The 52,284-nt window shown below is 39.6% G+C and carries 53 protein-coding genes and 1 pseudogene; 48 read left to right on the plus strand and 6 right to left on the minus strand.

From position 1 onward, the window contains the following. A partial coding sequence (locus R8925_RS10360) for a hypothetical protein (protein WP_430535794.1) occupies nucleotides 1–315 on the plus strand: 315 nt, incomplete at its 5' end. 565 nt (nucleotides 316–880) lie between these two features. Here R8925_RS10360 and R8925_RS10365 read toward each other — a convergent pair. Further along, nucleotides 881–1,756 carry a helix-turn-helix domain-containing protein gene (locus R8925_RS10365; protein ID WP_430535795.1) on the minus strand — a complete coding sequence of 292 codons (876 nt, stop codon included), beginning with the start codon at nucleotides 1,754–1,756 and terminating at the stop codon, nucleotides 881–883. A gap of 95 nt (nucleotides 1,757–1,851) precedes the next feature. On the opposite strand from R8925_RS10365, the gene R8925_RS10370 reads away from it, so the two are divergent. Both R8925_RS10370 and R8925_RS10375 read left to right on the plus strand, forming a co-directional pair. Further along, a complete protein-coding gene (locus tag R8925_RS10370) occupies nucleotides 1,852–2,145 on the plus strand; it encodes a hypothetical protein (RefSeq protein ID WP_430535796.1) in 294 nt (97 codons plus the stop codon). Nucleotides 2,146–2,167: 22 nt separating this feature from the next. Further along, nucleotides 2,168–2,359 carry a hypothetical protein gene (locus tag R8925_RS10375; RefSeq protein WP_430535797.1) on the plus strand — a complete coding sequence of 64 codons (192 nt, stop codon included), beginning with the start codon at nucleotides 2,168–2,170 and terminating at the stop codon, nucleotides 2,357–2,359. A 203-nt stretch (nucleotides 2,360–2,562) separates the two neighbouring features. On the opposite strand, the gene R8925_RS10380 is transcribed toward R8925_RS10375, so the two are convergent. After that, on the minus strand, nucleotides 2,563–3,435 hold the full coding sequence (locus tag R8925_RS10380) for a helix-turn-helix domain-containing protein (RefSeq protein ID WP_430535798.1): 873 nt from the start codon (nucleotides 3,433–3,435) through the stop codon (nucleotides 2,563–2,565). Nucleotides 3,436–3,804: 369 nt separating this feature from the next. Between R8925_RS10380 and R8925_RS10385 the strand changes: the two genes are divergently transcribed. Both R8925_RS10385 and R8925_RS10390 read left to right on the plus strand, forming a co-directional pair. Then, nucleotides 3,805–4,431: a hypothetical protein gene (locus R8925_RS10385; RefSeq protein ID WP_430535799.1), complete on the plus strand. Its 627-nt coding sequence runs from the start codon at nucleotides 3,805–3,807 to the stop codon at nucleotides 4,429–4,431. A 3-nt stretch (nucleotides 4,432–4,434) separates the two neighbouring features. Then, nucleotides 4,435–4,989 (plus strand): hypothetical protein, encoded by a 555-nt coding sequence (locus R8925_RS10390; RefSeq protein WP_430535800.1) that lies wholly within the window; start codon nucleotides 4,435–4,437, stop codon nucleotides 4,987–4,989. A gap of 167 nt (nucleotides 4,990–5,156) precedes the next feature. On the opposite strand, the gene R8925_RS10395 is transcribed toward R8925_RS10390, so the two are convergent. Continuing rightward, nucleotides 5,157–6,029, minus strand: coding sequence for a helix-turn-helix domain-containing protein (locus R8925_RS10395; RefSeq protein WP_430535801.1), 873 nt, complete (start codon nucleotides 6,027–6,029; stop codon nucleotides 5,157–5,159). Nucleotides 6,030–6,631: 602 nt separating this feature from the next. Between R8925_RS10395 and R8925_RS10400 the strand changes: the two genes are divergently transcribed. From R8925_RS10400 to R8925_RS10535, 28 genes and pseudogenes are all read left to right on the plus strand, one after another. Beyond that, nucleotides 6,632–7,066, plus strand: coding sequence for a hypothetical protein (locus tag R8925_RS10400; protein ID WP_430535802.1), 435 nt, complete (start codon nucleotides 6,632–6,634; stop codon nucleotides 7,064–7,066). A gap of 183 nt (nucleotides 7,067–7,249) precedes the next feature. Further along, complete coding sequence (locus tag R8925_RS10405) at nucleotides 7,250–8,362, plus strand: MDR/zinc-dependent alcohol dehydrogenase-like family protein (RefSeq protein WP_430535803.1); 1,113 nt, start codon at nucleotides 7,250–7,252, stop codon at nucleotides 8,360–8,362. Nucleotides 8,363–8,380: 18 nt separating this feature from the next. Continuing rightward, nucleotides 8,381–9,628: an MFS transporter gene (locus R8925_RS10410; protein WP_430535804.1), complete on the plus strand. Its 1,248-nt coding sequence runs from the start codon at nucleotides 8,381–8,383 to the stop codon at nucleotides 9,626–9,628. A 20-nt stretch (nucleotides 9,629–9,648) separates the two neighbouring features. Beyond that, on the plus strand, nucleotides 9,649–10,110 hold the full coding sequence (gene rpiB, locus R8925_RS10415) for a ribose 5-phosphate isomerase B (RefSeq protein ID WP_430535805.1): 462 nt from the start codon (nucleotides 9,649–9,651) through the stop codon (nucleotides 10,108–10,110). Then, nucleotides 10,107–11,105 carry a dihydroxyacetone kinase subunit DhaK gene (locus R8925_RS10420; RefSeq protein ID WP_430535806.1) on the plus strand — a complete coding sequence of 333 codons (999 nt, stop codon included), beginning with the start codon at nucleotides 10,107–10,109 and terminating at the stop codon, nucleotides 11,103–11,105. The genes rpiB (R8925_RS10415) and R8925_RS10420 overlap by 4 nt, the downstream gene beginning before the upstream one ends. Nucleotides 11,106–11,114: 9 nt before the next feature. Then, nucleotides 11,115–11,765 (plus strand): dihydroxyacetone kinase subunit DhaL, encoded by a 651-nt coding sequence (gene dhaL, locus R8925_RS10425; protein WP_430535807.1) that lies wholly within the window; start codon nucleotides 11,115–11,117, stop codon nucleotides 11,763–11,765. 24 nt (nucleotides 11,766–11,789) lie between these two features. Then, nucleotides 11,790–12,545 carry an SDR family oxidoreductase gene (locus tag R8925_RS10430; RefSeq protein WP_430535808.1) on the plus strand — a complete coding sequence of 252 codons (756 nt, stop codon included), beginning with the start codon at nucleotides 11,790–11,792 and terminating at the stop codon, nucleotides 12,543–12,545. 16 nt (nucleotides 12,546–12,561) lie between these two features. Then, nucleotides 12,562–14,565, plus strand: coding sequence for a transketolase (tkt, locus tag R8925_RS10435; RefSeq protein ID WP_430535809.1), 2,004 nt, complete (start codon nucleotides 12,562–12,564; stop codon nucleotides 14,563–14,565). Nucleotides 14,566–14,724: 159 nt separating this feature from the next. Next, a complete protein-coding gene (locus tag R8925_RS10440) occupies nucleotides 14,725–15,489 on the plus strand; it encodes a DeoR/GlpR family DNA-binding transcription regulator (protein WP_430535810.1) in 765 nt (254 codons plus the stop codon). Nucleotides 15,490–15,658: 169 nt separating this feature from the next. Next, a pseudogene (locus tag R8925_RS10445) lies at nucleotides 15,659–15,877 on the plus strand (bacteriocin immunity family protein); the annotation flags it as partial. 33 nt (nucleotides 15,878–15,910) lie between these two features. After that, nucleotides 15,911–16,465 (plus strand): peptide-methionine (S)-S-oxide reductase MsrA, encoded by a 555-nt coding sequence (msrA, locus tag R8925_RS10450; protein ID WP_430535843.1) that lies wholly within the window; start codon nucleotides 15,911–15,913, stop codon nucleotides 16,463–16,465. A gap of 272 nt (nucleotides 16,466–16,737) precedes the next feature. After that, entirely contained in the window at nucleotides 16,738–18,810 is a 2,073-nt protein-coding gene (locus R8925_RS10455) for a BglG family transcription antiterminator (RefSeq protein ID WP_430535811.1), read from the plus strand. Between the two features lie 15 nt (nucleotides 18,811–18,825). Then, nucleotides 18,826–19,314 (plus strand): PTS sugar transporter subunit IIA, encoded by a 489-nt coding sequence (locus tag R8925_RS10460; protein WP_430535812.1) that lies wholly within the window; start codon nucleotides 18,826–18,828, stop codon nucleotides 19,312–19,314. Further along, nucleotides 19,311–19,589, plus strand: coding sequence for a PTS sugar transporter subunit IIB (locus R8925_RS10465; protein ID WP_430535813.1), 279 nt, complete (start codon nucleotides 19,311–19,313; stop codon nucleotides 19,587–19,589). Before R8925_RS10460 ends, R8925_RS10465 begins: the two co-directional genes overlap by 4 nt. A gap of 79 nt (nucleotides 19,590–19,668) precedes the next feature. After that, nucleotides 19,669–20,949 (plus strand): PTS galactitol transporter subunit IIC, encoded by a 1,281-nt coding sequence (locus R8925_RS10470; protein ID WP_430535814.1) that lies wholly within the window; start codon nucleotides 19,669–19,671, stop codon nucleotides 20,947–20,949. Nucleotides 20,950–20,978: 29 nt separating this feature from the next. Continuing rightward, nucleotides 20,979–22,025, plus strand: coding sequence for a galactitol-1-phosphate 5-dehydrogenase (locus tag R8925_RS10475; protein WP_430535815.1), 1,047 nt, complete (start codon nucleotides 20,979–20,981; stop codon nucleotides 22,023–22,025). 8 nt (nucleotides 22,026–22,033) lie between these two features. Further along, entirely contained in the window at nucleotides 22,034–23,065 is a 1,032-nt protein-coding gene (locus R8925_RS10480; RefSeq protein ID WP_430535816.1) for a zinc-binding dehydrogenase, read from the plus strand. Nucleotides 23,066–23,083: 18 nt separating this feature from the next. Next, nucleotides 23,084–23,230: a hypothetical protein gene (locus tag R8925_RS10485; protein ID WP_430535817.1), complete on the plus strand. Its 147-nt coding sequence runs from the start codon at nucleotides 23,084–23,086 to the stop codon at nucleotides 23,228–23,230. Nucleotides 23,231–23,265: 35 nt separating this feature from the next. Next, the gene (rpiB, locus tag R8925_RS10490; RefSeq protein WP_430535818.1) at nucleotides 23,266–23,715 is read left to right on the plus strand and encodes a ribose 5-phosphate isomerase B; all 450 of its coding nucleotides are present in this window, start codon (nucleotides 23,266–23,268) and stop codon (nucleotides 23,713–23,715) included. A gap of 10 nt (nucleotides 23,716–23,725) precedes the next feature. Next, nucleotides 23,726–24,379 carry a transaldolase family protein gene (locus tag R8925_RS10495; RefSeq protein WP_430535819.1) on the plus strand — a complete coding sequence of 218 codons (654 nt, stop codon included), beginning with the start codon at nucleotides 23,726–23,728 and terminating at the stop codon, nucleotides 24,377–24,379. After that, nucleotides 24,379–25,050 carry a ribulose-phosphate 3-epimerase gene (locus tag R8925_RS10500; protein ID WP_430535820.1) on the plus strand — a complete coding sequence of 224 codons (672 nt, stop codon included), beginning with the start codon at nucleotides 24,379–24,381 and terminating at the stop codon, nucleotides 25,048–25,050. The genes R8925_RS10495 and R8925_RS10500 overlap by 1 nt, the downstream gene beginning before the upstream one ends. 222 nt (nucleotides 25,051–25,272) lie before the next feature. Continuing rightward, nucleotides 25,273–26,286, plus strand: a complete 1,014-nt coding sequence (locus R8925_RS10505) for a zinc-binding alcohol dehydrogenase family protein (protein WP_430535821.1) — start codon at nucleotides 25,273–25,275, stop codon at nucleotides 26,284–26,286. Nucleotide 26,287: 1 nt separating this feature from the next. After that, nucleotides 26,288–26,806 carry a dihydrofolate reductase family protein gene (locus R8925_RS10510; RefSeq protein ID WP_430535822.1) on the plus strand — a complete coding sequence of 173 codons (519 nt, stop codon included), beginning with the start codon at nucleotides 26,288–26,290 and terminating at the stop codon, nucleotides 26,804–26,806. Nucleotides 26,807–26,812: 6 nt separating this feature from the next. Further along, entirely contained in the window at nucleotides 26,813–27,448 is a 636-nt protein-coding gene (locus R8925_RS10515) for an isochorismatase family protein (protein WP_430535823.1), read from the plus strand. 22 nt (nucleotides 27,449–27,470) lie between these two features. Further along, a complete protein-coding gene (locus R8925_RS10520; RefSeq protein WP_430535824.1) occupies nucleotides 27,471–28,085 on the plus strand; it encodes a DUF1648 domain-containing protein in 615 nt (204 codons plus the stop codon). A gap of 129 nt (nucleotides 28,086–28,214) precedes the next feature. Further along, nucleotides 28,215–29,846 carry a peptide ABC transporter substrate-binding protein gene (locus tag R8925_RS10525; RefSeq protein WP_430539437.1) on the plus strand — a complete coding sequence of 544 codons (1,632 nt, stop codon included), beginning with the start codon at nucleotides 28,215–28,217 and terminating at the stop codon, nucleotides 29,844–29,846. Nucleotides 29,847–29,955: 109 nt separating this feature from the next. After that, nucleotides 29,956–31,722 (plus strand): right-handed parallel beta-helix repeat-containing protein, encoded by a 1,767-nt coding sequence (locus R8925_RS10530; protein WP_430535826.1) that lies wholly within the window; start codon nucleotides 29,956–29,958, stop codon nucleotides 31,720–31,722. A 214-nt stretch (nucleotides 31,723–31,936) separates the two neighbouring features. Further along, nucleotides 31,937–33,844 carry a beta-glucoside-specific PTS transporter subunit IIABC gene (locus tag R8925_RS10535; protein ID WP_430535827.1) on the plus strand — a complete coding sequence of 636 codons (1,908 nt, stop codon included), beginning with the start codon at nucleotides 31,937–31,939 and terminating at the stop codon, nucleotides 33,842–33,844. 48 nt (nucleotides 33,845–33,892) lie between these two features. Here the strand turns inward: R8925_RS10535 and R8925_RS10540 are convergent, their stop codons facing one another. After that, the gene (locus R8925_RS10540) at nucleotides 33,893–34,552 is read right to left on the minus strand and encodes a CPBP family intramembrane glutamic endopeptidase (protein ID WP_430535828.1); all 660 of its coding nucleotides are present in this window, start codon (nucleotides 34,550–34,552) and stop codon (nucleotides 33,893–33,895) included. Nucleotides 34,553–34,969: 417 nt separating this feature from the next. Here R8925_RS10540 and R8925_RS10545 point away from each other — a divergent pair, with 417 nt between their 5' ends. The 4 genes from R8925_RS10545 to R8925_RS10560 all read left to right on the plus strand — a co-directional run bounded on the left by R8925_RS10545 (nucleotide 34,970) and on the right by R8925_RS10560 (nucleotide 37,959). Further along, nucleotides 34,970–35,104, plus strand: a complete 135-nt coding sequence (locus R8925_RS10545) for a hypothetical protein (RefSeq protein ID WP_430535829.1) — start codon at nucleotides 34,970–34,972, stop codon at nucleotides 35,102–35,104. 82 nt (nucleotides 35,105–35,186) lie between these two features. Beyond that, nucleotides 35,187–35,393: a hypothetical protein gene (locus R8925_RS10550; protein ID WP_036072089.1), complete on the plus strand. Its 207-nt coding sequence runs from the start codon at nucleotides 35,187–35,189 to the stop codon at nucleotides 35,391–35,393. A gap of 365 nt (nucleotides 35,394–35,758) precedes the next feature. Further along, on the plus strand, nucleotides 35,759–36,601 hold the full coding sequence (gene lipL, locus R8925_RS10555; protein WP_430535830.1) for a lipoyl-[GcvH]:protein N-lipoyltransferase: 843 nt from the start codon (nucleotides 35,759–35,761) through the stop codon (nucleotides 36,599–36,601). A gap of 26 nt (nucleotides 36,602–36,627) precedes the next feature. Then, nucleotides 36,628–37,959, plus strand: a complete 1,332-nt coding sequence (locus tag R8925_RS10560) for an HD domain-containing protein (protein ID WP_430535831.1) — start codon at nucleotides 36,628–36,630, stop codon at nucleotides 37,957–37,959. 85 nt (nucleotides 37,960–38,044) lie between these two features. On the opposite strand, the gene thmT is transcribed toward R8925_RS10560, so the two are convergent. Beyond that, entirely contained in the window at nucleotides 38,045–38,230 is a 186-nt protein-coding gene (gene thmT, locus R8925_RS10565) for a 2-hydroxymuconate tautomerase (RefSeq protein WP_430535832.1), read from the minus strand. A 78-nt stretch (nucleotides 38,231–38,308) separates the two neighbouring features. Between thmT and R8925_RS10570 the strand changes: the two genes are divergently transcribed. The 9 genes from R8925_RS10570 (at nucleotide 38,309) to R8925_RS10610 (ending at nucleotide 47,276) form a co-directional block, all read left to right on the plus strand. Continuing rightward, nucleotides 38,309–38,962, plus strand: coding sequence for a site-2 protease family protein (locus R8925_RS10570; protein ID WP_430535833.1), 654 nt, complete (start codon nucleotides 38,309–38,311; stop codon nucleotides 38,960–38,962). A 68-nt stretch (nucleotides 38,963–39,030) separates the two neighbouring features. Further along, nucleotides 39,031–39,480 carry a YwiB family protein gene (locus tag R8925_RS10575; RefSeq protein WP_430539435.1) on the plus strand — a complete coding sequence of 150 codons (450 nt, stop codon included), beginning with the start codon at nucleotides 39,031–39,033 and terminating at the stop codon, nucleotides 39,478–39,480. Then, a complete protein-coding gene (argS, locus tag R8925_RS10580) occupies nucleotides 39,477–41,147 on the plus strand; it encodes an arginine--tRNA ligase (RefSeq protein ID WP_430535834.1) in 1,671 nt (556 codons plus the stop codon). The genes R8925_RS10575 and argS overlap by 4 nt, the downstream gene beginning before the upstream one ends. Before the next feature lie 347 nt (nucleotides 41,148–41,494). Next, nucleotides 41,495–42,031, plus strand: coding sequence for a DNA-directed RNA polymerase subunit delta (gene rpoE, locus R8925_RS10585; protein WP_430535835.1), 537 nt, complete (start codon nucleotides 41,495–41,497; stop codon nucleotides 42,029–42,031). 350 nt (nucleotides 42,032–42,381) lie between these two features. After that, nucleotides 42,382–43,977 carry a CTP synthase gene (pyrG, locus tag R8925_RS10590; protein ID WP_430535836.1) on the plus strand — a complete coding sequence of 532 codons (1,596 nt, stop codon included), beginning with the start codon at nucleotides 42,382–42,384 and terminating at the stop codon, nucleotides 43,975–43,977. A gap of 102 nt (nucleotides 43,978–44,079) precedes the next feature. Continuing rightward, a complete protein-coding gene (locus R8925_RS10595) occupies nucleotides 44,080–44,280 on the plus strand; it encodes a PLD nuclease N-terminal domain-containing protein (RefSeq protein WP_430539436.1) in 201 nt (66 codons plus the stop codon). Then, nucleotides 44,280–45,191: an ABC transporter ATP-binding protein gene (locus R8925_RS10600; RefSeq protein ID WP_430535838.1), complete on the plus strand. Its 912-nt coding sequence runs from the start codon at nucleotides 44,280–44,282 to the stop codon at nucleotides 45,189–45,191. The genes R8925_RS10595 and R8925_RS10600 overlap by 1 nt, the downstream gene beginning before the upstream one ends. Further along, nucleotides 45,188–45,997: an ABC transporter permease gene (locus tag R8925_RS10605; RefSeq protein WP_430535839.1), complete on the plus strand. Its 810-nt coding sequence runs from the start codon at nucleotides 45,188–45,190 to the stop codon at nucleotides 45,995–45,997. Before R8925_RS10600 ends, R8925_RS10605 begins: the two co-directional genes overlap by 4 nt. A 454-nt stretch (nucleotides 45,998–46,451) precedes the next feature. Further along, the gene (locus R8925_RS10610) at nucleotides 46,452–47,276 is read left to right on the plus strand and encodes an aldo/keto reductase (protein WP_430535840.1); all 825 of its coding nucleotides are present in this window, start codon (nucleotides 46,452–46,454) and stop codon (nucleotides 47,274–47,276) included. Nucleotides 47,277–47,326: 50 nt separating this feature from the next. Here the strand turns inward: R8925_RS10610 and R8925_RS10615 are convergent, their stop codons facing one another. Beyond that, on the minus strand, nucleotides 47,327–49,624 hold the full coding sequence (locus R8925_RS10615; protein WP_430535841.1) for a GW domain-containing glycosaminoglycan-binding protein: 2,298 nt from the start codon (nucleotides 49,622–49,624) through the stop codon (nucleotides 47,327–47,329). A gap of 448 nt (nucleotides 49,625–50,072) precedes the next feature. Here R8925_RS10615 and R8925_RS10620 point away from each other — a divergent pair, with 448 nt between their 5' ends. Both R8925_RS10620 and fba read left to right on the plus strand, forming a co-directional pair. Further along, complete coding sequence (locus R8925_RS10620; protein ID WP_430535842.1) at nucleotides 50,073–50,990, plus strand: diacylglycerol kinase; 918 nt, start codon at nucleotides 50,073–50,075, stop codon at nucleotides 50,988–50,990. Between the two features lie 284 nt (nucleotides 50,991–51,274). Beyond that, nucleotides 51,275–52,129, plus strand: a complete 855-nt coding sequence (fba, locus tag R8925_RS10625; protein WP_036072113.1) for a class II fructose-1,6-bisphosphate aldolase — start codon at nucleotides 51,275–51,277, stop codon at nucleotides 52,127–52,129. The last annotated feature ends 155 nt before the right edge of the window (nucleotides 52,130–52,284 follow it).

Here is a 52,284-nt window from a genome sequence, read left to right on the forward strand (position 1 = left end):
GCTATTTTGGGTTTCACTCGTTTCCGTTTACGAGGGCTTCCAAAAGTAGCGACCGAAGCCAACCTCTATTTCATGGCCAATAATATGCGAAAACTGGCACGCCTCGCGTGCCTAAATGGAAAAAATACGTATCCAAAATCTGCATTTAGATTTTGGATACGTATTTTTCTAGGTCAGAGAACCTTTTGTCTCAGACTCGTATTTTTCCATTTAGGTACGCTAGGCGTGCCAGTCTTCACATCCATAAACTTTAAAATCACGCACACCGGTATGCTCACTGCTGAAACTGGGCCTTTCGCTGATTTGGACAAATAAAAAAATCATCTCTAATTCATAGTACAGTATCGATCATTAAAACATACGGTTCAAAATTGGTTAGTTTGCTTTTCTTTCTTTCTTTCTTTTGTTGCTATAATGGAGTAGAAAATAGCATGTCCATCTGGGCACCCAAACACTCTAGCTGCGGTAACAGCTAGGGTGTTTGTTTGAGGTTAGGATTAGGTGCCAAAAAAGGTAGAAGAGAGAGGACATGTATTTAGAAAGATATAAGCGGTATCAAGAAGTGATAGCCGAATTAAAGAATCTAGAAATGTCTTATGGACTTTTTTATGACAAAGGAATTGGGTAAAAATCGATAAACTGATAAAACTAATTAGGGCACAAGGGTACTACCTTTGCCAAAATAAAACTGAAGAAGGAAAATGTGGGCACTGGATAGGCATATGGTTCAATAATATAATCGAGAAAAGGCAACGTATCTTGCAAGTATACGCCACTTTCGCTGTTATTATTGAAATTGCACCTGTTACAAGGTAAAAGGTTACGCGCGGGCAAAGGGGCTCATTGAAATCGCCACACTGTTCTTTTTTACGGATATCTTTTATGTTGCATCAAGAGTAATCTCCAATTTTTTCAAAAAAATCGAAAAATGTTTATATAAGTTATCGAGCTCTAAATATTCAAGAATGGACATATTTTTCTCAATAACTTCACATGCATTTCCTTTTTCTCCAAGCTTAATGCACGCAATAGCATAGTTTAATTTTGAACAAACCATCTCATAGATTAGGGAAAATTTCTTTGCTTCTTTGATAGCTCTCTTAGAAAAATTTTTAGCGGCTTGAAAATTACCATGCTCTAAACAAAGCGTAGATAAGTTTGTATAAATGCACTGTTTGATATGTTGAAATTCTAAAAAAGGTTTGTTAGTTTCTAATCTTTTCAGTGATGTACGTGAAAACAATAAGGCTTCCTCTAATGTCAATGAGTAAATAATGTTATTAAATAATTTAAGCTCATAGAGATACCAGTTCTCCATTTTGAATAAATAATCCTTAATGGGTGACATAAACTCAATTATATCCTGATTAATAGTAAGATCAGTATTATACGCAATTAATGCTCTACAAATTAGCATATAGTGATAATAGGAGATGTTACCCGTTTGTTCATATAAATTATTTGCTTCATCTGCTAAGGAATATAATTGCTCATTATTTTTTAGACTTGCTGCTTGGCTAATCTGAGAGTGAATTTTCCCAGTGAATAGGATTTTTTGATGGTTTTGGATATAGAGAAATTCTTCAAAATTAACATTCAATCTATCAATAAGCAAGAAAAATTTATCATAAGATGGGAAATAGTTATTATTTTCAACTTGCGATAAATGATTCCTAGCCATAATACCTTCTGATAACTGAGCTTGTGTTAGGTTTTTATCTCTACGAATTTTTTTAATTGTTTCGCCAAATTTCATAGTTGTCCCTCCAGTAAATGTATTTGTATAGAAATAGGTAACACAATAACAATTTGTAGCTGTAAACGGTTACTATAAATGTATAGATAGTTTTTATGTATTATTTAAATATTATACTAATTATTAAGAATAATATCAAATGTATATTAAGTTATTGTATTTATGTACATGTGGATGAAGGCAGTAAAAATAATGTTGAGGATAATATTATTGTTGTTAATGTATCAAATCGTGCAGGACTTGTAATGGGCTCAACTTATGTACCAGCAAGGCTTATCATAGCAGCATGTGGGCTAGCTGGTTTGGCAATGAGTAATATGAAACATAGTATTTGGTTTGATTATAATTACTCTATAAGTGTATTATGTGGTAAGGCAGGAAAACAATAGTTGTGATTAGGAGTCTGTAGTTATGAAAAAGATTATAGATGATGTATTTGTAGCCTTTGGGATGGTATTTTTAGTTTTAATAGTGGCATCTTATTTTATCGATATTAGCGATTTTGTGTATAATGGCAGAACGTATATGCTAGTTCTTTTTATAGTTGCTGTCATTGGAAGATACATCAGGTTTAGGCTAAGTGTCAAGGGTGAGAATACATGAATATTTGTAGTTTTAAAGGTACAGAAAGCAAAGCAGAAGATCTTAAATTGACAAGGAACGCCTCTCTTTCAAAATGTTAAGGCTTAATTATTATGTCATTAATAAAAAACGGTGATTACAAGCTTAAAAACTTGCGAATCACCGTTTTTATATAGGTATGGATGAATACTCCTGATGCTAGGTAGCGTTTACCAAAGAATTAATTAAGCATCCATTACAATATCAAATTTCCTTAAAAAATTGGAAAAATGCTCATGTAAGCTATCAAACTCTAAATATTCTAGAATAAGCATATTCTTCTTAATGATTTCATATGAGTTTTTATCTTCGTCAAGTTTAATACAGGCAATGGCATGATTTAACTCCGAACAAATTTTTTCATAGATAAGTCTATAATTTTTCGCAGTATCTACAGCAGTCTTAGCAAAAGATTTTGCAGTTGTGAAATCTTCGTGCTCTAAGCAAAGTGTAGATAAATTTAAGTAAAGATGCTGTTCTGTATGTTGATATTCCATGAAACAACGGAAACTGTGCAATCGCTTAAATGCTTTTCGAGAGAAGAAAACAGCCTCTTCGACATTTAACGAAAAAATAATGTTAGAGAATAATTTTAATTCGTAGATGTACCAAGTGTCCATATCCATCAAATATTTTTTGATAGGTTCGACATAATGAATCATCTCTTTAGTAATTGAGCTACCCTTGTTATATTCAACTACTGCTTTACATACTAAACTATAGTGATAGTAGCATATGTTAGCTGTATCTTTATAAAGTCTATCTGCATCTAAAGAGAGTAGTTTTAGCTGTTCGGAATCATTGAGGCTGGCTGATTCGTATACATTGACTCTAAATTGCTGTTTATCGTGAGGTTGCAAGTTATTTTGAACGAATAAAAATTCCTCAAAAGTAATATTTAATCTGTCTAAAAGCATGAAAACACGATCATAGGATGGAAAATAATTGCTGTTTTCAACTTGAGATAAATGATTTCTGGCTAGTATACCTTCTGATAATTGTGTTTGAGTTAGGTTCTTATCTGTGCGTATTTGTTTGATAGTTTCCCCAAAGTTCATAGTTTTGACCTCCATAAAAAAATTTGATAGATATAAATAACATAAGAACTATTTGACATGCAAAGCTATTAATATAAAAGTATAGATTAGGTATCATCTTAATATTTAACAATTTATAATCATCTATTATACTAAATATTAAGAATAATATCAATTTTATATAATGATTATATAAAATGAAAATCTAAATTTATTACAATGAGAGGTGAATGCAGTGAGATGGGAGCATATTTCCTTGGCCTGTTTCGACTTATTAAATGATTTTTATACTCAGGTATTGCGGACAAGAACTATGTAAAGATGAATTATTGTAAGGCATAAAATCTGGGAGAAAAGAAAGCTAATAAAACACTAAAGGGAGAGTTGTTTATGTCAACGAAAAAGAAGTTAGCTACTGTGGCAATTGCTTCAACTATGTTTTTGGGAACATTAGCACCAATAAGTGCCCAAAATGTTTTTGCAAGTGATCTGGAAGAAAATTTTGTTACTGAAAAGGGGCAAGTTGGGACAGAAATACATTATGAGAACGCTATAGATGGAGAGGAAGTTTTTGAAGAGAGTGGGCCATCAATTACTCCATTTTATGTGCCATACGATGAAACTGTGTATATGCCATCAACTAAAGCTACAGGTACCAAAATTAGTTATACTGCAGAAGTCACTAATAACAGTGCGTCTGCAGATACAGTATCACGCTCAGTATCACGTGAAAAATTTGTTAAAGCCGGAGTTTCGACATCAGCAGAATTTGGTATTTTGACAGCAAAAGTAGGAGTAAAAGCTGAAGGTAGTTTTGGTAAAACATCTAAGGTGACCGTTACTTATGCGTGGTCAATTCCAGCTAGGACCAAAACAACGATTAAATATGGATCAAAAACCTACGCGACAACAGGTTACATGGCTAGATATAGCAGAGGTAATCTTACAAGTAAGACATATGTGAGCTCTAGCTATTCTACAGCCGAGTATTCAAATAAGACTTCAAAAGGATTGTAAGCTTTGAGATATTTAATGATTGGGTTACTTTCAATCTTCTTGGTGTTCACTATTTCGGGATGCAAGTCATCTGATGAAATGAAACCAGATGGGAAAGCACAGCCAAACGATGTAGTGGATATAGAGGATAAGCAATATACTTCTATCGAGGACTATCAAAAAGAAATACCGACAAACATGAAAATGAATAAACCTGTATTTAAGCTAGTGAGTGATAACCTTGAAGTCAGTTTTGAAGTAAAGTATACAGAGGAATTAGACACGAAGCTTCGTAATACAAAGCAACCGTCATACTATAGTGTTATTGAAGCGGAGGGTAATGATAAATTTGATAATCTACTAGATAAGGATAACCCACCAATCTATTCTAATCGCTTAGTTTCTCTGGAAATGGGTAACTTTGGATATAAGTATAAAATAGTGCTTCCACTAAAAGGAAAACCCACAGATACAGAGAAAAAAGAATTATTGAACGGTTCTAATTTCGCCTTAATCTTCATGAATCAGGACAAAGAGACGACAAATGTTTTTCATGTGTTAGATGTTGGAATGGTGTAATAGCTAGTTAAATACAAAGAATTATAACAAGTATATGAAACAATAGATATAAACAAGTATTTATGATTTTAAGTTGTAAAAATATATAGTATTTGAAGTAGAGCCCGTGAGATACTTGAGCACATCACGGGCTCTGCTTCATTTTTCTGGAAGGAAACTGTATAAATTCAATTTGTTATATCGATATTAAACTTCTTCAAAAAGCTCGAAAAATGAGCATGCAAGCTATCAAACTCTAAGTATTCGATAATAAGCATATTTTTCTTTATAACTTCGTATGCGTCTACACTTTCGCCAAGGTTAATACTAGCAATTGCGTGGTTTAACTCAGAGCATATCTTTTCATAAACTAATGTGTAGTTTTTTGCTTTCTCAATCGCTGTCTCAGCAAAATTTTTAGCAACTTGAAAATCGCCATGTTCTAAGCAGAGTGTAGATAAATTCGTATAAATATTTTGCTCAATATGTTGAAATTCTAAAAAATATTGGAAGTTGCCCAGTCGTCTCAAAGATGTACGTGAGAATAATAAGGCCTCTTCTACTGTCAGGGAATAGATAATGTTATTAAATAATTTTAGTTCATATAGATACCAGTTGTCCATTCCAAATAAGTATTCTTTGATTGGTGTAACAAATTCAATCATTTCATCATTAACACTATGGCTGATGCTATAGGATATTAATGCTTTGCAGATTAACATGTAGTGATAGTATGTGATGTTTTCTGTTTTGTCATACAAGTCCTTTGCTGTAATCGCTAAATTTTTAAGTTTTTCGGTATCATTCATGTTGGCAGCTTCACTAATTTCCATTCGTATCTGTTGATTGAAAAGCATCTTTTGATCATTTTGGACGAATAAAAACTCCTCAAAGACAATGTTTAATTTATTAAGGAGTAAGAAAAATTTGTCGTATGAAGGATAGTAGTTATTTGTTTCAATTTGAGAAAGATGTGAACGGGTGAGAATACCGTCAGATAGTTCTTTTTGGGTAAAATTCTTATCTTTTCTAATTTTCTTAATGGTTGCTCCAAAATTCAAGATAGCGCCTCCAAACGTATAGTTTATTTGATGGAAATAAGGAACAGAAACAACAAAATTACATGTCTTAGCTATATTATGATAGTATCACAGATAGATGACAGAGGAGTGAGAGACACTTATATGGAAACTTTGATATGGATAATAGTGGGGTAACAGAAAAATGTGACTTATACAGAATTGAAATGTTTAATTAAAATTCGAGTGATAAATAAGACTTAAACCCATTATATAACATCAACACTTACTTCGGCTAGCACTTAAGTAAAATAAAAATGATATGTTTGGGTCTTATTTGTAAATAAAGAGAAATTCACTAATTTATTGAGATGAATAGGATAGGGTTTCGCGAAGAGGATTCAGGTAAGTTCCTATGTTACATGGTGAACTTACTATGGGTTCTTTTTGATACATATGATACTAAAGGGGAAAGGTGCATATGTGGGGGAGTTTGTTAGGGGCATTGTTGGACTTAGTTGCTACGGCTATTGTTTTAGCTGGACAATTTGTTTGTTGGTTGGTATTATTTATTAAATATCAGATTCGGAGACCACATCAATGTAGGAAATAAGAAGGGATAAAATATTGAAGGGGTGGAGTGCATGTCTAATTTGATGAATTTGTTTACGGGGTCTGTGGTTGCTCACGAAATAAAGATAGAGAATAAGACGAGGCATACGATTTTTGATACTTATTTAGTTAGCGGGAACCAAAGTAAAAAGGGGCACGATTTCAAAATTGGCGAGAAGCGGAGTTTGTATCTTCCGGCATCGAATTCGAATGTGTGTGAATTAAACTTTACGATTAGTGGCGAGGTTTACAGTTTTCCATTGCGTGAAAAAATAGATACGTGGAATCAGGCGCCGATTGTTGTGAATATTGTGACGGATGGGACTGCGAGCTTGGATGTGGAGACTTATCGGGAGCAGTTACAAGGGCCAAATGGCAAGCTGACTTGGAAGGATTCGAAAATTATTTGGGGAACATCGACGTTTTTCTTGATTTTCTTTATTATTTGGATTATGAATGTACTTTAGGAAGCTGAAACAGGATATCGACTGAGAATCGATTACTGCTTCGGCTTTTTTTGTGCGTTTTTTACGACTAAACAATAACAAACGAAAGTAAACGAAAATAAATGATTGACAAAGTTAGTAAATAAAAATATAATGGGGAGGTAATCAAGAAAGCGCTTTATAAAATGAGAAGGAGATGTTCTTATGTGTCAAGAAAGTACAGGTAATGTTGTGTTAGGCAAAGATATCCCTCAGAAAATGAAAGCTATTGTTGCGTATGCGCCAGGGGATTATCGCTTGGAAGAGGTTGCTGTTCCTGAGATTGGGCCTCATGAGATTTTGGTGAAGGTAGAGTCATGTGGGATTTGTGCAGGTGATTTGAAGGCATTTGATGGAGCTCCTAGTTTTTGGGGAGATGAGAAGCAGCCTGCATACATAAAAGCACCGATGATTCCGGGTCATGAATTTATTGGGCACGTCGTTGGTTATGGGGACCAAGTGACGGCATTTGAACTTGGCAATCGCGTTATCTCAGAGCAAATTGTACCGTGTTGGGATTGTCGTTTTTGTAAGCGCGGTCAATATTGGATGTGTGAAAAACACGATTTATACGGTTTCCAGAAGAATGTAAACGGTGGCATGGCGGAATATATGAAATTTACGAAAGAAGCGATTAATTATTTGGTTCCGGAAGATTTGCCGATTGAAAAAGCGATTTTGATAGAGCCTTATGCGTGTTCGTTCCATGCGGTGCAGCGTGCGAATATAAAATTGGGTGATGTGGTCGTGCTTGCTGGAGCGGGAACGCTTGGATTGGGCATGATTGGTGCGATTAAGAAATCTGGTCCACAGAAGTTGATTGTACTTGATTTATTTGAGGATCGTTTGGAGTTGGCGAAGAAATTTGGCGCAGATATGGTGCTTAACCCAGCGAAGGATGATGTTGTAAAGATTATTAAAGATTTGACGGATGGTTACGGTTGCGATATTTATATTGAAGCTACTGGCGCTCAGAAATCAGTGGAGCAAGGTTTGACATTGATTCGTAAATTAGGAACTTTTGTTGAATTTTCGGTGTTTAAGGAGCCAGTAACAGTAGATTGGAGCATAATTAGTGATCGCAAGGAATTGGACGTGTTGGGTTCACATTTGGGACCGTATTGCTATCCGCTTGTGATTGAAGGCATTCAAAATGGCGATTTACCAACAGAAGGCGTCGTAACGCATACATTGCCACTGGAGGATTTTAAGGCTGGTTTTGATTTGGTGAGAAGTGGGGCAGAGTCGCTGAAGGTTGTATTGAATCCGAACTTGTAATCGAAAGGGGAATGTGACATGAAAAGTTTAACAAACAGAATCGGTTTGCCGCCAAAATTAATGATGGGGTACGCGGGACTTGTTGTCTTCATGATGGGTGAGGGCTTAGAGCAGGGCTGGTTATCGCCGTATTTGATCAGCGGCGGGCTTTCGATTCAGCAGTCGGCTTTACTTTTTAGTATCTACGGTATTGCGGCGGCGCTTGCGGCTTGGTTTTCTGGGGTTTTATCGGAAATTTTTGGAGCGCAACGGGTGATGACGGTTGGTGTGATTCTCTTTATTATTGGTTCGGTTTTCTTCATTTCGGTGGGGCTTCCGAGTCATAATTTATACGTCATGTTGCCAACGTATGCGCTTCGTGGCTTCGGTTATCCGCTTTTTGCTTATTCGTTCCTCGTTTGGGTGGCGTATGAGGCGCCTACGGAGAAACTAGGTTCAGCGGTCGGGATTTTCTGGTTTTGCTATAGTGGTGGGCTTAATGTGCTGGGTGCATTGTATTCAAGCATTGCGCTACCTTACTTAGGAGAAATTACAACGTTGTGGAGTGCCCTTGTTTTCGTTGTTATTGGTGCCATAATCGCAATTGTCTTGAATCGTGAAAAAGTGGCGAAAAAGGCATCAGGAGAACGACCATCGCTCGGCTACTTGTTAAAGGGAATTACAATTGCTTTTGAAAAACCGAAAATTGGCATGGGTGGTATTGTTCGGACGATTAATACATCGGCGGCATATGGTTTCACGGTGTTTATGCCTCTATTCTTTATGGAAATTGGTTTTACACGCGGGGAATGGCTGCAAATTTATGCATGTCTTTGGTCGGTGAATATTATTTTTAACTTGCTGTTTGGTGTGATTAGTGACCGATTGGGATGGCGAAATACGGTTATGTGGTTCGGCGGAATGGGTTGCGCGACGTTTACGGTACTGTTTTATTACGTGCCACTTTGGTCTGGTGCGAACTTCTTGTTAACCATGGCTATTGCGGGTTGCTTCGGCGCTTGTTTGGCGGCGTATGTGCCACTTTCAGCGATTATGCCGACGCTTGCTCCTGAAAATAAGGGAGCGGCGATGTCGATTTTGAATTTGGGCGCAGGATTGAGCACGTTTTTAGGACCTGCTGTTGTGGGAATTTTTATTGGAAGTCTTGGTACGGTTGGAGTTATTTGGGTATTCGCGGGACTTTACGTTTTTAGTGCCTTTTTGATGAAATTCGTTACCTTACCGAAAAATCAGGATTTGGTGGTGCCGGCTGGCTCGCTGGATTAAATATATTGGAGTGTTGGAAAATGAAAATTGGAATTGGTGCGGATCATAATGCGTTTGAGATGAAGGAGGCGTTGCGTCATCATATAGAAGCTTCGGGAAATGAAGTCGTTGATTTCGGTTGCTTCTCGGAGGATGAGGTGGATTATCCAGATATCGCGTTTCAAGTCGCGACCGCGATTCAGGCCGGTAATGTGGAACGTGGCATCTTGGTTTGCGGCACAGGGATTGGTATGTCGATTGCGGCAAATAAAGTGCCTGGTATTCGTTCGGCACAGTGCCATGATGTGTATTCTGCAGAGCGCGCTCAATTGAGTAATGATGCGCAAATTATAACGCTTGGCGCAAAGGTAATCGGCGTGGAGTTGGCGAAGAAAATCGTGGATGCCTATCTTGATGTGGCATTTGCGGGCGGGCAGTCAAAACGAAAAATTGATCAAATTTCGAATCAGGAGAGAGCATATTTAGGGAGTGTGGAAGGATGAAGAAGTTAATCAATGACGCGGATTACGTAGTAGAGGAAATGATTGAAGGTTATGTAAAGGCGTTTCCGCAATATGTGAAGCGTTTGGAAAATCCTCGTGCGCTAGTGCGCCAGACGCTGGACGCTGATAAAGTTGGTATTTTAATTGGCGGTGGTTCAGGGCACGAGCCGGCTTTTATGGGTTACGTTGGTGCAGGGATGGCCGATGGTGTAGCAGTGGGCAATATTTTTGCATCGCCGCCGCCGGGTCCGATTGTAGCGGTGACAGAAGCGATAGACCAAGGTAAGGGCGTGGTATACGTTTATGGGAATTACGCTGGGGATATTATGAACTTCGGGATGGCCGCAGAGATGGCCGATTTGGAGCATGATATTGAGGTAGCATCGGTGGTCGTGACTGATGATGTTGCTTCTGCGCCTAAAAATGAAATAGGAAAACGGCGCGGTATCGCTGGGGAATTTTTCGTGACAAAAGTGGCGAGTGTGGCGGCGGCGCTAGGCCATGATTTGGCTGGTGTAACGCGGCTTGCGAACCGTGCGAATGACGTGACGCGGACGATGGGCGTTGGCCTATCACCGTGTTCATTACCGCAAACTGGTAAGCCTAGCTTTACATTGGCAGAAGATGAAATGGAAATCGGATTAGGCCATCACGGTGAGCCTGGGATTGAAAAAGGTAAGCTCGAGACAGCGGACAAAGTGGTGGATCGCCTCGTTTCGGCAATTTTGGAAGATATGCCGATTGAGTCAGGAGAAGAGGTTGCTGTGCTGATTAATGGGTTGGGTTCGACGACGCGGATGGAACTTTTGATTATGTTCCGGCGTGTGGAGCAAATTTTGAGTGAGCAGGGTATTCAGATTTATCGTTCGTTTGTCGGTGATTATAGTACGTCACTTGAGATGGGCGGCAGTTCAGTGACGCTTATAAAACTGGATGCGGAATTAAAGGAATGTATCGATTACCCAGCTGATTGCCCGATGTATGTTCAGAAATAAGGAGGCGTGATGAGTATGTATTATGCGGCGAATTTTCGCGATTTTTTAAATACGGTGACAGAAACAATGGAGCAAGAAAAAGATTATTTATGCGAATTAGATCGAAAACTGGGTGACGGCGATCATGGCGTTACGATGTCCATTGGGTGGCAGGCGATTAAGAAGGAGCTAGCCCAACAACAAGATGAGCTAGATTGTTCAAAATTAGCGATTTTAGCAGGAAAAACTTTTTTGGAAGCGGTTGGATCTTCGGTTGGGCCACTTTACGCGACTGGATTTTTACGTGGGGCAAAGGCGATTAAAGGTAAAGAAGCGCTCAATGACGCCGATTTAACAGCTTTTTGGCTAGCGTTTATGAGTGGTGTAAAAGAACGCGGGCAAGCTGAGGTTGGAGAGAAAACGATGATTGATACGCTAGAACCAGCGCGAATTGCTTTAGAAAACGCATTTGCAGAGTCTGGGAATTTTGAAGAAGCGTTTCGCGTAGCAGTCACAGCGGCAGAAGTTGGTATGATTTCAACGATTGATTTACTGTCCAAACGTGGCCGCTCTAGCAGACTAGGCGATCGCTCACTAGGCAATCAAGATCCAGGCGCGACATCCGCCCACCTCATTTTGACTAATTTTCTCGTGAGCTTACCAGAAAGTGTATTAGACTAATAATTGAAACGAGGAGTGACGAACATGTTCGATAAAAATTTTGCGTTAACAGATAAGGTTGCAGTTGTGACTGGCGGTGCCAGCGGGATTGGGCGGGCAATTGTGGAACTGTTCGCTGAAAAAGGTGCGAAGATTGTACTTGTTGATATTAAAGAAGACGTAGCCGAAATCGCGCAAAAAATCGGCGGTACACGAGCGTTAGGCATCCGAGCTGATATTACAAAAAAAGAAACCGTAGAAAGTGCGATGGCAAGCGTCTTAGAGCATTTTGGAAGCATCGATATCGTGGTGAATTCAGCGGGAGTTGCTCTGCTCGAAAAAGCCGCGGATTTGCCTGAATCTTATTGGGACAAAACGATGGAGCTGAATCTGAAAGCTTCCTTTCTAGTAGCCCAAGCAGCAGGAATTGTGATGATAAAACAGGGCAATGGCGGAAAAATCGTCAATATCGCTTCACAAGCCTCGGTCGTCGCGCTAGATAAACATGTTGCCTACTGCGCGAGTAAAGCGGCAATCGTTTCGATGACGCAAGTTTTGGCAATGGAATGGGCACCTTACAAAATAAATGTGAACGCGATTTCACCAACCGTTATCCTAACCGAACTTGGCAAAAAAGCATGGGCTGGTGAAGTTGGTGAAGCGATGAAAAAACAAATTCCCATCGGCCGTTTTGGCTATCCAGAAGAAGTTGCAGCATCAGCACTTTTCCTAGCCAGCGATGCCGCCAATTTAATCACTGGTGAAAATCTTGTAATGGATGGCGGCTACACGATTCAATAAATAAAGGAGGACGCATATGTCACTCATGGATCAACAAATGATAAAAACGTTACGCGTATTATCGATGGACATGGTAGAAGAAGCCAATTCAGGCCATCCAGGTTTACCGATGGGCGCGGCACCAATGGCTTTTACATTATGGAAGAATCATCTAAAATTCAATCCTGCGCACCCAAGCTGGTTTAATCGCGACCGCTTCATATTATCCGCAGGTCATGGTTCAGCGCTACTATACAGCCTGCTTCACGTTTTTGGCTTCGATGTGAGCAAAGAAGATCTTCGCAATTTCCGTCAAAAAGACAGTGCCACGCCAGGGCATCCAGAATTTGGCCACACACCCGGGGTCGATGCAACAACTGGCCCACTTGGTCAAGGAATTGCGATGGGTGTCGGCATGGCGATGTCAGAGGCGCATTTAGCTGCGATGTTTAACAAGGAATCCCATGAAGTCATTGATCATCACACTTACGTCTTGTGCGGTGACGGCTGTTTAATGGAGGGGATTTCCTATGAAGCCAGCTCACTTGCGGGGCATTTACAACTAGGAAAACTCATCGTACTTTACGATTCTAACGATATTTCTTTAGACGGTGAACTCAAGAAAAGCTTTTCCGAAGACATTGATTTACGTTTTCGCTCGGCAGGCTGGCAAACATTGCGAGTATCTGATGGAAATGATGTTGAAGCTATCAATAGCGCCATTTTACTTGCAAAAGCAGAAACGAAAAAGCCAACGTTAATCGAAATTAAAACGATTATTGGCGATGGTAGTCCGAGCAAAGCGGGAACAGCCACAGCACATGGGGCGCCACTCGGTAAAGCCGAAGTTACCCAAATCAATAAAAACTATGGCTGGGAGTTGGAACCATTCGAATTACCGAAAACAGTTGCCTACCAAAAAGATTATTATTTATCAAAAGGGAACCATCGCGAATCGAAGTGGCTCCAAGCTTTCAACAAATACAGAAACGACTATTCAAATGAAGCCGAGCAACTGCAACGCCTCATCGATAATCAAGAAACAGCGAACCAAACACTAGTCTTGCCAACCTATACAACAAGTGATGCACCGGTAGCAACACGAGATGTTTCTGGAACTATCCTAAATGAGCTCGCATCACAATTACCAAGCTTGTTTGGCGGTTCAGCAGATCTGTCTTCTTCCAATAAAACAATGATTAAAAACAGCGATGATTTCCTCGTGAATCATTACGAAGGTAAAAATATCTGGTTTGGTGTCCGCGAATTTGCAATGGGCGGAATTTTGAATGGAATGGCCTTACACGGAGGAATCAAACCTTATGGAGCAACATTTTTCGTCTTTTCAGATTACTTAAGGAGCGCGATTCGTTCGGCAGCTCTTATGAAACTGCCAGTAACATATGTCATGACACACGATTCAATTATGGTTGGGGAAGATGGTCCGACACACGAGCCAATTGAGCAACTCGCCTCATTTCGTGCGATGCCAAACTTGGTTGTTTTAAGGCCAGCTGATGCGAATGAGACGGTTGCCAGTTATAAATATGCGCTAACGCAGCAAGATAACCCAGTGATGCTGGTACTTAGCCGCCAAGCATTGCCAATTTTGCCGACCACTGACATAAAAGCAAGCACAGACGTCGAAAAAGGTGCTTACATCTTGGCTGAATCACCGACTAGTGCTACCGATATGCTTTTAATTGCGACAGGATCAGAAGTTTCATTAGCGATGGAAGTGCGCGAGCTACTGGCTTCAGAACAAATTGGCGTCCGCGTCATCAGCATGCCGAGCTGGGAGTTATTTGAACGGCAATCAGTAGAATACAAAGAGGCTATCCTTCCAAGTGAGGTCACACACCGAATCGCAATCGAGATGGCATCATCCCAAGGCTGGCACAAGTACGTTGGTGAGAAAGGTCAAATCATTGCGATCGACACATTCGGAAAATCTGGTTCAGGCGAAGAACTTGCCGAAGACTTCGGTTTTTCCCCAGTCAAAATCACGAATCAAATTTTAGCAACACTACAAAAAAATTGAAAGAGAGAGTCTAAGTCTTGCACCTGCTTGGACTCTTTTCATTTGCCAGATACTACAATTATCGGAAGCCATGTGGTAAAATGAAAAGTGTGATTTATTGAAAGCAAAAAGAAGCAAACGATGAATTACACTATTATATGAAAAAGTAGGTGAGACTCCATGTTCGCAAATCAACGTCGAAGTGAGATTCTACATATGATTCAAGAACAAAAAACAGTGTCCGTCAACGAACTGAGTGAGAAACTAAACGTCTCAGCAGCAACTGTTCGGGCTGATTTGAACGCCATGGAAAAGCAAGAATTACTCACACGAACACACGGTGGCGCGATGAGAAGAGAAAAGGACGACATTGATAAAAAATACGCCGTTCGCGAAAAGAAGCACCGATCTGAGAAACAACGTATTGCAGCAGCGGCTTTTGAATATATCGAGGACGACCAATGTATCATACTCGATGCCAGCACTACCTGTTTTGAACTCGCAAAATTCATTAAAGAATCAACAAAACGCTTAACAATTGTGACTAGTGGTTTAACGACAGCCACGATGTTAAAAGAAAATCCGAATTTGACGGTTATCATCATTGGAGGCATTGTCCGTAGTGGTTCCAACTCGATTGAAGGCTTAATTGGACACGAGTTATTGCAAAAAGTAAACGTAGATATCTTATTTACATCCGCTTATGCACTAAATACCTCAGATGGTTTAACCGATTTTAGCCTATACGAGGTTGAACTTAAGCGCGAAATGGTTGCTGCTGCGCGAAAAACAATTGCACTTGTTGATAACAGTAAGCTCGGTAAAAGCTCCATTGCAACGTTTGCGAAAATAGAAGACATTGATGTGCTGGTTACAGATCAAGCACTAACAGCTGAGTTGTCCAATTATTTTAGCGCAAAGATTGCTGTCGATATTGCCAATTAACGATGATTTATCTTATGTGATTCGATGCACGATTATATATAAAAGAAGAGCTGGTTTACTATTAAAAAGCTATAGATTATGAGATTGGCGATTTTTCATACCTATATTTTGACTATTTTTAGAAAGTGGCATAACATAGAAATACAATATGTACAAGGTGGTCCTAAAAATGAAATTAGACCAGACAGAAATTACCGCTGATCTCTATAATTTACTCCTCAATCCAGCGACTCGCGATTGGGAACGTTCTTTATTACGTAGAGCAAAGGATGGAATTGATACCGGTGCGAATTTTGACAATCAAATTACTAAGCTCGAAGCTGATTTGCGTCCACTTGCCTTGCGAAACAACCTAACACCAGATGTCACCGATTTCTATTTAAAAATTACCGCTGATTCCGCTGCTGGAAACGTATTCGACTTGTCCAAGCATTACGAGGAAGATGGAGCTAATCAAGAGCGTGCAATTTTTGCAGGTGGCTGTTTTTGGTGTATGGTAGAACCGTTTGAGAACAAGCCAGGTATCATTTTGGTGGTATCAGGTTATATTGGCGGGCATGTAGATAATCCAACATATGAGCAAGTCGTTGGTGGCTACACAGGGCACGTTGAGGCAGTTGAAATTATTTTTGATACGGCTATTTGGAGCTATAAAGAGCTAGTGGAATTATACTGGCAACTGACTGATTCGACTGATGCATTTGGTCAGATGGCGGATAGAGGCGATAGCTACAGACCTATTATTTTCGTAGCAAATGAGGAGCAGAAGCGCATTGCCGAGCAGTCAAAACAAGACTTAGCAAGGTCCAGCAAATACAAAAATCCAATTGTGACAGCTGTTGAACCTGCGACAACTTTTTGGCCAGCGGAGAATTTTCATCAGCAGTTTTATAAGAAAAATCCGAGGAGGTATAAGAAACTAAAACGCTCACGCAAGCAGTTTTTAGCGTTTCAGCGGATGAAGCGATTTTTTTGAAACAGTGTGAAGTTGTTTCATACTGCCAATCATGAACAAACTTTTTATTGAAATTGCCATGTCCGCACCGTATAGTTAAGGTAGACATGGTTTTTGTTTGCTCACAGGGCGTGTCTTAGTGGGCTTTTTTTGCGTGTGTTGGAGTATTTGTATGTTAATAGAATCACAAGTAAAGCCCCATGCTGTACAATTTGTAGACGATATGTTGGGATGAAAGCGTGTACAAATTTAACGAAAAGCATTCTATAATAAAAGAGAACAGGAGGGATATCATGTATTTGGATGAACGGAGCAACGTGTTATTGAAAGAAATTTTGCGGCATCCTAATATATCGAATGCCAAGCTGCAAGAGAAGTTCGGTTTGACGCGTAGGCAGGTGGATTACAGTTTTCAGAAGGTGAACCAATGGCTGGAAGAGCAGGCTTACCCAAAAATTCATCGCTCGGCAAATGGACGTTTTGTTGTGGAGCCTGACCTGTTTCAATTGGTGGAAAAAAAGGCGAATAGAAAGGAGGGAGACTGGTATATTCTATCCGAAAAGGAGCGGACGAGTTTAATTATCTTGATGCTTGCGACAAATCAGGAGGAGCTGTCACTGAATCATTTCATGGGTGAACTGGATGTGAGTAAAAATACGGTTTTGCGCGACTTGAAAGGTGTGCAATTGATTTTTGATACGTTTGGGCTTGAGGTGTATTATTCTCGGATGAAGGGCTATCAAATTCGCGGGGATGAGTGGAATCAGAGGACGGCGTTGATTTATGCAGTGGAGCACATTATTTCAAGCTACCAGGGCGAGTCGTTTTTGCAACATTTTATGCAAATCGATGCAGCGCGGGTAGATACGATTCGGAAGCACTTGGCGGAGGTGGAACGGCAGTTAGATTTGACGTTTATCGATAATAAGATGCAGATTTTACCGTATATTCTGGAAAGTATTTTTAGGCGAATCCGGAAAGGACAGCGGATTACGACGGAATTTTTAATTGATTTTAACGAACTGTCGGATACGCAGGAATATGGCGCGGTGCAGCTTTTAATTGAGGATGAACCTTACATTTCAGAGACAGAGCGATTGTACATTTCTTTGCAATTGCTAACATCCAATGTGCTACCGAAAAATGATTTAACGAATGAAACATCACCATGTCTGAAAAGAGCTGTGGCAGAGGTTTTGAATGAATTTGAGAAGAGAGCTTGCATTCAATTTGTGGATAGAGAATCGCTACTAGAGAAGTTATTTGCTCACATAAAGCCAGCGTATTATCGGATAAAATACCATTTAACGACGGATTATAGTCTTTTGGATAGAATCAATCAAGAATTTCAGGCGGTGCATTATATTGTGAAGCAGTCACTCAAACCGCTCGAAAAATTTATTGGAACGAGAATTCCCGAAAATGAGAGTATTTTTATCGCGTTATTTATCGGCGGGCATTTGATTGATACAACGGAACGATTACAGACACGATTGAAAGGTGTCGTTGTTTGTCCGAACGGATTATCGATTTCGCGTTTGATGGAAAAGACATTGCGCAGTTTGTTTCCAGAAATCTTTTTTTACCAAGCAATGTCAATCAGAGAGTTTGAACAAACCAACGTGCATTATGATTTGATTTTTTCAGCAGCACCACTTCAGACAGAAAAGAAAATCTTTCTAATCAATCAATTAATGGATGAGCAGGAGCGATTGGAGCTCAGGAGACGTGTGATGCGTTCGGTATACATGATGGGTGAGAGTAGCGTGAGTGTGGAGCAGTTGATGCGAGCGATTGAGAAGCATGCAACGGTGCAAGATAAGGAACGGTTGGCTAAGGCACTTGCGGATTGTTTAACACAGCCATTAAAAGTAGCAGAAAATGCGACCGGTGAGAAAAAACAATTGTCAGATTTGTTAAAACCGGGAATGATTCAGCGAGTTCAGAGTGTTCCAGATTGGCAAACAGCAATTCAATTAGCGTCAGTGCCATTGCTCCAAAAAGGCGCTATTACAGAAATGTATGTCCAAGAAATGATGCAGCAACATGTCATACCCGCCGCACATATTGTATTGCGGCAAACCATTGCTATTCCTCATGCAGAGACTGAAAAAGGCGTGAAAGAACTCGGAATGAGCATGTTATATATCGAAAATGGGCTGTCCCTTGAAGGTGGCGGAACACTGCATTTTGTCGTTGTTATCGCGGCTATTGATAAAACTGCTCATTTCCAAGCTTTACTGCAATTGATGGAACTTGCTGGGAGCAAAAAAACATTAATACAAATTAGGCAACAAGAAAAACCGGAGAACATCCATCAAACGATAAAAAAGTTCATCGTAGCACTTGCAGAAAAAGTGATATAACAAGGAGGAATAGGAATGGATTTAGTAGCGTTTATAAAGAAAGAAATGGTCTGGGTGCAGACGCCTTGCCAAGATCAGGAAGAACTTTTTACAGAAGTATCTACATGTGCAGCATCACAAGGTTTGATTACCGACCAATTTTTGAAGAAGTTGACGGAACGGGAAGCGGTTTTTCCGACAGGTTTACAGTTAGAGCATTTCGGTGTGGCTTTACCGCACACGGATCCAGAATGTGTTACAGAGCAGTTTATCGCCGTTTTAACAAGTGAGGTAGGTATTCCGTTCAAGCAGATGGCGGATGCGAATCAAGAAACAGCAGCGAATTTGATCTTTGTGTTAGGTCTAAATGAGCCACACAGCCAACTTGCCGTTTTACAACAATTAATGGGCATAATCCAAAAGGAGAAACACGTAAAAGCACTACTTGCGGCAAGAACGCCAGATGAAATCATCGAAACGTTGTCACAAGTCGTAATATATTTGAAAGGTGAGGAAAAAAGATGAGTAAGAAAGTATTGGTAGCATGTGGAGCAGGAATCGCAACATCAACAGTAGTTATGAATCGGGTGGAAAATTTATTGAAGGATAATGGCATCGATGCGAACGTAGAACAGATTAAGATTGCTGAAGCCGCGTCAAAGCAAGAAGGGGCAGATTTGATTGTATCAACAACTATTTTACCAACAACGTATAGCGTACCAGCAATTATCGCGACAGCTTACATTTCTGGGATCGGAATGGAAGAGCTGGATGAAGAGATTTTGGCTAATTTGAAATAAAAAGAGAAGTATGGATGCGAACGCTTGCTTACAAATTTGCTTGAAGTAGGTGTGTCTATCTAAAAAGGAGGAACTAGGTATGGATAAGCTTTTAGATGGTGTACAGTACGTCTTGAATCTTGGCCCAACGGTTATTTTACCGATTGCTATTTTGATTATTGGAATGATTTTTGGTACAGGTTTTAAAAAGGCGTTTCGTTCAGGGATTACGATTGGAATTGGTTTTGTCGGTATTAATCTGGTCATTAATTTACTTGTGACTAATCTTGGGCCGGCCGCACAACATATGGTAGAGCGCTTTGGGCTAAATTTGACAATCATTGATGCAGGTTGGCCGTCAGCCGCGGCAGCTTCTTGGGCTTCACCGGTTGCAGCGATTCTCATTCCGATATGCCTTGTTGTCAATCTATTACTTATTTTCTTTAAAGTCACAAAAACGCTAGATATCGATATTTGGAACTATTGGCATTTTATAGCGGCTGGTGCAACAGGTTACATTGTGACTGGTGGTAACTGGTGGTTCGCGATTCTATGTGCCATTCTGTATGAGATGGCTGTACTGATTATTGCGGATAAAACAGCGCCAATGGTTGAACGTTTCTATGGTCTAAAAGGAATTTCGATGCCAACCGGTTCCACAGCAGCATTTGGCGTTATTGGTATTCCAATTGGTTGGGCAGTTGGGAAAATTCCGGGAATACGTAAACTGCACGCTGACCCAGAATCGATTCAAAAGCGATTTGGAATTTTCGGGGAACCGATGATGATGGGCTTAATTTTAGGGATTGGGATTGGTCTATTGGCGGGTTACGAGCTTGGAGAGGTATTGAAAGTTGGTATTTCTATGGCTGCGGTTATGCTTTTAATGCCGCGCATGGTGAAAATATTAATGGAAGGTCTGATTCCGATTTCAGAAGCTGCACGCGAATTTATGAAGTCAAAATTCAAAGGACGTGAGCTTTATATCGGTCTCGATGCCGCGCTCTCAGTCGGGCATCCAGCAGTTATGTCCACAGCTTTGATGCTAGTTCCGATTACGCTGTTGTTAGCAGTTATTTTGCCAGGAAATCGGGTTTTACCTTTCGGAGATTTAGCAACAATTCCATTTTACATCGCATTTATCGTAGCTTCCAGAAAGGGGAATATTATTCAATCACTTATTACAGGGACGATTGTTATAGCATTCTCTCTACTCATGGCAACGAATTTCGCGGACACGCATACGGCAATGATGAACGGTGCCGATTTTAAAATACCTGGCGGAGCAACAAAAGTATCGAGCTTGGATTTAGGTGGAAATTTCTTGAACTGGTTAATTTTGAAATTCTCTGAAGGCTACCAAGCTATTTTTGGAAAATAAAGCTTTGTTTTTGAAAGGAAGTTAGAGAAATGCGAGCAGCGGTTTTATATGAAAATAATGAAATTAGGGCTGAGGATGTGGAGGAAGTGCTTTGTGGCAAGGATGAAGTTCGTGTAAAGGTGATGGCAGCCGGGATTTGCGGATCAGATATCCATAAAATGCAGACGCGCTGGAAATACCCAATTCCGGCGGTTATGGGGCACGAATTTTCTGGTATTGTAGTGGAAAAAGGTGCGGACGTGACGCAAGTTTCTATCGGAGAGCGCGTCGCTGGGATTCCGCTCGTTCCTTGTGGGACATGCGCGTATTGTCGACAAGGCGAATTTTCCTTATGCGATAATTATCAGATGGTGGGCTCTCATTTTTACGGAGCATTTGCGGAAAATGTTGTTTTGAAGGCAACAAACGTTATTGGAATTGGAGATATGGCATTCGAAGACGGTGCAATGTTGGAACCGCTTGCCGTAGCGATGCATGGCGTACTAGGAATTAAACCAGAACTTGGCGATACGGTTGTGGTTTTCGGGATTGGGACGATTGGAATTCTAGTAGTACAGTGTTTGCGGTTAGCAGGTGTGAAGGACATTATTGCCGTGGACATTAGTGATGGGAAATTGGCGGAAGTGCACAAGTTTGGTTGCCGTTACACGATTAATCCAATGAAAGAAGATTTGGCTGCAAAAGTATACGAATATACCGATGGAAGTGGCGCGGATATTGCTTTGGAATGTGCTGGCTCTAAAGTGACACAGGAACAATGTTTACGAGTCACGAAGAAAAAAGGTAAAGTCGGCTATCTCGGCATAGCGTATGCAGATGTCTTGCTACCCGAAGAAGCTTTTGAAAAAATCTTTAGGCACGAATTGACATTGAAAGGCTTTTGGAATTCTTATTCTGCACCATTTCCAGGAGAAGAATGGACAAAATCGATTGCTTTTGTTAATCAAGGGCGAATCCAGCTAAAACCACTGATCTCCCATCGCTATAAAGTAAGCGAGACGACAAATGCATTTGAGATGATACTTAGTCGAAAAGAAGATTATAACAAAGTCATGATTTTACCACAGGAGGAGTGAGAAATAACGTGAAAGCAGTAGTAAAAACAGAAGCAGGATTCGATAAAATGGCGTTGCAAGAAGTTGCTGAACCTGATGTGTATGGCGATCGCGTGAAAATAAAAGTTGCCTATACGGGGATTTGTGGTTCCGATATCCATACTTTTAAAGGCGAATATGGAAACCCGACAACACCAGTGACGCTAGGACATGAGTTCTCTGGTGAGGTAGTTGCGATTGGTCCAGACGTGACAAAGCTTACAATTGGTGACCGAGTAACAAGTGAAACAACATTTGAAACGTGCGGAACGTGTAAATTTTGTTTAGAAAAAGAGTACAATCTTTGTTCGCAAAGGCGCGGAATTGGAACGCAAGCAAATGGAAGTTTTGCGGAATATGTCTTATCACGCGAGGAAAGCTGCCATAAATTAGCGAATTCAATTTCGTATCAAGCGGCAGCGCTTACAGAACCTCTTGCATGTTGCGTCCATGCCGCCCTTGAAAAAACAACGATTGAACAAACTGATATCGTGTTGATTTTTGGACCAGGACCAATTGGATTGCTTCTAGCACAAGTCGTGAAAGCACAAGGCGCAAAGGTTATTATGGCTGGCATTACAAAAGATAGTGACCGTTTGGAGTTGGCATCAGAACTTGGAATCGATTGCACGGTGGATACGATGAAAGAAAATTTAGCAGAGATTGTATTTGCAATGACAGATGGCTATGGCGCGGATAAAGTTTTCGACTGCTCGGGCGCCGTTCCAGCGGTGAATCAAGGCTTGCCACTAACGGCAAAAAAAGGAACATTTGGTCAAGTCGGACTTTTTGCAGAGAAATGTAATCCTATTGATGAAGAATCTATCATTCAACGGGAAATTACGTATATTGGCAGTCGGTCGCAGAAACCAAGCTCTTGGCAGATTGCTCTAAACCTGCTAGCAAATGAAAAAATAGACACTGAACGAATGATTACAAAAGTTTATGATCTAGATGATTGGCGCGATGGTTTTGAAGCAGTCATGGCTGGAAATGAAATCAAAGTATTAGTGAAATCTTAAAAAAGGAGGATAACCATTATGCAAAAACAATTAAAAAAGGACAACAAATACACAAAACAAAGCTGGCAAGCCCGTTCAAGCGTACAGTTATCCTCTAGAAAGGCGGAAAAAAGATGTTCTATTGGCGGTATCACATCCATCTTCGCCTTTATTCATTATACGTGAATCAAGGGTTAAAAATCTAGAACGAGGGTGAAAAAATGAAATTAACCATTGGATGTGATCACGGAGGAAGACGATTAAAAGATGCAGTTGTCGCCCATTTAAAAGCACGAGATATCCAAGTAACAGATATAGGCACATATAGCGATGAAAGCGTCGATTTCCCATTTTATGCTGAAGAAGTTGCCAACCAAGTTATTAGTGGCGAGTCCAGTCTAGGCATTTTATGTTGTGGAACTGGAATTGGCATGTCCATCGCTGCAAACAAAATCGTAGGAATTAGGGCAGCCGTTGTCTCCGATTGTTTCAGTGCCAAAGCAACACGCGAACATAATGATAGCAACATTTTATGTCATGGCGAACGCGTAGTTGGAGAAGGCTTAGCACTTAAAATCGTAGACACATGGTTAGATGCAATATTTAGTGGAGAACGCCATGCGAAACGATTACAAATGATTGCAGAAATGGAATTAAAAAACGAATCGTGAGGTGAAACAGATGTTTTTAGATACAGCAAACATAGCAGAAATCGAATCCGTACTAACATTTAAATGGGTCAAAGGCATCACGACCAATCCAACTTTACTTGCAAAAGAGCAAGGACAATCACGTGCGAATATTTCCCGGGAAATACTAGCGATTCTTAATGAAAACCAGCGTCTTTTTATCCAAACTACCGGTGAGACGCAAGCAGAAATGTATGAAGATGCTCAAAAAATTCTTTCAAAAGACGCCAGAATTACAATTAAAATTCCCGCAAACGAAAACGGTCTTCGTGTTATCACTCAGCTAAAACAAGAACGCCCAGACGTTGAAATTTTAGCAACAGCGATTTTTTCTGTGGAGCAAAGTTACCTTGCAGCACTGGCAGGTTGTGATTGGGTAGCGCCTTACATTAATAGAATGGAGAATCAAGGATTGAATGCCACGCAAATCATAGCAGATACATCGGCCTTATTTAAAAAGCTAGGACTACCAACGAGAATTTTAGGCGCTAGCTTTAAAAATACAGCTCAGATTACAGAGACGCTTTTAGCAGGGGCAACAGATGTAACAATTCCAACCGAGTTAGTCAAAATGATGATGGATAATAAATTAGCAGCAGCTAGCATTCAAACATTCAATCTCCACGCAAAAGGAGGTATTTGCTAATGGCAAGCTACATCGCGGCCTCCATCATGTGCGCAGATCAGTTACATATTGCTGATGAATTAGAAAAGTTAGAAACGGCAAATATTGATCTGCTACACTGTGATGTTATGGACGGTAACTATGTTAATAATTTAGCAATTGGTCCCGAATGGCTTATGGCTGTGAAGAAGGCAACTAATATCCCTCTTGATATTCACCTCGCTACGATAGATCCGATAAAATATGTTGATATGTTTGCTCATGTAAAACCAGAATACATCTCTTTTCATGTTGAAGTTTGTGAAGATGTATCCGAAGTTATTCAAAGAATTCGTAGTTATAACATTAAGCCAGCTATTGCGCTGAATCCAGAAACGTCTCTAGATACCATATTACCTTATCTAAATGAGATTGAAATGGTGTTGATGATGACAGTAAATCCAGGTTTTGCAGGGCAAATTTTCCAAAAAAACGTGCTAGTAAAACTAAGAAGGCTACGTGAACTTCTAAAAGATTACGCTCATGCACCACTCATTGAAGTAGACGGAAATATTAATGAAACAACAATAGGCCAAATGAGTGATTGTTTGCCAGATGTCTTCGTATTAGGTACATCCGCTCTATTCCATAAAAAGGATAGTCAAACATATTTTGAGCGTAGCACCCGAATTTGGTCACATGCAAAAAGATAAACACAATGTCCATAGTAGCCCTTAATTCTAACAACTATATAAATTTCCACATTCGTATTCAGCATTTATTGACACACTGAAGTTTAGTGGGAAATCATGTAAAGTAGTTTTTCTACAGTTTGATACGAACTTCCACGTTCGTATTTTTTATTCCGCAAAAAATTCATAATCCATGCATTATTTCCAAGTAGACGGGGAATAATAAAGACGAGGTGTTGTAAAATGAAAGCAGTAGGACTGTATAAATACTTGCCAATTGAAGCGGAAGAAAGCTTTTTAGATCTCGCAATCGAAACACCAAAAGCGAGTGGACACGATTTACTAGTTCAGGTTCAGGCCATCTCCATCAATCCAGTAGATACAAAGCTACGTGCACCAAAGGATATCGTGGAAGAAACGCCGCGAGTTCTTGGTTGGGATGCGGTCGGAATCGTGAGAGAAGTTGGTGATGATGTTGAATTATTCCAAGTGGGAGACTCCGTTTACTACGCAGGAGATGTTACGCGCCAAGGTAGTTATGCCGAATTTCAGCTTGTCGATGAACATTTAGTCGGCATAAAACCAGCTAACCTATCCATCGAAGAAGTTGCAGCTATGCCACTCACGCTCATAACAGCCTGGGAAGCTCTGTTTGATCGGATGCGAGTCAACCCAGACACCGATGCGGGGAAATCACTCCTTATCATCAATGGATCGGGTGGGGTAGGATCGATTGCAATTCAACTTGCTGTATGGGCAGGTCTTGAAGTTATCGCGACGGCTTTACGAGACGCAACAGTGGCATGGTCTAAACAACAAGGTGCAACGCATGTCATCAATCATCGCGAAGCCCTTTTGCCACAACTTAAAGCACTTGGTTTTGGTGGTGTAGACTATATTTTGTGCCTACATAACACAGACGCCTATTGGGATGCAATGCAGGAAATCATTTTACCACAAGGTCATATTTGTTCCATCGTAGAACTCCAAAATCCAGTATCCATGAGCCTCATCAAAGATAAAAGCGTGACGGTTAGCTACGAATTCATGTTCACACGTTCGAAATACAACACGCCTGATAAAGTACGTCAGCATGATATATTAACGAAGGCTGCACAATTATTCGAAGGCGGTTTTCTAAAGTCTACTTTAAATCAGACGTTGGCACCGATAAATGCAACGACAATAAAAGAAGCACATCGAATTTTGGAATCAGGTAAATCAATAGGAAAACTAGTAGTGAAAGGATTTGAGTAGGATGACAGAAAAGCGAATTGAATTATTCATAGCAATGAGTTTGGATGGATATATAGCGGACGAATCGGGAAGTGTAGCGTGGTTGGAAGAGATTGAAGGACAAGGCGACAACGGCTATACCACATTTTTAGATGAAATCGATACGGTCGTGATGGGTCACACAACATACAAACAATTATTCACACTCACTGACACATTTCCATATAGTAAGAAGCACGTTTATGTTTTTTCCAATGAAAAAGCGGGTACAAAAGACGAATACGCCGCGTTTGTAAATGGTTCCGTTAAAAATTGGCTCGAAACAACAGAAGGCAAGAGTATCTGGCTTGTTGGAGGAGCGCAACTAGTGAAAAAATTCCTTGCAGAAAATCAGATTGACCGTTTCATCATAACGGTCGCCCCAATTATTCTTGGAGATGGCACCCCACTTTTTGAAAAAGGGGCACGAGAACTGTTACAACTCGATGAAGTAGTGAAATATGGCCAGTTCACACAGATGACGTATCGCAAAAAGGAGTAATGAATCATGAAAATAGCAACTTTTGATGTTGACGCACAAAAAGGTTTTACGCCGCTTTGTCCAACAGAACTACCAATTCCAGAAGGTCACCTCATTGTGCCGGAGCTAAAGTTTATGGCGACGTTGGGTAGCATTCGAATTGGTAGCAAAGACGCGCATCCTGAGAAAGCCGTTTGGACGGTAGCGACTCCAGAAGGTATGCTGGCCCCACTTGATTTTCCAGAAGCTGATTTGACTTGGGTGAAGCATTGTATTCCAGGAACACCAGGTTTTGAATTACTAGATGGCCTGCCACATCCATCCGAATATGATCTTTTTATTTGGAAAGGAATGGAGCCAGATTTGCATCCATATGGCGCATGCTATCACGATATTCGCGAAAACATGTCGACCGGTGTGATTGAGTTTTTGCAAGAACGTGACGTAGATCTTATTATTGTTGGTGGTTTAGCATTGGATTTTTGTGTAAAAACGACAGTGGAACAGCTTTCACGAGCCGGTTTCGCGGTTGTTGTATATTTGCCTGCGACGCGTGCTTTGACAGAGCGTGGTTATCACGACACAGCAGAGCATCTAGGAACACTAAAAAACGTCAGGATAGCCAAGGATAGAGCTGAATTAGCCGCGTATCGCCAAATTTAATTTTAGGAAAGAGGCGAGACGAATGAAAAGAATTGGAATGTTTCCAAGCATGGTTATTTATAGTACGTTAGTTTTAACCTTAGCTACGTATCCCTTACTTCCAAGCGAGATAGCGGTACATTTTGGAACGGATTTTTCACCCGATATGTTCGTCCAAAAATGGCTTGGCTTGATTTTAATTCCTTTCCTTATGGTGATGTTTACTGGCACAGAATACTACGGGAAAGAGAAAGTAAAACCAGATAATCGTTTGGAATTTGAGTACATGTTCTATGCATTACTAATCCTTCTAGCTATCATTCAAGTAACGATAATTCTGTTCAGCCTAGGCTACGAAATCCCTACAGGACGGTACAGTTTACTACTTGTTGGAGCGCTACTAGTCCTGATTGCGATGTACCTTTCGAATTCAAAAAAAATATTCTTATGGCTTACACTCATTGGTTTTAAAAAGATAGACGCAAGATCCCGAAATATTTTGAGAAAAATAACTGTTATAACGTTATCGGTTGTAGGCTTTACATTTTTACTTCTCGGTATCTTCATGTTTAATGATCCCTCTATTTTCATGCTTGCAGCTCTATTATCGATGACGATTGTGATTGTCGGATCTGGCGTCTACTTAAATAAAAAATAGTACAGTTCCAGTTTACAATGAATACAGTTTGTGGTTTAATAAAGCCAAAGACGTGTCTTTTAAATGAGACATATCTTTGGTCTTTTTTTCGGCCAAAATACAAAGGGGGACATGATTTTGCGCAAAAAAATGTTAGGCATCCTAATGCTTTTAGGACTCGTATTACTTGCCGCTTGTCAGTCAAAAGATGCAACAAAAGACACGGAGAAAAAAGAAAGCAACACGATTAACATCATGGAAACAGGTGAAATACCAGGCGTCAATCCTACAACTGCGGATAATAGCGTCAGTTTTAGAGCAATTAACCAGATATATGAAGGTTTATACCGTTTAGATAAAGATGGTAAGCCAGCACTTGCAATGGCTGCCGCTGAACCAGAAGAAAAAAATGGTGGCAAAACGTTAATTTTCAAAATTCGCGAAGATGCCGAGTGGTCAAATGGAACACCAGTAACTGCAGCCGATTTCGAATATGCATGGAAAAAAGTAGTTGATCCAAAATCAGCTGCCGCGTACGGACCGCAAATGGAAGAAATCGTGAAAAATGCGACACCGATTTTGAACGGTAAAATGGACCCAGACCAACTTGGAGTCAAGGCGCTGGATGATAAAACATTACAAGTTGATCTCGAGAATCCAGTTCCAATCTTCAAAGACTTGCTGACAACAGGCACATTTTTCCCACAAAACCAAGCATTCATCGAGAGTCAAGGCGATCGCTATGCACTATCTAGCGAAAATCTGATTTCAAATGGGCCATTTAAGTTAGAAAACTGGGATGGAACGAAGAAAAACTGGAATTACGTGAAAAATAATAAATACTGGGATAAAAAGAACGTAAAAGCAAATAAAATTAACGTGCAAGTCGTAAAAGATACAAACCAGGCATTAAATCTATACACAACAGGCAAGCTAGACCGCATTGAACTAGATGGCGAATTTGTTTCCAAGTATAAAGACGACTCTGATTTCAACAAAGAATTTACAGGAAACTCTATTTATCTCAAAATGAATCAAGGTAAAGATGGGCAGAAAACTGATTTGGCCAATGTCCATATCCGTCGTGCATTAGCCATGGCAATCGATAAGCAATCAATGGTTGACCGCTTGCTTGCTAATGGATCCGCTGTACTCAATGGAAATGTACCTGCAAAAATCATGTTTGATCCAAAGACAAAAGAAGACTTCCGCAAGCAAAACGGTGATCTTTTAAGCTACAATCCGACAGAAGCGAAGAAAAATTGGGAATTAGGATTAAAAGAAATCGGCAAATCTGACTTAACAATCGTGCTAACAGCCGGAGACTCATCTCTTGAAAAGCAACAAACAGAATTCATGCAAGACCAGCTTCAAAAGAACCTACCAGGCCTAACTATCAATGTCAAAACAGTAACGCAAAAAGCAAGTTTTGTAGCAGACGTCAGCCAAGATTATGAAATGTTACTCGGCGGATGGAGCGGAGACTATTCAGATCCACTAACATACCTGAATCTATTCCTGACAGACAGTCCCGGAAATCACACCGGATTTTCTAACGCCAAATATGACGAACTAGTGCTAGGTGCAAAAGGCAAACTTTCTAATGACCCAGAAAAACGCTGGGAGGCACTTTTAGAAGCTGAACAAATTTTACTAAAAGACAATGCAACATTAGTGCCACTCTATCAAGGCGGGCGCGCGTATCTACAAAAACCAGCTCTTCAAGATTATATTGCCTATCCAATTGGTTCTGAAAACTATAAATGGATTGCAAAAAAATAAATAAATCGAAAGGTATTTCAAACAAAGCGTTTGGAGTACCTTTTTTTGCGGTATATATAAAAAAGACACAATTTCGACACATTTTAAAAAATAGAAAGCGGTGGTTCGAATGAAAAAAATCATCATGTATAGCACAAGCTTTGTTTTAAGTATTCTCATATTCTTCCTAATTCCGCAACTAGTACAGGCAGATATAGTCCCACTAAAAAAAGGCACGACACCAGAAATCGCAACAGAAAACGGAAGACTATTACAAGATGCAATCAACCAAACATCCATATCGAAAGCAAAACAGGTAACCTTGCCAGCCGGCTTATTTTATATAAACGGTAAAATTATTTTGAAGTCGCATATCATCCTCACAGGTCCAACTTCTTCTCCCACAGCGACAACGCTAACCATGAATAATGCCCCAATGACCACAGATTCCACACCAACAAGTCAAGAATCGGTGACCGACATAACCATACAAAATTTTAGCCTACAATATAACCCTAATATATCTAAATTCAACTACTTAACCAACCCGACTAACTTTTATCAAGATAATCTATTAAATATAGGAATGGCCACAAAGGCAGAGACAAGCGCTGGTTACAAGGCGATAACTAAAAAAGCTTTAAAAACCAATATCAAGATTACTAATATGATATTCAATGCAAATAATGTTGGCTCAAGTATCATCAATATCGCGAAAGCCAAAAATATAATTATCCAAAATAATCAAATTTTAAATTCAGGATTACAAAATGGTATTTCGTTAACCTATACAGACAACATCACTATTACAAAAAATCGAATAAAGAACCTTGGCAGAACAGGTATTGTCGCTTATTATGGCAACAGCAACATTAATATTACAAATAACCAAGTCATTGATTGGATGCAGCGATATGGCAGCTATCATTATGATGCCGTCAAAAAAAGTGGTCAAACACTTGATAGTATGCAGGACGCTGCTATTGACAGCTACGGCCCGATGAATCAATACATCACTGTTAGAAATAATCAAATAAATCTATCGGCCAGTGCAAATAAAGTAAATCCGAATAATCCACTAATCGCAAAAAAATGGCGGCTCAAAACAGTGCCACGCTATGCACGATATACTGCTATAAGAGCGAGTGGTGCTCAATATGTATTGTACCAAGGCAATACCATCAATATTGACAGTCCAGATACGTTCGCTTTCTTCACGACAAACATGCGCAAAAGCAACACATTAACCCGGCCAAAAGCTATCACGCTGATCGGTAATACATTTACATCCAGAAATATCGATTATCCTGTTCGTATTTTTGCAGGAATAAGTGACCCACCTAACTTAAATGGCATCACAATCCAATCCAATAGCTTCCGGATTATTGGTAAAATAAACAACTATTATCGTTCTCTCATCAATGTTCGTGAAGTGCCAATAACTGAAAATCGGCGAACAATATATTATCCAACTGCGCTATTATCTGTTTCTAACAATAAAATTCGAACTACAAATTTAGGAAGCATTGTGGATGGCGCCTCGACTAGCAGGAAAGACGCGCTTCAACTCCTCTTTCTAAACAACAACACGAATAACGGCAAATCTTATCAAACAGCGAAAAACAACATTGGAACGACTTTAAAAGCAATCACATATTCTAAAAATGCACTAAAAGGAACCATCATTTGGAATGCCGATGAAACGAAAACAAAATATATTAGAATCACAAACCTAGCAGGCAAAGCAATTACTACCGAGCAGAAACTAAGCAAAGGCAGTGCAAGAAATTTCAGCATACCAATTAAGCTCATCCGTGGAAACCAAATTAAAATCCAAATAACAGAGCTAAAAGGAAACTATAAAGTAAATACAACTATCATTTATCAAGTCAAATAAGGACATCAATTTTTAAGTTTCAAATAAAAATAAAAATTTTTTTAAAAGTACTTGTAATCGTTTTCAACCTGTGATATATTATATTCATCGCAAAGGATTGTTACCAATCTACGGGCATTACCTAAGCTGATTCGTGGGATACGCATGTATTCTCCTACGAAACGGTTTGGGTTTTTCTTTGTGCAAAAATAAGGTAAGAAGGAAGGTTTATATTATGAAATATGAACAACTCGCTAAAGACATTCTCGAAAAAGTTGGCGGAACAGATAACATCAATAGCGTATTCCATTGCATCACACGATTGCGTTTTAAACTGAAAGATGAGAGTATTGCGAAAACAGAAGAGTTAGAAAAGATGGACGGCGTTATTTCTGTACTAAGAAGCGGTGGCCAATATCAAGTTGTTATTGGTAATCATGTACCAGATGTATATGCAGCAGTACTAGTAGCTGGTGGCATTTCTGCAGAAGGAGCAGAAGGAGCTGCGAACGAAGGCGGAGGTAATCTTTTCAATAAATTTATTGACATGATTTCAGGCGTATTTACACCAGTGCTTGGCGTATTAGCAGCAACTGGTATGATTAAAGGTTTCGCATCAATGTTCCTAGCATTTGGTTGGGTAACAGAAACATCAGGAACCTACCAAATCTTGTACGCGATTGGAGACGCACTATTTTACTTCTTCCCAATCTTCCTAGGTTACACAGCTATCAAGAAATTTGGTGGCAACATATTCGTTGGGATGGCCATCGGGGGAGCACTCGTCTATCCAGCAATATCGGGATTAACAGCAGGAAAACCCTTGTACACACTATTTTCAGGAACGCTTTTTGAATCACCAATTCATGTTACATTCTTAGGCATACCGGTTATTTTAATGAGCTATGCTTCATCGGTTATTCCAATTATTTTAGCAACATTCTTCGCTTCAAAAGTTGAAAAAGGACTTAAAAAAATTATTCCAGATGTAGTCAAAACATTCTTAGTGCCATTCTTTACATTATTAATTGTTGTACCATTAACATTTATCGTTATTGGCCCAATCGCAGTATGGGCAGGTGACTTACTCGGACAAGGAACGCTATGGGTTTATAACTTAAGTCCAGTCATTGCAGGTCTATTCCTAGGTGGTTTCTGGCAAGTATTCGTTATCTTCGGGCTTCATTGGGGTCTTATTCCGGTGGCGCTTAACAACATTGCCACATTACATGCAGATCCAATTTTAGCTATGACGTTTGGCGCATCTTTTGCACAAATTGGTGCTGTTCTAGCGGTCATCCTAAAAACAAAGAATCAAAAAATCAAAACACTTGGTTTCCCAGCATTCATCTCAGGAATTTTCGGTGTAACAGAGCCAGCAATTTACGGGGTTACATTGCCGCTTAAAAAACCATTTATCATGAGTTGTATCGGTGGTGCAGTTGGTGGTGGAATCATTGGATTTGCAGGTTCACAAGGGTATATTCTTGGTGGACTAGGTGTCTTCGGTATCCCGAATTTCATCGAACCAGGTAGCCCAATTGGTACACAATTCTGGATGGTTATGTTAGCAATGGTTGTCAGCTTTATTTTAGGACTTGTTTTAACATTTATTTTCGGCTTCAAAGACCCAGTAGAAACAAGTGCATCCGTAACACCAGTTGTAACAGAAGGCGAAACGCTAATAGAACAAGAAGTGTTAGTATCTCCACTTGAAGGTGAACTTATTCCACTTGTAAACGTTAAAGACGAAGCATTCTCATCAGGCGCTCTAGGCAAAGGTTTGGGAATTGTACCGACAGAAGGTAAACTATATTCACCGGCGAATGGCGTTGTAACAATGGTATTTCCAACAGGACATGCAGTAGGAATAACAACCGATTCTGGTGCAGAAATTCTCATGCACATCGGTATGGATACCGTTCAGTTAGAAGGGAAATACTTCACCGTACATGCAAAACAAGGTGATAAAATTACAGCAGGACAATTACTAACAGAATTTGATATCGATGGCATCAGAAGTGAGGGCTATGATATTACAACACCGATTATCGTAACCAATACGAATCAATATTTAGACGTTATGGTAGTCGATGAAGAAACAGTAAAACCTGGAGACCGTGTTATTACACTTGTGATTTAATATAGAAAAAGCAACGATTCTAGCGCGGAATCGTTGCTTTTTTTAAGTTTAGATAAAGGCGATAAAGTTGTTCAAAGAATGGGCAAAAATAGTGAGTTCAAGGCGCTTAGTTTTATATAGAATCCCACCGAGCGCAATTCCCGGAACTAAATATAGAAGGAAGCTGACGAAATCTGTCGGGACATGTGCCGCACAAAAAAGCAAGCTACTAACAACCCAACCAAGCCATAGCCGACTACGAAACAGTTGTTGCATCAAGAATCCTCGGAAAATAATTTCTTCTATGAAAGGTGCGATTATAACAATCGATAAGAAACTGAGCAACCATGAAGCGTGAAGGTAAACTTCTTCTAATAAAACCTCATTTTGTGTATCTGTATACGAAGAAAAATTTTGACCAAGATAATCAATGCCAGAACTAATTGCAATTGCAGCAGCCATCACAATCGTTGCGAACAAGAAGCCTTTCCAATTAATACGTTCCCAACTAAAAAAATAAATTTTTTTCCATCTTGCTATCAAAAGTGTTAGTAACATTGCTGTCAAGTTGAGTAACTCGCTGTGCCAAGTAACAGCCATATCTAAAGCATCATTCCCAGCTAAGACATCCCAAACAATACTCACAATTTGGAAGAGAAGTGATAATAATAAATAAACACCAAAAATCCAAATAATTGTCCAAATCCGTGGTTTATTTTCCTCTAGCATTTTTTCCCTCCAAGTAGTATATTTGCTATCAAGCATACCATTAATTAGAGTATGTTCCAAGGTAAAAGAGGGGAATATGGCCTTTCGAATAGTTGTGAAGGATTCAAGTTTTATTGCATGTTGGGCTATAATTTGCTATTCGAACAGCTGCGAAGGATTACATGCTCGCTTTGCTCACATGCATATTGGAGCTGTAACTCATTTTATTCGAACAGCTACGAAGGATTACATATTCGCTTTGCTCATATGTATATTAGAGCTGTAACTCATTTCATTCGAACAGCTCTAACAATCCGACCTAGGACCTACCAATTTTCAGCCTATAGCCTTTCGTTAAAAAAAATAAATCCAGCTATAATAAACTTATCAACCAAATAAAAGGGCGTGAACGACGTGAAAAAAGGGATTTTCGGTTTAATGTCAGCAGTACTCATTATGTTGCTAGTTGGAACGCAAACACAGCCAATTATCGTACCACTAAAAACCACAGAGCTACATACTACCATTCCAGCTGAGCCATCAACAGCTCAAATTATAGACATTAAAAATTAATCGTGACTCATAAACGATTTCACATAGATTTTAATCATGCCTAACTTTAAAAGTTGATATAAAAAACTTGGAGGTCATAAAAATGAACAATTTTTTCAAATACTTATTCACTGTTATTCTAGCCATTATCGGACTTAACATCTTATTCAAAGTTATCGGTATCACGATGCATTTCTTATTCCCACTTCTAGGTTTAGCGCTTGTCGTTTACTTGCTCTATCGTATTTGGGGGAACCCACGTAATTGCAACCGTCGTAACACAAGCAAGCACGACCGTTACGAGTGGTAAGATTATTTTAAAGTATATACTCATTTAAAACTCCCTAGGTTTTAAATCTTTGCCCGAGCTCCTATGCTGGGGCTTTTTTTATGGATAAAATCGACATATTTGTTAATTATAGTAAAACAACTTAAACTAAGAGATAAGGAGGCGATTATCGTGAAGAAGCAGAACTGGAATCGACTTGGGAAATTAGCGGCCACTGTATTAATAGCCAAATTTATCTTGACGAGCAAAAAGAAGCGCGTAAAATAATCGAATCAAGGGTTGAAAATACGTGGTTTCATTTAAAATGCGAAATTGCCCAGTGCTCTCCAAATCATGGTGGGAGTATGCTATAATAACAACAAGATTACTGGAATGGAGTCAATGAAATGAAAGAAGGACTTGATTTATTAAAACAAGAAAATTGGCGGTTTATTGATCAAACGACGGTTCAAATTGCATTTGATGCTTTGCAGTCATTCGCAACCGATGACACATTATGCCGGTCAGTGGGAAGCGAAATTTCTCCACCAACAACAAGAGCCTGGGTACATCACGATACCATTTCAATGGGAATACAAGATACGAAGTTACCAGATTTAAAAGAGGGGATTGCTTATTTTAGAGAACAAGGGTATCGTGCTGTTGTACGGAATTCTGGCGGCTTAGCAGTTGTTTTAGACGCAGGTGTACTCAACCTCTCATTAGTTTTTCCTGATGTTGATCGAGGGATTGCGATTGATCGTGGCTATGAGACGATGTTTGCACTTATTAAATACATGTTTCCTACATTTGCTTATAAGATGCAAGCACGTGAAATAGTAGGTTCTTATTGTCCAGGGAGTTATGATTTAAGTATTGATGGTAAGAAATTTGCAGGTATATCTCAACGTCGAATGGCTAAAGGAGTTGCCGTTCAAATATATTTGGCAGTGAATGGCGATCAGCAGAAACGAGCCGAGTTGATTCGTGAATTTTATCGTATCAGTGGGAAAGACAAGCAAGAGAAGTATACATATCCAGATGTGAATCCTGCTGTTATGACTACGTTATCTGAACTTTTTGATGAGCAACTTGAGGTGAACGATGTGATGGTGAAGCTTCTTAATGCTTTATATCATTTTGCGGAGCGCTTGGAGTCGAGTCGATTGATGGGAGAAGAATTGGATTGGTATGTGGGCTATTACGAACGGCTCATATTGAGGAATGAGAAAATTTTAGCAAATCTATGAATTAGTTTAGAGAGGAAAGATGACATGTGACATACTTAGAGACACGATTACCCGAAGTAAAAGTATTTAAAGATCCTGTGCATCGATATGTGCATGTTTCTGATCAGATTATTTGGGATTTGATAGCGACAAAAGAATTTCAGCGCTTGCGTAGAATCCATCAGTTAGGAACGACATCTCTAACGTTTCATGGGGCAGAGCATAGTCGATTTAATCACTCTTTAGGCGTATATGAGATAACAAGGCATATTGTAGAAGGCAATTTTGCGGATGAACTTCAATGGGATAATGAAGAGCGTTTGGTAGCCTTGTGTGCGGCACTATTACACGATCTAGGGCACGGTCCTTTCTCTCACGCGTTTGAAAAAGTTTTTAGTACGAATCATGAGCATTACACAATGGCAATTATAACTGGAAATACAGAAGTTCGGGCGGTTTTGGAACGTGCTGGCGTTCATTTTCCAGAGAAAGTGGCTGCTGTTATTAATAAAACATATCAGAATCAGACATTGGTGAAGCTTATTTCTAGCCAAATTGATGCGGATCGGATGGATTATTTGCTACGAGATGCTTATTATACTGGGGTTAGTTATGGGAATTTTGATATGGAGCGGATTATGCGTGTGATGCGGCCGAGCCCAGATGGGAACGGTGTCATTATTAAAGCGTCAGGAATGCATGCGGTGGAAGATTATATTGTTAGCCGCTATCAGATGTATCAACAAGTTTATTTCCATCCAGTCAGTCGGAGCGCAGAGGTCTTGCTGTGGAAAATACTAGAACGAGCACAGAATTTGCATGAACGGGGCTACCATTTTATTCAAACGCCTGTGCAACTATTACCGTTTTTGAATCGTGATGTTTCATTGGAGGAATATATTACACTAGATGACACAGTCCTAATGTATTTCTTTTCGGTGTGGCAGTCCGAAGAGGATGCTATTTTGAGTGATTTATGTAGTCGATTTTTGAATAGAAGGTTACTGCAATATATTAATTATGATTCGAAAGTGGATGCAGAGCTTTATTTGAAACTGAAGGGGTTGTTGGAGCAGGCGGATATTGATCCTGAGTATTATCTGGTTATTGATTCGACATCGGATTTACCATATGATTTATATGAACCGGGAGATGTTGCTGGGAGATCGCCTATTCAATTGTTAATGCCAAATGGGGAATTGCATGAATTGTCTACGGAATCACCTATAGTCGAAGCTATCGCTGGTAAACGACGTATAGATATTAAACTTTATTATCCGCTTGATTTCATAGAAAGTGGACGTATTAATGCCGCAATATCTGAGGAAATTATTAGTTTGATACATGCTCACTCGTTGAAGGAGCACAAACGCCACTAAGATTAGAAAAAGCGCTGTCTCATAGCATGCATACACGCATGCTATGAGACAGCGCCCCTTCTGGATAAGGACAACGCTAAGTGGTTTAAATATCTGATTTGCGAACGCCAGCAACACCGTAATCTGTTTTTTTCATTTCTTCTAGGAAGACGTGGATATTTTCTTTTGGCGCGCCTAGATTCTTAGCAACAACCTCTGTTACCTCTTCAACAACGGCTTTCTTTTGATCATCTGTTCGGCCTTCCAGAAATTTTATTGTTACGAACGGCATGAAATTCACTCCTAAGTATTGATTTAATGAGTGTATTATAACATAATTAAAGGACTACAATACAGAAGGAGATTATACATGGATAATTTTTTAGCCTACTCGCTACAAGATTTGCCTTATGTGATAGTAACACTTTTAATTGCATTTACGATACATGAACTTGCTCATGCATGGGTTGCCTTACTATTTGGAGACGATACTGCAAAGAATGAGGGTAGAATTACGTTTAATCCATTAAAGCACGTTGACCCTATTGGATTTATTTTTGTTATCATCGCTGGATTCGGTTGGGCAAAACCAACACCGGTTAATACGTATAAAATGAAATATCGAAAAGTTGGAAGTGTAGTAGTGAGCTTGGCTGGTCCAGTTAGTAACTTACTACTTGCTTTCATTGGAATCGGACTTTACCTTTTATTTTTACAGATGGATGTAGCTTACTCGCAAATTATTTTACATTTTTGCAATCTGTTTGTATCGTTAAATCTGATTTTGTTTATTTTTAACTTGTTGCCATTACCTCCCTTGGATGGGTATCAGATTTTATCGGAATTTTTGCCTTTGAAATGGCGATTAAAAGTGCAAGCTTATGAAAATTATGCGCTGTTATTTTTCTTAATCCTTGTTATTACACCGCTTTCGAAGTATACGATATCACCGATTTTTAATACACTTATTCCCTGGATTTCGGGGGAAATGTTTAGTTTTTACTATTTTGTTTTTCAAATCTGAGGTTGCGTTTTAGCCTGATGTTAACTATAATGTAGTGCATTCGAAATTATATGGGGGGACTTTAGAGCGTGAGTAATAAGGAAAAAACGCCGATACTGCTGCGTTTAAAGACAATTTCTAAGCAGGAAATGGAAGAGGAAATTACGGAGTTGGCGCTGTCTGGTGTATTTTATTTAGACCATACAACAGGAAGTCGCTATCTTCATTATGAAGAAGAACAAGAAGCTGGTACGATTAGAACCGTTTTGAAAATAACAGATCAAGAAGTTTTGTTGATGCGTAGTGGTGCGGTTAATATGCGTATGCACTTTTTTAGAGAGCGTAAACGAAGTACTGTTAGTGTAGATTACGGAGTTGGCAAGCTGATGATGGAGTCAGAACTTTTGAATATGGAAGAGGTTTATGTGCAGGAAGCTGGTTTTTCTGGAAAGATTAATTTTCAGTACGAATTGTTAGACAGAGGTGTAAACATTGGCATTTTTGATGTCTCGATGATTTTAGAGGAGGATAAAGGATGAATGTTAGTCAGAAAGGTCAACAAGATTTAATTGCAATTATTAATGATGCGGTGATACAAGGATTGGGTATTGAGCAGTCGGAGGTACCTTCTATATTACTGGAAGTGCCAAAAGATAAACAACATGGGGATTACTCAACTAATATCGCGATGCAGTTGGCACGTGTAGCTAAGAAGGCGCCACGAGCAATTGCTGACAGTATTGTAGCCGCAATTGGGGAAAGTCATGCACTTATTAACAAAATTGAAATTGCAGGACCTGGATTTATTAATTTTTACTTAGATAATGCTTATTTGACGGCTTTAATACCTGTCATTATGGAAGCTGGTGATACGTATGGTGAGAGTGACACTGGGAAAGGAAAGAAATTTCAAATTGAGTTTGTTTCAGCAAATCCGACGGGTGATTTACATTTAGGCCATGCGCGTGGAGCGGCAATTGGAGATTCGTTAGCTAATATTTTAACAATGGCAGGTTATAAAGTGTCTCGGGAATATTACATTAATGATGCAGGAAATCAGATTAATAATTTGATTTTATCGACGGAAGCTCGGTATTTAGAAGCGCTTGGTATTGATGCACCGTTTCCAGAAGATGGTTACCGTGGAGCGGATATTATTAATTTAGGGAAACAGTTGGCAGAGAAATATGGTGATACGTATGTAAAAGAAGATGTGGATGTAAGACGTGAGCTTTTCCGCAAAGAGGCGCTGGCATTTGAAACGGCTAAATTGCGTGATGACTTGGCGGAGTTTCGGGTTCATTTTGATAGTTGGTTCTCGGAGACAACATTATATGATAATGATAAGATTATGCCTGCACTTGCGAAACTGCGGGAGAATGGATATATTTTTGAAGAAGAGGGTGCAACGTGGCTCAGGACAACTGAGTTTGGCGATGATAAGGATCGTGTTCTTATCAAATCTGATGGTAGTTATACGTACTTTTTACCGGACATTGCGTACCACTTGGACAAATTAGAGCGTGGCTTTGATGTTCTAATTGACGTCTGGGGAGCGGATCATCATGGCTACATACCACGGATGCGTGCTGCGATTCAGAGTTTGGGATATAGTCCAGATCATCTTGAAGTGGAGATTATTCAATTGGTTCACCTTTACGAAAATGGTCAACAAGTGAAGATGAGTAAGCGTACTGGGAAATCTGTGACAATGCGCGATTTAATTGAGGAAGTTGGATTGGATGCGACACGCTATTTCTTTGCGATGCGTAGTTCAGATACACATATGAATTTTGATATGGGGCTTGCTAAATCGACATCTACAGAGAATCCTGTTTACTACGTACAATATGCGCATGCTCGGATTTCAAGTATTTTGCGTTCCGGAATAGAACAAGGATTTGTGTTAGATAAGGATGCAAATGTTTCTTTATTAAATTCTGAAGTAGATTACAACTTATTAAAAGTGCTGGGCGAATTTCCAGATGTTGTTGCAGAAGCAGCAGAAAAAAGAATTCCACACAGAATTGTTCGGTATTTGAATGATTTAGCAACGGCATTCCACCGTTTCTACAATGCGAATAAGGTTTTAGACATGGAGAATAAAGAAATTTCAGAAGCACGGCTTGCTTTGATTAAGTCGGCTCAAATTACTTTGCGTAACGGACTCACATTACTTGGTGTTTCTGCACCAGAGAAAATGTAACTAGGATTTTTTACGAGGCAAATATTTAGACAAATTTTAGATCGGGGTTTTGCGAATTATGCGCTATATCGTTTTCATATGTATCATTTTTTTGCTACTTGTCATTGCGACGGCGATTTTATATAGTATGCAATTAGGCTCTATCCCGATACTATTGCTTGCCATTTTGCTGTTTTATATTGGTTATTGTGTACTAACGAAGCTTTGAATATGAAAATGGTGTGGGGATTATTTCAGAGTATGTTATAATTTTATTGTGTTCGGCGTCATTTACATGTAGAATAGGTAGAGTCAGAAAAAATGTAGTTTAGGAAATAATTTTTTATTATAGAAGGGGCGTGCCAGCTTTGGATTTGAGCCAATTGACAAATGAGGAACGTAAAGAGTTATCTTTGATTGAAGTGGCGCACTATGTTCTTGAAAACAGAAGAGAAGTAATGCCATTCCAGGCCATTGTGGACGAGATTAAGAAATTTCTTGATTTAAGCGAAGGCGAAATGAGAGATAGACTTGTTCAATTTTACACGGATATGAATATTGAGGGTAATTTTATTTCTCTTGGTAATAATACTTGGGGGCTACGCGCGTGGTACCCGATTGATGCGATTGATGAAGAAGTTCAAACGCAGACTAAAACGAAAAAACGTAAGTCCGACGATGAAGATGATGAGGATATCGATGAAGATATTCTGGATGATGACATTGAATATGAAGACGACGACATGGTAGAAGAGCTCGGAGAAGAAGAGGTTGTTCTTACGGATGGACTTGTTGGAGACGACGATGATGATCCAGAAAATGATCATTTACCTGATGGAATCGAAGGGGATTTAACAACTATCGTGGAAGATGATAGTGAGTTTGAGGATGAATTCGAAAAGTGAAAAAATGGAAACCTGCTTCTGGACTAAGAGGCAGGTTTTTTATGGAAAATAATAGCCTCTTGAAAAATATTTTTTACCTTTGATTGCAATGCTTGAGGACGTTTTCATGAAATAAAGGGTTGACTTATTTGCGCAGGCTATGTAATATTTTATTTGGGCTCCTTTTTATAAGGACGGATATAAATATTACGCTCCCTTACTTGGAAATAACGAGTGAGTGGGGCGTTTTCTTTTTGTGTAATGGGAATGGATTGCACATTTTTCTTTTTTTAGCAATGATGTTTTGCAAGTAAAGGTTCTCCACCCCGAAAATGAATTTCGATAAGGCGAAAGGAGTAGATTTTAGAACAATGACAAAGTATATTTTTGTAACAGGTGGCGTTGTTTCATCGATTGGTAAAGGGATTACGGCTGCTTCACTTGGTAGACTGCTTAAAAACCGAGGACTTAGTGTAACGATTCAAAAATTTGATCCTTATATTAACGTCGATCCTGGGACGATGAGTCCTTATCAACATGGGGAGGTTTTTGTAACAGATGATGGTGCAGAAACGGACTTGGATTTAGGTCATTATGAGCGTTTTATCGATATTAATTTGAACAAGTACAGCAATGTAACAACGGGGAAAGTTTATTCCGAGGTTATTAAGAAAGAGCGTCGTGGCGATTATCTTGGAGGAACGGTGCAAGTTATTCCGCATATTACGAATGAATTAAAAGATCGGGTTTTCCGTGCGGCGCGTATGACGGATTCCGACATTATTATCACGGAAATCGGTGGAACAGTTGGTGACATCGAGTCATTGCCGTTTATCGAGGCTATTCGCCAAATTAAAAGCGATGTGGGTGCTGAAAACGTGCTTTACATTCATACCACTTTGATACCTTACATCAGAGCTGCTGGAGAGATGAAAACGAAACCTACACAGCATAGTGTAAAAGAGCTTCGTAGTTATGGTATTCAGCCAAATATTATTGTTGTTCGTACAGAGCAACCAGTTTCCCAAGAAATGAAAGAAAAAATCGCTCTATTTTGTGATGTAAAAGCTTCTGAGGTTATTGAGGCACGCGATGAGGAAACGTTGTATAATGTACCACTTTCATTGCAAGCGCAAAAGATGGATCAAATCGTACTGGATCACTTACAGTTGGAAGCTCCAGCTGCTGATATGGCAGAGTGGGAAGAACTCGTTCATAAAGTGAAAAACTTGACGAAAACAGTTCGCATCGCGCTGGTTGGTAAATATGTGGCTTTACCCGATGCCTATCTTTCTGTTGCAGAAGCATTGCGTCATGCGGGCTATGCAAATGATGCTGAGCTGCAAATTGATTGGGTAGATTCAGAAGAAATTACACCTGAAAATGTGCAAGAGAAGATTGGTAATGCAGATGGGATTTTAGTTCCTGGTGGATTCGGCGATCGTGGTATTGAAGGTAAGATCACTGCGATTAAATTTGCGCGTGAAAATAAAGTACCTTATTTCGGTATTTGCTTAGGGATGCAATTGGCGACAATTGAATTTGCGCGTAATGTAATGGGACTAGAAGGCGCGAATTCTGCAGAAATCGATCCGAAAACACCACATGCGATTATTGATTTATTACCAGAGCAAAAGCATGTGGAAGATATGGGCGGTACGTTGCGTCTAGGCCTGTATCCAGCTCGAATTAAAGAGGAAACAAAAACTGCGGAAGCCTATGGTACGACATTGGTTGAGGAACGTCATCGTCATCGTTATGAGTTTAATAATGAATATCGCGAGCAATTAGAAAATGCGGGAATGACTGTATCAGCTACGAGCCCCGATGGCCGCCTTGTCGAGGTTGTAGAGATTACGGATCATCCTTGGTTTGTGGCATGTCAATATCATCCAGAATTTATTTCACGCCCAACGCGCCCACAGCGTTTATTCCATGATTTTATTGCAGCATCATTGAAAAAATAATTTTTAGGCCGAGTAGTATACGTTGTGTACGCTCGGCTTTTTTGTGGTTGACTTTATTTTGCATCTGTTATATTATTTGTATAACAGACGGAGTTGGAAAGGATGGTTATTATGTCGAATACTTTAGCACTATTAGCACCATTACTTATTTTATACGCAATACTAACTGTGACAGCTTTGGTGGACTTGATTCGCCATTGGAGCAGTCGACAAAACCCTGTTTTATGGTTGATTCTAATTTTATTTGTAAGTACATTTGGCCCAATCATTTACTTTATTTTTGGCCGGAAGGATTACCGCTAATGGAAAAAATATTAGAGGTTAGTAATTTATCGAAACGCTTTGAGGATTACCAAGCTGTGAAGGATATTGATTTTCAATTAGTTACAGGAGAATGTGTAGCGCTTCTTGGGCCGAATGGTGCTGGGAAAACGACAATTTTAAAGATGATTGTGGATATGATTAATCCTGATAGTGGGGAGATTCAGATTTGTGGTGGGAAGCATGCTGAAATGAAGCGACAAATCGGCTTTTTACCTCAATATCCTAATTTTTATGGGTGGATGACAGCGACAGAAGCGTTACAGTTCATGGGAAAACTTTCAGAAATGGATAAGGAGGACTTACGGGAGCGGATTCCAGAGGTGCTGGCCCAAGTTGGACTAGATGCAAGTTTGAAGCAGAAAATTACTACTTTCTCAGGAGGAATGAGACAGCGACTAGGTATTGCTCAGGCAATTTTGCATCGTCCGGCGCTGTTGGTTATGGACGAGCCTGTTTCAGCACTTGATCCAATTGGGCGCCGTGAAATCATTCAACTGATTCAGTCTTTAAAAGGTAAAACGACATTACTGTTCTCTACGCACATATTGGCGGATGTTGAAGAAGTATGTGAACGAGTCTGCATTATTCGAGAAGGCGAGATTGTGGCAGACGACCGGATTGCTAATTTGGTGCAAGCAAATGCTGCGTCTGTTTTTGTATTGCGGAGTGGTGCTGATACGACAAAATTTGAGCTAGCTATCGTAAAAGAGGACGCAATTAGTCGAATAGAGCAAAAGCATGGCGCTGTATATTTGCATTATCAAGGAGATGTTGGTGTGGCACGTGAAGCCATTTTACGCGTGTTGATGGAGACCGGTATAGCTTGGACGAGTGTGAGCCAGGCACAGGAAACATTGGAAGATGTATTTTTAAGGATGGTGGAGAAATGAACAACATGGGAACACTTTTCTTAAAAGAGCAGATGGAGCAATGGCGAAGTTTGAAATGGGTCTGGTTACCAGTTGTGTTTGCGATTCTTGGCCTGATGCAACCGTTGATGATGTATTATTTACCGCAGATTATGGGTGCTGTGGGTAGCGGTGGAAGTGAGCAAGGAGAAGTTATTGCAGACTTGATGGGTGGAGTAAATGCGCAACAAGTTATGGCTGGGACACTATCTTCTCAATTTGACCAGCTAGGTATCATTATTTTAATTGTGGCCTTGATGGGTGCGATTATTTCTGAGAAGAATAACGGTATGCTTGCGTTTATTCTAACAAGGCCAGTAAAAGCGTGGGAATATATTTTAGCAAAATGGTGCTCACAGGTCTTATTAGCATTTATTGCGTTAGGGCTAGGCTATTTTGCAGCATATTACTATGTTTTCTTGTTGTATGGTGAAATTGAAATGGCGAGTATTTTAGCTGGATTTGGTGTTTATTTTGTATGGCTACTATCGATAATATCCATTGTACTGCTTTTAGGAATCGTATTTCGAAGCGCGGCAGTTGTTGCGATGATAGGTGCAGGTGGCGTGATAATTCTAGAATTAGTGAGCGGAATTTCTGGTTGGGGGCAAATGTTCAATCCTGCTTATTTGAGCGCCAATGCCACGAGTATTATTATGACGGGAGATATGAAGGATTATTTTGTGGGGAATTTGTTAATTTCGGTAGTGTATATCGTTATTTTGCTAGCCCTATCGATTTCCTTATTGACGAAGAAAAGCTTCCATATTGGTAGTTCACATGAATAGGTTTGCAAACTTTAATGGAAATCTCATGTAATTTTCCTCTCAATGTTAGGTGGCTGATGTAATATATAAAATGTAAACAAGATTACTTATCGCTTTTCCCCCTTTTTAGTAATAGGTAATCTAAACTCCTTTTTCCCAAGTTGGTTCCCCTACCTGCTTGGTTTTTTTGTGCAAAGGTAATCGTTAATTATTTTTCATGAACTTCTAATCTCTTTCTTGATTGCTTATCATGTATGACCTGTATTATAGAGAATGTAAAGAGGATAGCAATTACTTTTCCCCCCTTTTTAGTAGTTGCTCATCCGATAAAACTCCTTTTTGACCATCGCGGTTTCCCCCCTTTTTCCGCGATGGTTTTTTTTATGTGCTTCAAGCGAGGAGGCATAAGGCTTGCATCTCTGGGGGGCACTAGGTGTATAGTAGAGAGGTAAATAGAAATCGGGAGGCTGGTAAAATGAACATTAATGATACGGTGACACTTGCAAATGGCGTGAAAATGCCACAGTTTGGCTTTGGCGTTTGGCGTGTAAATGATGGGGAAGAAGCAGTGAATTCCGTGAAATGGGCAATTGAAACGGGATACAAGAGCATTGATACAGCAGCGGCTTACAAAAATGAAGAAGGTGTTGGTCGCGCGATTAAAGAGTCAGGAGTACCACGCGATAGTCTTTTTGTAACGACGAAGTTATGGAACGCTGACCAAGGTTATGAATCAACATTAGCTGCTTTTGATACTAGTTTGGAGAAATTAGGTTTAGATTATGTCGATTTATACTTAATTCATTGGCCGGTGGAAGGCAAATTTGTAGATACTTGGCGTGCCTTTGAAAAACTATACGCGGATAAAAAAGTACGTGCTATTGGTGTTTGTAATTTTCATGAACATCATTTGGACGAGTTGCTAAAAGATGCTAAAATTGCGCCAATGGTAAATCAGATTGAACTGCATCCTTTGTTGTCTCAAGAGCCATTACGCCAATATTGCGCAGACAAAAATATCGTGGTGGAAGCATGGAGCCCGCTTGGCAGTGGTAAAATCCTCAATAATAGCGTCATTAATTCTATCGCAAAAATTTATGAAAAATCTGTGGCTCAAGTTATTTTACGTTGGGATTTACAACATGGTATTGTGACGATTCCAAAATCCGTCCACCAAAACCGTATTATTGAAAATGCGAATATTTTTGATTTTGAATTGAAGGATTCAGAGATGGCGCTAATCGACAGCTTGAATCAAAATGAGCGCACTGGTCCAGATCCAGATAATTTTAATTTCTAACATGAAAAAAAGCAGTAAATCCATTTCGAGCGGATTTACTGCTTTTTCTATTATTTAAGGTTTGCCATTAAGGTCCAACCAATAACGACATTTCCATTTTTAAGACGGTACCATACTTTTCCTTCAATATTTGCTTGACGATCTGCGGTTAATGTTTTACTAGCAAAATTAGTAAGCGTTCCGACTTTAATCGGTGGATCATCAACAGGGAACGAGTAGAGTATACCGGATGGATTAGCTACTTTTTTCGTTAAATTTACTGGCTTTTCAGCAATCGCCGCATCATAAAATTTGGTGAGGGCACTTGCATCTACCCAGCCAAGAAGTTGACCGTTCGAGCTGATTTGGTAGTATAGACCACCAGTTGTTTTTGCTTCACGCAAGATGCGGAGCTTTTTACCACTGTAATTAGAAAGTGGTGCAATCTTGGAATTAACGCCATACGTATTCGGAACTATTTTCCAAATATATTGATTGGCAGTCGTTTTTGTTTTGCCATATGCAGTTAACGTTTTATCATAGACGGGTTGGTCGTAGTTGGTTGGTGTAACACTCACTGCGCGTACCCAGCCAATCGATTCAGCACCATTTATTAATCGATACCAAAGTGTTCCATTTAGCGTAATTTGTTTGTGAACTGTTAATTTTAAGTTCAGATACTTTGTTAAATCGCCACGTCTAGTAGAGCTGTCGACTACTGGGAAGTAATAAACAGAATCTTTGGGCAGTGCGACATAACGTGGTAAATTTGCTGTTTGTTCCATGCTTGGCGTATAGAATATTGAAACAGCCTTACTATCTACCCAGCCAATTGTTTTGCCGTCAATGGAAAATTGGTACCAGGTGCCTTTGCTTGTTTTTGCTTCACGAATTAGTTTTAAATTTTTGCCGTTGTAGCTAGAAAGCGGATTGACAACTTTAGCGCCGAGTGTTCCATTCGGTACAGTCCAGACATTGTTTCCAGCCGCAGTTTTGACACTAGCGTATGTTGTCGCACTCATTACTTTATCATAAATAATTTGATCATAAACTGTACTTGTAAGACTGGATGCACGAACCCAACCAACAGCTTCTGAGCCATTCATTAGTCGGTACCATAATGTCCCATTTAGCGTAATTTGCTTGTGTGCAAGTAACGGTTTATTCGTATAAGCAGCTAATGTGCCTTTACGCATGGAACTATCGATTACTGGGAAATAATAAACGGATTCAGTGGGAACGTTGACGTAGCGCGTTAGATTTGCAGATTGCTCCATGCTAGGTGTATAGAATGTTGCGACCGCTTTATTCTCGACCCAGCCAATCGTTCTCCCATCAATACTAAACTGATACCATGTGCCACTTTGGGTTTTTGCTTCACGTAACAGTTTTAAATTTTTACCAGTATACGCAGAAAGTGGATTCACTTCGCTGGATCCGGCTGTATTAAAAGGGGCGGACCAAACAGTATTTCCAGCGGCGCTTTTAACTTGTGCATAGGTTGTAGCGGCAAATGGTACGTTAGAAAGAATGGTATCTTTACTCATCGCATTGTACTTCTCAGTTACTAACGCCAAGAATTCATTGTAGCTATAACCCCATTTGTTAAAATAACCAATTGGATCGGTATGCGTCGTACCACCGAGATATTTGCTGACTGCATTATGCGTCCAAACAGTTCCCACACCATCTGTTTCAGCGCTATCAATCGGTAACTTGTACTTGTCTAAGATGTAGGCCGTATAATAGGCGTAGTTATTAATAGAACGAGCAAATTCATCAAACGTTTTGTGCTCAACCAATTCATATTGAACAAAACGCGCATTGGCAAACCGGCCTGCTCCCCAAACACCGTAATCTGTTGGATGAATATTAATAATGTTGCCTTTATCCACAAAGCTATGCACAAAAGCATTTTCCCAATTACGGCTCATATAGTCAATTTCGTTCTGAATCGTTGAATTCGGATTCGCTGTTTCATGTAAAACAACACCTTCTGGCTTGCCATAGCCATTGCGATAGTTGAATTTCTCAAATTGTGACTGAATTTGACTACTCAATTTAGCATTGGTAAACTTATTTGATTTGATGTAGTTGTTTACGTTTGGATAAGTTGCTCTTGCGTTTAAAACTCTGCTACGATCAGGAATTGGTGCATCTGGATTTTCATCAGCATGTAAATCTCCAGTGAATGTGCCTTCTCGTTCTGCTTTCGGTACGTAGATTGAGTCATCACCAATCGTTTGCGATCCATCTTTTGCTGTGACTGCGCTAGTATCAGCAGGTTCTTCATCAGCTAGGACTGATATCGGTAAAACAACAGTGGTCAGGCCGACCGTCACAATAACTGATTTTAATAAAGTCTTCAATTTTTCATCTCCATTCTGAGTCCCCTTTAGTAATAAAAATACACGGTATAAAATTAGATATTCCCAGTTAATTCTAGATGTACACATAGAACACTTCCATTATGGAGAAAAACAAGAAGAGAGTCAACAGGCTTTCCCTATTTAGAGGTTAATTTGAGCGAATATAACTAGATATTATGATTAGAGCACTCTCCTAGCAGCAGTTGTTTTAGGAGATTTAACTTAAAAATTGACAAATTACTTACAATTGTATGTCTAAATTGCGCCAAAAGAATAATTTGTAAGCAATATATCACTTTGGAAATCTTTATATGTGTTTTATTTACAGAAATAGAACAATAACGCATGATTTTTTGACAAAAATGATGTGTCCTGAGGCAACCAGTTTGACAATGAAGGTGGAAAATAAGAAACTAAGATTATCACTGCATGAGAGAAGGGGAAATAGTTGTTAAAGCGAATGTTGATCATATATAATCCAGTGGCTGGGCAACGTAAGTTTCAGAAATTAATGCCAGTTGCAGAACAAATTTTAGAAGAGGCGGATTTTGACGTTACCTTAATCCCAACGACAGAACAAGTAAAGAGTGCGACTAAAATCGCCAAGCAAGGCGTATTGGATGGATTTGAAATCATTGTCGCGGCAGGCGGCGATGGTACGGTAAACGATGTTATCAATGGTCTAATGCAGGCACCATCACAACCTAGTTTTGGCGTATTGCCGGTTGGAACAACGAACGATTTTGCGCGAGCACTCGGAATGGCTAAAGACCCGATTGAAGCGCTACACATCATTGCCTCAGGTAAAACAGTAAAAGTCGATGTTGGCCGAGCAAATGATGAATATTTTATAAATAATGCAGCCGGTGGAAAAATAACCGAGATTACGTATGCTGTTAAAGAATCGATGAAAAATAAAATTGGACGGCTTGCTTACCTAGTAAGTGGCATAAAGCTATTACCGAAGTTAGCACCTAAGCAAGTCAAAATAACGCACGATAACGGTGTATTTGAAGGTAAAATTTTATTATTATTTGCTACACTGACAAACAGCGTCGGTGGAATGGAAAAACTATGCCCACCAGCAATACTAAATGATGGTTATATGGATTTGCTTATTTTAAAGAAAGTTTCTCCCGCAAAACTGCTGAAATTGCTTGTCTCCATCAAAAACGGCTCTCATCTGCAAAGTCAGGATGTTGTGTATGTCAGAACAAAGCAAGCACAAATCGAATGCGATACAAGCTTAAACATCAGTTATGATGGCGTGTACGGAGGAGAAACACCCTATAAATTGGAGGTTTTACCTGAGAAGTTAGTAATTTTAGCAGATAGAATACGAATCCAGAACCGTTTACAGAAATAAAACGATTACATCAAAAATATCGACCTTCACTATGGTAAACTACTCACAAATCTGGTATTATAACAATGTTAGGAAAAATAGCGCTCGTTATTTTTCACAGCAGAAAATCAAATTTTGTAAGAGTCTGGAACTAAGCTCGAATGAGGCCGAAGAATGGACATGCCCTTTTCTTTTTGGGCAGGAAGAATACTTGGCTTTACACAAATCGAGCAAAAGCGAACGCTTGTCGCCGATTTATCTGGCTTATGCCCACACTTTTATATTCCTGAGGAGGAAAATGTATTATGCCTATCGTTAGTATGACTGAAATGTTGAACAAAGCGTTAGCTGGTAAATATGCTGTAGGTCAATTCAACATCAATAACCTTGAATGGACTCGCGCTATTTTAGAAGCTGCAGAGCAAGAAAAATCCCCTGTAATCCTTGGTGTTTCTGAAGGAGCAGCGAAATACATGGGCGGATTTACGACAGTAGTTAAAATGACTGAAGGACTTATGCATGACCTAAAAATCACTGTACCAGTTGCAATTCACTTGGATCATGGTTCATCTTTTGATTCTTGTAAAGCTGCTATTGATGCAGGATTCTCATCTGTTATGATTGATGGTTCTCATCACCCAATCGATGAAAACGTTGAAATGACTAAAAAAGTTGTTGACTACGCTCATTCAAAAGGTGTTTCTGTTGAAGCAGAAGTTGGAACTGTTGGTGGAGAAGAAGACGGCGTAACTGGTGGAATCAACTATGCTGATCCTGCTGAATGTCTACGCATTGTAAAAGAAGCTAACATTGATGCACTTGCTGCAGCGTTAGGTTCTGTACATGGCCCTTACCACGGTGAGCCAGTTCTTGGATTCAAAGAAATGGAAGAAATTTCAAAATTAACAGGTGCTCCTCTAGTACTGCACGGTGGATCTGGAATTCCTGAACACCAAATCAAACAAGCAATCGAACACGGTCACAGCAAAATCAACGTTAACACGGAGTGCCAAATAGTTTGGACTGCCGCTGTTCGCGAAAAATTAGCTACAGACGATAAAGTTTACGATCCACGTAAAGTTATCGGACCTGGTAAAGACGCGATTGTGAAAACAGTTGTTGCGAAGATCCAAGAATTTGGTTCAAACGGCAAAGCATAATTTTATATGCAATATTAGACAACGAGCCGAGATTCGGCTCGTTGTATTTGTTGGTGCTGTTATGAATGAAATGAATTACAGCACCAATATGCATGCGAGCAAAGCGAGCATGTAATCCCCAAAGCTGTTATCACCGAGCCCCGAACTACGAATAT

It is taken from the genome of Listeria rocourtiae subsp. hofi (assembly GCF_963575615.1).
GTDB lineage: Bacteria > Bacillota > Bacilli > Lactobacillales > Listeriaceae > Listeria_A > Listeria_A hofi.

What these genes read in the sequence shown, in the direction of transcription:
- R8925_RS10400 (WP_430535802.1), top strand. Translation starts at nt 6,632, where the DNA reads ATGTCTAATTTGATGAATTTGTTTACGGGGTCTGTGGTTGCTCACGAA.
- R8925_RS10600 (WP_430535838.1), top strand. Translation starts at nt 44,280, where the DNA reads ATGGAAAAAATATTAGAGGTTAGTAATTTATCGAAACGCTTTGAGGAT.
- R8925_RS10495 (WP_430535819.1), top strand. Translation starts at nt 23,726, where the DNA reads ATGTTTTTAGATACAGCAAACATAGCAGAAATCGAATCCGTACTAACA.
- R8925_RS10405 (WP_430535803.1), top strand. Translation starts at nt 7,250, where the DNA reads ATGTGTCAAGAAAGTACAGGTAATGTTGTGTTAGGCAAAGATATCCCT.
- R8925_RS10470 (WP_430535814.1), top strand. Translation starts at nt 19,669, where the DNA reads ATGGATAAGCTTTTAGATGGTGTACAGTACGTCTTGAATCTTGGCCCA.
- R8925_RS10530 (WP_430535826.1), top strand. Translation starts at nt 29,956, where the DNA reads ATGAAAAAAATCATCATGTATAGCACAAGCTTTGTTTTAAGTATTCTC.
- R8925_RS10520 (WP_430535824.1), top strand. Translation starts at nt 27,471, where the DNA reads ATGAAAAGAATTGGAATGTTTCCAAGCATGGTTATTTATAGTACGTTA.
- R8925_RS10505 (WP_430535821.1), top strand. Translation starts at nt 25,273, where the DNA reads ATGAAAGCAGTAGGACTGTATAAATACTTGCCAATTGAAGCGGAAGAA.
- R8925_RS10545 (WP_430535829.1), top strand. Translation starts at nt 34,970, where the DNA reads ATGTCAGCAGTACTCATTATGTTGCTAGTTGGAACGCAAACACAGCCA.
- dhaL (WP_430535807.1), top strand. Translation starts at nt 11,115, where the DNA reads ATGAGTATGTATTATGCGGCGAATTTTCGCGATTTTTTAAATACGGTG.
- R8925_RS10475 (WP_430535815.1), top strand. Translation starts at nt 20,979, where the DNA reads ATGCGAGCAGCGGTTTTATATGAAAATAATGAAATTAGGGCTGAGGAT.
- R8925_RS10550 (WP_036072089.1), top strand. Translation starts at nt 35,187, where the DNA reads ATGAACAATTTTTTCAAATACTTATTCACTGTTATTCTAGCCATTATC.
- R8925_RS10460 (WP_430535812.1), top strand. Translation starts at nt 18,826, where the DNA reads ATGGATTTAGTAGCGTTTATAAAGAAAGAAATGGTCTGGGTGCAGACG.
- thmT (WP_430535832.1), bottom strand. Translation starts at nt 38,230, where the DNA reads ATGCCGTTCGTAACAATAAAATTTCTGGAAGGCCGAACAGATGATCAA.
- rpiB (WP_430535818.1), top strand. Translation starts at nt 23,266, where the DNA reads ATGAAATTAACCATTGGATGTGATCACGGAGGAAGACGATTAAAAGAT.
- R8925_RS10370 (WP_430535796.1), top strand. Translation starts at nt 1,852, where the DNA reads ATGTATTATTTAAATATTATACTAATTATTAAGAATAATATCAAATGT.
- R8925_RS10455 (WP_430535811.1), top strand. Translation starts at nt 16,738, where the DNA reads ATGTATTTGGATGAACGGAGCAACGTGTTATTGAAAGAAATTTTGCGG.
- lipL (WP_430535830.1), top strand. Translation starts at nt 35,759, where the DNA reads ATGAAAGAAGGACTTGATTTATTAAAACAAGAAAATTGGCGGTTTATT.
- R8925_RS10365 (WP_430535795.1), bottom strand. Translation starts at nt 1,756, where the DNA reads ATGAAATTTGGCGAAACAATTAAAAAAATTCGTAGAGATAAAAACCTA.
- R8925_RS10385 (WP_430535799.1), top strand. Translation starts at nt 3,805, where the DNA reads ATGTCAACGAAAAAGAAGTTAGCTACTGTGGCAATTGCTTCAACTATG.
- R8925_RS10440 (WP_430535810.1), top strand. Translation starts at nt 14,725, where the DNA reads ATGTTCGCAAATCAACGTCGAAGTGAGATTCTACATATGATTCAAGAA.
- R8925_RS10525 (WP_430539437.1), top strand. Translation starts at nt 28,215, where the DNA reads ATGTTAGGCATCCTAATGCTTTTAGGACTCGTATTACTTGCCGCTTGT.
- R8925_RS10430 (WP_430535808.1), top strand. Translation starts at nt 11,790, where the DNA reads ATGTTCGATAAAAATTTTGCGTTAACAGATAAGGTTGCAGTTGTGACT.
- R8925_RS10570 (WP_430535833.1), top strand. Translation starts at nt 38,309, where the DNA reads ATGGATAATTTTTTAGCCTACTCGCTACAAGATTTGCCTTATGTGATA.
- R8925_RS10410 (WP_430535804.1), top strand. Translation starts at nt 8,381, where the DNA reads ATGAAAAGTTTAACAAACAGAATCGGTTTGCCGCCAAAATTAATGATG.
- R8925_RS10420 (WP_430535806.1), top strand. Translation starts at nt 10,107, where the DNA reads ATGAAGAAGTTAATCAATGACGCGGATTACGTAGTAGAGGAAATGATT.
- pyrG (WP_430535836.1), top strand. Translation starts at nt 42,382, where the DNA reads ATGACAAAGTATATTTTTGTAACAGGTGGCGTTGTTTCATCGATTGGT.
- R8925_RS10500 (WP_430535820.1), top strand. Translation starts at nt 24,379, where the DNA reads ATGGCAAGCTACATCGCGGCCTCCATCATGTGCGCAGATCAGTTACAT.
- R8925_RS10515 (WP_430535823.1), top strand. Translation starts at nt 26,813, where the DNA reads ATGAAAATAGCAACTTTTGATGTTGACGCACAAAAAGGTTTTACGCCG.
- rpiB (WP_430535805.1), top strand. Translation starts at nt 9,649, where the DNA reads ATGAAAATTGGAATTGGTGCGGATCATAATGCGTTTGAGATGAAGGAG.
- R8925_RS10535 (WP_430535827.1), top strand. Translation starts at nt 31,937, where the DNA reads ATGAAATATGAACAACTCGCTAAAGACATTCTCGAAAAAGTTGGCGGA.
- fba (WP_036072113.1), top strand. Translation starts at nt 51,275, where the DNA reads ATGCCTATCGTTAGTATGACTGAAATGTTGAACAAAGCGTTAGCTGGT.
- R8925_RS10540 (WP_430535828.1), bottom strand. Translation starts at nt 34,552, where the DNA reads ATGCTAGAGGAAAATAAACCACGGATTTGGACAATTATTTGGATTTTT.
- tkt (WP_430535809.1), top strand. Translation starts at nt 12,562, where the DNA reads ATGTCACTCATGGATCAACAAATGATAAAAACGTTACGCGTATTATCG.
- R8925_RS10375 (WP_430535797.1), top strand. Translation starts at nt 2,168, where the DNA reads ATGAAAAAGATTATAGATGATGTATTTGTAGCCTTTGGGATGGTATTT.
- R8925_RS10610 (WP_430535840.1), top strand. Translation starts at nt 46,452, where the DNA reads ATGAACATTAATGATACGGTGACACTTGCAAATGGCGTGAAAATGCCA.
- R8925_RS10605 (WP_430535839.1), top strand. Translation starts at nt 45,188, where the DNA reads ATGAACAACATGGGAACACTTTTCTTAAAAGAGCAGATGGAGCAATGG.
- argS (WP_430535834.1), top strand. Translation starts at nt 39,477, where the DNA reads ATGAATGTTAGTCAGAAAGGTCAACAAGATTTAATTGCAATTATTAAT.
- R8925_RS10510 (WP_430535822.1), top strand. Translation starts at nt 26,288, where the DNA reads ATGACAGAAAAGCGAATTGAATTATTCATAGCAATGAGTTTGGATGGA.
- R8925_RS10380 (WP_430535798.1), bottom strand. Translation starts at nt 3,435, where the DNA reads ATGAACTTTGGGGAAACTATCAAACAAATACGCACAGATAAGAACCTA.
- R8925_RS10595 (WP_430539436.1), top strand. Translation starts at nt 44,080, where the DNA reads ATGGTTATTATGTCGAATACTTTAGCACTATTAGCACCATTACTTATT.
- R8925_RS10485 (WP_430535817.1), top strand. Translation starts at nt 23,084, where the DNA reads ATGCAAAAACAATTAAAAAAGGACAACAAATACACAAAACAAAGCTGG.
- R8925_RS10465 (WP_430535813.1), top strand. Translation starts at nt 19,311, where the DNA reads ATGAGTAAGAAAGTATTGGTAGCATGTGGAGCAGGAATCGCAACATCA.